General features: G+C 41.0%; 43 protein-coding genes and 6 pseudogenes (2 of these 49 cut by a window edge). 15 read left to right on the forward strand and 34 right to left on the reverse strand.

What is annotated here, in order from left to right; translation table 11 throughout:
• Nucleotides 1-424, reverse strand: partial view of an RNA polymerase sigma factor gene (locus tag N8A86_RS20425; RefSeq protein ID WP_273567057.1) — the 5' portion only. The gene continues 158 nt to the left of window position 1, outside the view; 424 of the gene's 582 nt are visible here — the first part of the coding sequence; its start codon is at nt 422-424; its stop codon lies off the left edge, out of view.
• A 244-nt stretch (nt 425-668) separates the two neighbouring features.
• Between N8A86_RS20425 and uvrA the strand changes: the two genes are divergently transcribed.
• Complete coding sequence (gene uvrA / locus N8A86_RS20430) at nt 669-3449, forward strand: excinuclease ABC subunit UvrA (protein ID WP_273567058.1); 2781 nt, start codon at nt 669-671, stop codon at nt 3447-3449.
• Between the two features lie 9 nt (nt 3450-3458).
• On the opposite strand, the gene N8A86_RS20435 is transcribed toward uvrA, so the two are convergent.
• Entirely contained in the window at nt 3459-3743 is a 285-nt protein-coding gene (locus N8A86_RS20435; RefSeq protein WP_273567059.1) for a hypothetical protein, read from the reverse strand.
• Between the two features lie 192 nt (nt 3744-3935).
• On the opposite strand from N8A86_RS20435, the gene N8A86_RS20440 reads away from it, so the two are divergent.
• Nucleotides 3936-5180: a hypothetical protein gene (locus N8A86_RS20440; RefSeq protein WP_273567060.1), complete on the forward strand. Its 1245-nt coding sequence runs from the start codon at nt 3936-3938 to the stop codon at nt 5178-5180.
• A gap of 196 nt (nt 5181-5376) precedes the next feature.
• On the opposite strand, the gene N8A86_RS21845 is transcribed toward N8A86_RS20440, so the two are convergent.
• The 6 genes and pseudogenes from N8A86_RS21845 to N8A86_RS20460 all read right to left on the reverse strand — a co-directional run bounded on the left by N8A86_RS21845 (nt 5377) and on the right by N8A86_RS20460 (nt 10904).
• Nucleotides 5377-5736 (reverse strand): hypothetical protein, encoded by a 360-nt coding sequence (locus N8A86_RS21845; RefSeq protein ID WP_488226197.1) that lies wholly within the window; start codon nt 5734-5736, stop codon nt 5377-5379.
• A complete protein-coding gene (locus N8A86_RS20445; RefSeq protein WP_337251684.1) occupies nt 5736-6833 on the reverse strand; it encodes a lipopolysaccharide biosynthesis protein in 1098 nt (365 codons plus the stop codon). The genes N8A86_RS21845 and N8A86_RS20445 overlap by 1 nt, the downstream gene beginning before the upstream one ends.
• A pseudogene (locus tag N8A86_RS20450) lies at nt 6833-8102 on the reverse strand (glycosyltransferase family 4 protein). The gene N8A86_RS20445 and the pseudogene N8A86_RS20450 overlap by 1 nt, the downstream one beginning before the upstream one ends.
• A 58-nt stretch (nt 8103-8160) precedes the next feature.
• Nucleotides 8161-9219 (reverse strand): YfhO family protein, encoded by a 1059-nt coding sequence (locus N8A86_RS21850; RefSeq protein ID WP_337251685.1) that lies wholly within the window; start codon nt 9217-9219, stop codon nt 8161-8163.
• Nucleotides 9220-9223: 4 nt separating this feature from the next.
• A complete protein-coding gene (locus tag N8A86_RS21855; protein WP_337251686.1) occupies nt 9224-10606 on the reverse strand; it encodes a glycosyltransferase family protein in 1383 nt (460 codons plus the stop codon).
• A 34-nt stretch (nt 10607-10640) separates the two neighbouring features.
• Complete coding sequence (locus N8A86_RS20460) at nt 10641-10904, reverse strand: DUF4834 family protein (protein WP_273567061.1); 264 nt, start codon at nt 10902-10904, stop codon at nt 10641-10643.
• A gap of 86 nt (nt 10905-10990) precedes the next feature.
• Between N8A86_RS20460 and N8A86_RS20465 the strand changes: the two genes are divergently transcribed.
• Both N8A86_RS20465 and N8A86_RS20470 read left to right on the forward strand, forming a co-directional pair.
• Nucleotides 10991-12097 (forward strand): transporter, encoded by a 1107-nt coding sequence (locus N8A86_RS20465; protein WP_273567062.1) that lies wholly within the window; start codon nt 10991-10993, stop codon nt 12095-12097.
• Nucleotides 12098-12170: 73 nt separating this feature from the next.
• Nucleotides 12171-13290: pseudogene (locus tag N8A86_RS20470) on the forward strand (GTP cyclohydrolase).
• A gap of 88 nt (nt 13291-13378) precedes the next feature.
• Here the strand turns inward: N8A86_RS20470 and capB are convergent.
• The 3 genes and pseudogenes from capB to N8A86_RS20485 all read right to left on the reverse strand — a co-directional run bounded on the left by capB (nt 13379) and on the right by N8A86_RS20485 (nt 17942).
• Entirely contained in the window at nt 13379-14638 is a 1260-nt protein-coding gene (gene capB / locus N8A86_RS20475; RefSeq protein ID WP_273567063.1) for a cysteate-C-fatty acyltransferase, read from the reverse strand.
• A gap of 128 nt (nt 14639-14766) precedes the next feature.
• Nucleotides 14767-15807, reverse strand: a complete 1041-nt coding sequence (capA, locus tag N8A86_RS20480) for a cysteate synthase (RefSeq protein WP_273567064.1) — start codon at nt 15805-15807, stop codon at nt 14767-14769.
• Nucleotides 15808-15885: 78 nt separating this feature from the next.
• A pseudogene (locus N8A86_RS20485) lies at nt 15886-17942 on the reverse strand (S9 family peptidase).
• Nucleotides 17943-18086: 144 nt separating this feature from the next.
• Here N8A86_RS20485 and N8A86_RS20490 point away from each other — a divergent pair.
• Nucleotides 18087-18413, forward strand: a complete 327-nt coding sequence (locus N8A86_RS20490) for a YbaB/EbfC family nucleoid-associated protein (protein WP_273567065.1) — start codon at nt 18087-18089, stop codon at nt 18411-18413.
• 51 nt (nt 18414-18464) lie between these two features.
• Entirely contained in the window at nt 18465-18788 is a 324-nt protein-coding gene (locus tag N8A86_RS20495) for a YegP family protein (protein ID WP_273567066.1), read from the forward strand.
• Here the strand turns inward: N8A86_RS20495 and N8A86_RS20500 are convergent.
• A pseudogene (locus N8A86_RS20500) lies at nt 18783-19802 on the reverse strand (threonine aldolase family protein). The gene N8A86_RS20495 and the pseudogene N8A86_RS20500 sit on opposite strands and share 6 nt — an antisense overlap.
• Nucleotides 19803-19909: 107 nt before the next feature.
• On the reverse strand, nt 19910-22312 hold the full coding sequence (locus tag N8A86_RS20505; protein ID WP_273567067.1) for a zinc-dependent metalloprotease: 2403 nt from the start codon (nt 22310-22312) through the stop codon (nt 19910-19912).
• Between the two features lie 86 nt (nt 22313-22398).
• Here N8A86_RS20505 and prfB point away from each other — a divergent pair.
• The 4 genes from prfB (at nt 22399) to N8A86_RS20525 (ending at nt 26948) form a co-directional block, all read left to right on the forward strand.
• A protein-coding gene (gene prfB, locus N8A86_RS20510; RefSeq protein ID WP_273567068.1) for a peptide chain release factor 2 occupies nt 22399-23500 on the forward strand; the annotation gives its coding sequence in 2 pieces (ribosomal slippage) (nt 22399-22464 and nt 22466-23500; 1101 coding nt in all).
• A gap of 125 nt (nt 23501-23625) precedes the next feature.
• Entirely contained in the window at nt 23626-23967 is a 342-nt protein-coding gene (gene arsC, locus N8A86_RS20515; protein ID WP_273567069.1) for an arsenate reductase (glutaredoxin), read from the forward strand.
• Nucleotides 23968-24059: 92 nt separating this feature from the next.
• Entirely contained in the window at nt 24060-24566 is a 507-nt protein-coding gene (locus N8A86_RS20520) for a hypothetical protein (protein ID WP_273567070.1), read from the forward strand.
• 9 nt (nt 24567-24575) lie between these two features.
• Nucleotides 24576-26948 carry a TonB-dependent receptor gene (locus N8A86_RS20525; RefSeq protein ID WP_337251687.1) on the forward strand — a complete coding sequence of 791 codons (2373 nt, stop codon included), beginning with the start codon at nt 24576-24578 and terminating at the stop codon, nt 26946-26948.
• 157 nt (nt 26949-27105) lie between these two features.
• Here the strand turns inward: N8A86_RS20525 and N8A86_RS20530 are convergent, their stop codons facing one another.
• A complete protein-coding gene (locus N8A86_RS20530) occupies nt 27106-27282 on the reverse strand; it encodes a hypothetical protein (protein WP_273567071.1) in 177 nt (58 codons plus the stop codon).
• Between the two features lie 175 nt (nt 27283-27457).
• Between N8A86_RS20530 and fumC the strand changes: the two are divergent.
• Nucleotides 27458-28854, forward strand: a pseudogene (fumC, locus tag N8A86_RS20535) (class II fumarate hydratase).
• Between the two features lie 197 nt (nt 28855-29051).
• Here fumC and N8A86_RS20540 read toward each other — a convergent pair.
• Nucleotides 29052-29939 (reverse strand): hypothetical protein, encoded by an 888-nt coding sequence (locus tag N8A86_RS20540; protein ID WP_273567072.1) that lies wholly within the window; start codon nt 29937-29939, stop codon nt 29052-29054.
• 178 nt (nt 29940-30117) lie between these two features.
• On the opposite strand from N8A86_RS20540, the gene N8A86_RS20545 reads away from it, so the two are divergent.
• Entirely contained in the window at nt 30118-30588 is a 471-nt protein-coding gene (locus N8A86_RS20545; RefSeq protein WP_273567073.1) for a GNAT family N-acetyltransferase, read from the forward strand.
• Nucleotides 30585-31379 (forward strand): MBL fold metallo-hydrolase, encoded by a 795-nt coding sequence (locus tag N8A86_RS20550; RefSeq protein ID WP_273567074.1) that lies wholly within the window; start codon nt 30585-30587, stop codon nt 31377-31379. Before N8A86_RS20545 ends, N8A86_RS20550 begins: the two co-directional genes overlap by 4 nt.
• A 47-nt stretch (nt 31380-31426) precedes the next feature.
• Here N8A86_RS20550 and ettA read toward each other — a convergent pair.
• The 3 genes and pseudogenes from ettA to N8A86_RS20565 all read right to left on the reverse strand — a co-directional run bounded on the left by ettA (nt 31427) and on the right by N8A86_RS20565 (nt 34461).
• A pseudogene (ettA, locus tag N8A86_RS20555) lies at nt 31427-33119 on the reverse strand (energy-dependent translational throttle protein EttA).
• 99 nt (nt 33120-33218) lie between these two features.
• A complete protein-coding gene (locus N8A86_RS20560) occupies nt 33219-33401 on the reverse strand; it encodes a CAL67264 family membrane protein (protein WP_273567075.1) in 183 nt (60 codons plus the stop codon).
• A 76-nt stretch (nt 33402-33477) separates the two neighbouring features.
• A complete protein-coding gene (locus N8A86_RS20565; protein ID WP_273567076.1) occupies nt 33478-34461 on the reverse strand; it encodes a Gfo/Idh/MocA family protein in 984 nt (327 codons plus the stop codon).
• Between the two features lie 74 nt (nt 34462-34535).
• Here N8A86_RS20565 and N8A86_RS20570 point away from each other — a divergent pair, with 74 nt between their 5' ends.
• A complete protein-coding gene (locus N8A86_RS20570; RefSeq protein WP_273567077.1) occupies nt 34536-36164 on the forward strand; it encodes an acyl-CoA carboxylase subunit beta in 1629 nt (542 codons plus the stop codon).
• 27 nt (nt 36165-36191) lie between these two features.
• Here N8A86_RS20570 and N8A86_RS20575 read toward each other — a convergent pair whose 3' ends face one another.
• From N8A86_RS20575 to N8A86_RS20615, 9 genes are all read right to left on the reverse strand, one after another.
• Nucleotides 36192-36536, reverse strand: coding sequence for a DUF2135 domain-containing protein (locus N8A86_RS20575; protein ID WP_273567078.1), 345 nt, complete (start codon nt 36534-36536; stop codon nt 36192-36194).
• Complete coding sequence (locus tag N8A86_RS20580) at nt 36491-37738, reverse strand: tetratricopeptide repeat protein (RefSeq protein WP_273567079.1); 1248 nt, start codon at nt 37736-37738, stop codon at nt 36491-36493. Before N8A86_RS20580 ends, N8A86_RS20575 begins: the two co-directional genes overlap by 46 nt.
• Before the next feature lie 104 nt (nt 37739-37842).
• On the reverse strand, nt 37843-38832 hold the full coding sequence (locus N8A86_RS20585; RefSeq protein ID WP_337251821.1) for a carboxypeptidase-like regulatory domain-containing protein: 990 nt from the start codon (nt 38830-38832) through the stop codon (nt 37843-37845).
• A gap of 71 nt (nt 38833-38903) precedes the next feature.
• Nucleotides 38904-40655: a DUF2135 domain-containing protein gene (locus tag N8A86_RS20590; protein WP_273567080.1), complete on the reverse strand. Its 1752-nt coding sequence runs from the start codon at nt 40653-40655 to the stop codon at nt 38904-38906.
• A 99-nt stretch (nt 40656-40754) separates the two neighbouring features.
• A complete protein-coding gene (locus tag N8A86_RS20595) occupies nt 40755-42497 on the reverse strand; it encodes a DUF2135 domain-containing protein (protein WP_273567081.1) in 1743 nt (580 codons plus the stop codon).
• 101 nt (nt 42498-42598) lie between these two features.
• Nucleotides 42599-44362: a DUF2135 domain-containing protein gene (locus N8A86_RS20600; RefSeq protein WP_273567082.1), complete on the reverse strand. Its 1764-nt coding sequence runs from the start codon at nt 44360-44362 to the stop codon at nt 42599-42601.
• Between the two features lie 83 nt (nt 44363-44445).
• Entirely contained in the window at nt 44446-45492 is a 1047-nt protein-coding gene (locus N8A86_RS20605) for a DUF2135 domain-containing protein (RefSeq protein ID WP_273567083.1), read from the reverse strand.
• Nucleotides 45493-45530: 38 nt separating this feature from the next.
• Complete coding sequence (locus tag N8A86_RS20610) at nt 45531-46673, reverse strand: vWA domain-containing protein (RefSeq protein ID WP_273567084.1); 1143 nt, start codon at nt 46671-46673, stop codon at nt 45531-45533.
• Nucleotides 46674-46684: 11 nt separating this feature from the next.
• A complete protein-coding gene (locus N8A86_RS20615; RefSeq protein ID WP_273567085.1) occupies nt 46685-48031 on the reverse strand; it encodes a M24 family metallopeptidase in 1347 nt (448 codons plus the stop codon).
• A gap of 173 nt (nt 48032-48204) precedes the next feature.
• Here N8A86_RS20615 and N8A86_RS20620 point away from each other — a divergent pair, with 173 nt between their 5' ends.
• Entirely contained in the window at nt 48205-48993 is a 789-nt protein-coding gene (locus tag N8A86_RS20620; protein WP_273567086.1) for an SGNH/GDSL hydrolase family protein, read from the forward strand.
• A gap of 23 nt (nt 48994-49016) precedes the next feature.
• Here the strand turns inward: N8A86_RS20620 and N8A86_RS20625 are convergent, their stop codons facing one another.
• From N8A86_RS20625 to menA, 7 genes are all read right to left on the reverse strand, one after another.
• Nucleotides 49017-50096, reverse strand: a complete 1080-nt coding sequence (locus tag N8A86_RS20625) for an AMP-binding protein (protein WP_273567087.1) — start codon at nt 50094-50096, stop codon at nt 49017-49019.
• Complete coding sequence (locus tag N8A86_RS20630; RefSeq protein WP_273567088.1) at nt 50086-51024, reverse strand: CPBP family intramembrane glutamic endopeptidase; 939 nt, start codon at nt 51022-51024, stop codon at nt 50086-50088. The genes N8A86_RS20625 and N8A86_RS20630 overlap by 11 nt, the downstream gene beginning before the upstream one ends.
• A complete protein-coding gene (locus N8A86_RS20635) occupies nt 51015-52067 on the reverse strand; it encodes an o-succinylbenzoate synthase (protein WP_273567089.1) in 1053 nt (350 codons plus the stop codon). Before N8A86_RS20635 ends, N8A86_RS20630 begins: the two co-directional genes overlap by 10 nt.
• 401 nt (nt 52068-52468) lie before the next feature.
• Entirely contained in the window at nt 52469-53149 is a 681-nt protein-coding gene (locus N8A86_RS20640) for a metal-dependent hydrolase (protein WP_273567090.1), read from the reverse strand.
• Between the two features lie 150 nt (nt 53150-53299).
• Nucleotides 53300-55201, reverse strand: a complete 1902-nt coding sequence (locus tag N8A86_RS20645; RefSeq protein WP_273567091.1) for a sensor histidine kinase — start codon at nt 55199-55201, stop codon at nt 53300-53302.
• An 833-nt stretch (nt 55202-56034) separates the two neighbouring features.
• Nucleotides 56035-56784, reverse strand: a complete 750-nt coding sequence (locus tag N8A86_RS20650; RefSeq protein ID WP_273567092.1) for a LytR/AlgR family response regulator transcription factor — start codon at nt 56782-56784, stop codon at nt 56035-56037.
• A 33-nt stretch (nt 56785-56817) separates the two neighbouring features.
• Nucleotides 56818-57671, reverse strand: partial view of a 1,4-dihydroxy-2-naphthoate octaprenyltransferase gene (gene menA / locus N8A86_RS20655; protein ID WP_273567093.1) — the 3' portion only. 55 nt of this gene lie beyond the right edge of the window; the window shows 854 of its 909 coding nt (coding positions 56-909); its start codon lies off the right edge, out of view; it ends in the stop codon at nt 56818-56820.

Consider the following 57671-nt stretch of genomic DNA (forward strand, 5'->3'; position numbering starts at 1 on the left):
TTTGATCGGCCGGCAATTCTTCAATGAGTAAAGTAAGGTCCATATCTATCTGGTCCTTGATAATCTGTTTTTCAATATTCAATTTATCATCGCCCATCACTGAAAAAATGTTGAAGCTATCGGCACCACCATACATTGGCATTCTACTATTCTTTCTAAAATGGTCGATGATCAAGTTGTGCGCTATTCGCATCACCCAAGGTAAAAATTTACCTTCCTCACTATAGCTGCCCTTTTTGAGGGTTCTGATGACCTTAATAAAGGTGTCTTGAAAAATATCTTCGGTAATATCGCGATTGTTCACTTTTGAATAAATGAAACTGCTGATTCGCTGGTTATGCCTATTGATAAGAATTTCTAAAGACTTTTCGTCTCCAGCAACATAATTTTTAATAAGCAAGGAATCGTCAAGCTGTGGGTCCATAACTATTACTTTTTTGGTTAAAACTAGGGGGCCTCTAGAAGAAGAGGTCTTGTTTACTGCTATCTAATTTTTAAAAAAGTAATGTTGTTGTATAGGCGCTTTGACGTTTAGGTGAGGTCAAATATAGAAAAAATTAAATAGCCAATGAAAAATTATGTTGTCATCCACACAATTTTCGATGCCAACTATACATTTCTGGGTAGTGAAACATGCTTAGTGTATCTTTGCATTCTTAAACGAAAAGATGTCCGTATTAGCAGATATAAACCCAAAAGAGAACATAATTATCAAGGGTGCGAAGTTGCACAACCTTAAGAATATAGACGTTGTTATACCACGTAATAAATTGGTCGTCATCACTGGACTTTCCGGTTCTGGAAAATCGAGTTTAGCCTTTGACACCCTGTATGCCGAAGGGCAACGGCGCTACGTGGAAAGTCTCTCTTCGTATGCCAGACAGTTCTTAGGGAAATTGGACAAACCAAAAGTGGACTATATAAAAGGAATCGCTCCGGCCATCGCAATTGAACAAAAGGTCAATTCGACCAATCCTAGGTCTACGGTGGGCACGACCACTGAAATCTATGATTATTTAAAACTTCTTTTTGCACGGATAGGAAAAACCATATCACCAATTTCGGGGCGGGAAGTCAAAAAGGATACGGTCACCGATGTTGTCAATCATGTAAAGCATTTCGAAACGGGAACGAAATTGCTGCTTTTGGCCCCAATATCAATACTTGAAGACCGTGATACCCTAAAATCATTGCAGCTCTTATCAAAACAGGGATACGCAAGAATAAAGTATGACGGATCCGTAATTCGCATTGACGCCGCTCCCAAAAATATTACCAAAAATTTCGAACTGGTCGTCGATCGGATTATCAAGGCCGACGATGAGGCTTTTTATAATCGTTTGGCTAATGCCATCGATAGTACTTTCTTCGAGGGAAAAGGGGAATGCATTATCGAAGATCTGGAAACCCACAAGCGAACAACTTTTAGCAATAAGTTCGAGCTCGACGGAATGTCTTTCATGGAGCCCAATGTGCACCTATTCAGTTTCAACAACCCATATGGGGCCTGCCCGAAATGCGAGGGTTATGGGGATGTCATCGGTATCGATGAAGATTTGGTGATATCGAATACTGCGCTTTCGGTCTATGAAAATGCAATCTTCCCATGGCGGGGAGAATCTATGAGCTATTATCGAAACGAACTTGTTAATTCGGCCTACAAATTCGATTTCCCCATTCATAAGCCATGGTTCGAGCTTTCTGGGGAACAAAAACAACTTGTTTGGGACGGCAATTCCCATTTCACGGGATTGCATCGCTTTTTTGCTATGTTAGAGGAGAAAAGTTATAAAATACAGAATCGGGTCATGTTGTCGCGATATCGGGGAAAAACCAAATGTAATGTCTGTAAGGGCAAACGACTGCGAAAAGAGACGAACTATGTAAAAGTTGACGGAAAGTCAATTTCAGATCTGGTAGAGCTTCCCATTAAAAAATTGATGACGTTCTTCAAAGGACTTTCGTTAAGCGAACACGATATACAGATTGCTTCCCGCCTATTAAAGGAAATTACCACAAGACTCGGTTTCTTGGATAAGGTGGGGCTGGGTTATCTGAACTTGAACCGAAAATCGAATACCCTTTCCGGCGGGGAAAGTCAACGTATCAATCTGGCTACATCCCTTGGCAGTAGCCTAGTAGGTTCTATGTACATTTTGGATGAACCCAGTATTGGGCTACACCCAAAGGACACCGAGAATCTCATCGAGGTTTTGAAATCTTTGCGTGATTTGGGCAACACAGTAATTGTCGTGGAACATGATGAAGATATTATGAAAGCGGCCGACGAAGTCATTGATATAGGCCCAGAAGCAGGTACCCATGGTGGCGAAGTCGTTGCTCACGGAACTTTAGAAGAAGTATTACGATCTACATCACTGACGGCAAGTTATTTGAACGGCTCTATGGAAATTGGAGTCCCCAAAGAGCGAAGGACTTCTAAAAATCATATTGCCATCAAAGGTGCCAGGGAAAATAATTTGAAGAATATAAATGTGACTTTCCCTTTGAATATGTTGACGATGGTGACCGGGGTTTCCGGAAGCGGCAAAAGCACCTTGGTCAAAAAGCTGTTATATCCCATTATTCTCAAAGAAGTTGGTGGTTACGGAGAGAAAGCCGGGCAATACACCTCCTTTGAAGGAAAATATCAACATCTGAAACATGTTGAATTCGTTGATCAAAACCCAATCGGGCGTTCTTCACGTTCCAATCCGGTAACCTACATCAAGGCGTATGATGATATTCGTAATCTGTTCGCTTCACAAAAATTGAGTAAAATCAGAGCGTATCAGGCCAAACACTTTTCGTTCAATGTCGATGGAGGTCGATGCGAAAAATGTAAAGGGGAAGGAGAAATTACTGTTGAAATGCAGTTCATGGCCGATGTTCATCTAGAATGCGATACCTGCGGCGGCAAACGATTTAAAAAGGAAGTACTTGAAGTTAAATTCGAAGATGCCTCCATTGATGATGTGCTTAATATGACCATTGATGATGCCATTGCCTTCTTCGAGAAACATAAACAAACCAAGATAACGACGAAGTTAAAACCTCTGCAAGATGTAGGGTTGGGCTATGTAACCCTTGGTCAATCTTCCTCTACCCTCTCGGGCGGTGAGGCGCAGCGCATTAAACTTGCTTCGTTCTTGGTAAAAGGAAATACCAAGGATAAAGCCCTATTCATTTTCGACGAACCCACAACCGGACTCCATTTTCATGATATCAAAAAATTATTGAAATCTTTTAATGCGCTTATCGCCCGAGGACACTCCATAGTGGTCATAGAACATAATATCGAACTCATTAAATGTGCCGACTATATCATCGACCTCGGGCCAGAGGGTGGTGAAAACGGCGGCAACTTGTTGGCTGAAGGCACTCCCGAAGAGATTATCCTGAGGCAAGAGTCATTCACCGCGAAATATTTGAGAGAGAAACTAGTATAAGGTTTTATTTTATTTAAAGAAAAAGAGATAGACAAGATAAACAAGAGAACCCAAACAGATAAAGGAAATCAAATAAAGCAAAATTTCATGGCTAGCGGCTTTCCTGGCCCTTTTTCGAATCTTGTTCTTAATAATAGCCAACTCCTCGGGACTTGCTTTTTTGAATTCCAATTCTGTTTTTCCAGATTGTTCATAAAATAGATCCTTCAATTCTTTAATATTTCGTCTTTTTAGTAGTGCCCGATTTTGTCTTAAACTAACGATTGCACTGGCCATACTTCCTTCGCCACCCATTATATCTTACATTTTAAACAATTAGTGTTTAAAATATAGATTTTGTTTCATAAGAAGAAATATTTTCTACTTAATAAATAATTAATCGATTGATTATCAACATTTTATGCTTGATATTGGTTTTTTGGCACGCTGTTTGGTATATACCTATCGAATGTAAATAGTTGCATTCAGGAATTAAAACCTTATATCATGAGAAATTTAGTACTCCTTTTTTCGGCCCTCATTTTAGGCACCTCAGGTGTCATGGCCACAAGTACAAACGAAGATAAGGTTGCAACACGCAATGCTTATAATTACAACAACTCTTTCATCTTTGTTGAAAATGGCATTACGTTTTCAGTATTTCCTGATGGCGAGTTTGATTTTTACGTTGAAAATTATGTGAACGGACGAAGAAACAAAATAACCTTTAATACAGGTTTTGATTACAGTCCGTATGCCCAATATGATGACTATGGTGCCGTTATTCAAGTAGAGAATACACCTATTTATTATGACTATTACGGTCGCGTGACCCAAATCGGTGATGTCGATGTTGCCTACCGAAATGGCAGGGTCTTTAGAATGGGTGGCATGAATGTCTATTATAATAATCGAGGTTTTTACGATTATCACACGGGTTACATTAACATCTACAATAGAAGTTATGTGTACCGACCTTTTCACCGATGGTTTGCAAGGCCCGCTTTAGGATTCTGCTTGGTATTCAACAGTCCTTATAGAAGGTATTACAGTCCATTCCGATATACGTATTACAATCCATATCGTAACAACCGTCGATGGGGTTATGCTAAAATTGGAAGAGAGCACAGATATAATAAAGTGCGACGAGAAAGAGCTACGGTATATAGAAACGACAAACGTGTTGCAGTACGTGAGAATAACAGGGTTCGTAGAGGTGATGCCGTCAGAAGCAATAGAACCGTGGATACCGGACGAAGGAATGCAACCCGTAAAAGTGAGATTGCACGGAACAATGGAGGTGTAAGCAGAACGGCTAATGTAAGGTCAAACCGTTCGAACGGTAAGGTCGCCGGCAGAACAGCCGTAGACCGCTCAAAAAGAGTAGAAAGTAGAAGTGTACGTAAAGTAGATGGACGCTCAAATACCGGACGTAAGGTTGCCCAAAGGTCAACGACAGTTCGTTCCCCAAAAGGGAATGCCGTTACCAAAAGAACTGTAACGCAAACGCCGAGAAGTCGTACGGTAGCTAGAAGTACGAAGACGTACAAAAGGCCACAGAGTAGCTCTACCAATAGTGCTGTGAGCAAGGCTCCTTCTAGAAGCAGAAATACGGTCGCCCGAAGCTCGGCCCCTAGTAAAAGTACGGTCTCAAGAAGTACCTCTTCGAGAAGTCGAGTGAGCAAAGCTCCTGCTAGAAGCAGCAGAAGTAATACAAAGTCGATTTCTACACGAAGTAGAGGAAGACAATAAAGATAGTTTTTAGGTTGGTTAGTTGTTTGGCCCCGTAGCGAATTCGTTCGCTGCGGGGCTTTTTTTAATCAAGTCTATTTTAAAATTCGAGATGTCACGCTAAGCTTGCCAAAGTGTTGCCGAAGAATCTATTGCAATGATTATTTGGTTATCATGGAATAACATTGAATATATAAGGAGGATACTCGAAATTTGACTATTTCTTTCCTAAAAATTTAGAAATCACCCCAAAGACATCCTCTGAAATCTTAAAGCGATATAGAACTCCAATATACATTGCGGTCATCAGAATACTTTTTAGCACAATATTTAAAATAGGATGAAAAGGAAACTGCAAGGGGTAGAATAATGCCGCAATCAACAAAAGTAAAGCCAACACTTTAAAAGTTTCTGAAGTAAACGGCCCTATATTGAACTTTAGCTTCACGTAAATCAATTTTACCGTGTTGTAAATAAAGAATGCGGAAAAACTGGCAATGGCCGCACCGTCAAGTCCATATTTAGGAATTAGCCATATGTTGAACACTATGGCCAATATGGCCAAAAGAATACCCATCAACAAAATAGCACGATAATAGTCGGAATTGTATAGAATAGAGTTGTTGTTTCCCAATAGGGCATCGTAGACTTTCGCCAGCCCGATCCAAAAACGATCATAAAGCCACCTCGATACTTATCAGGGAGCATATTGTACAAATCATCAAGGTTCAATAGGATAAGAAGAAAAAGTAGGCCAGCGACAATGAACAACGTAAGAGAACTTTTCTGATACAATTTTTTTAGGGAAACATTATCCTTTTTGTTCAAATGTTCTGCGGTCAACGGGTAGGTAATCTGATGCATCGATCGTGAAGGAACGGCAATGACCGTCGCGATAAATCCCGCAACGGCATAGTAGGCTACATTTTCAATCTCAATAAAATTGTTGATCATGACCTTATCTACTTCCAAAAGTATGATTGCGGTTGAGCCTCCAACGATGATCAAGGTGCTGTACTGAATGATACTTTTAGTGTTTTCCGGAAATTGAAATGAAAGTTTCGGCATTCTCAGACGATACGCATATAGTTTCATAATCAGCATTCGCAGGATATAAAATCCTACCAAGGCTTTGATAAAGAATTCAATCGAGATAACCTCAAAAATCAACAATATCAGCAAAAGTGTCTGCCCAACCCGACAAAATATTTCTTTCATAAAGTTCCCAAAGACGGATTTCATGCGAATGCGCGCCCAGGCATAAAAGACCTCAAAATAGGCCATGGTCAAGCCGATCAAGAAAATATACCAGACATAATCCTTAACGATTGAGTTTTTATTGGAAAGCAAATCACCAATGGTATCATACGCAAAATAACTGATCAAGGTGATGGGAACAATAAGCGCCAATGGCAATAGAAGCATCAAGGTTAAAAAACCATCTTGGGTTTTTTCGTCTTCAAATCCACTATAGAATTTTATCAAGGTATTCGGTACACCAAAAGCCAATATTGGCATCAACACCGCAGAAGCCGACCAAATGACCTGTATGAGACCATAGTATTGGTCTTCCATAAAATTCGTATATAAAAACAAGGTGTTCAACGCCCCGATACCAAACCCGACATAGGTTATCATGGTATTGTTCAACGATTGTTTTAAAACGATTCCCATTAAAGTTGTTTGACGAGTTGTTCGGTCAGGGCCTTGCGCCTATAATCTTCGACTCCTTTTGAATTGACATACAACGTGCCACTTTTAAACGCCTTGAAACATTCCAAAATTGTCTTTTTTAAATTTTCATGCGATGTATAGTCGAATACTACACCTGTATTGGTTTGCGCAATGATATGACCAGCATCCCATTTTTTTGGTCCCACTGCCAATATCGGCCTTCTTGCGGCCATATATTCGAATAACTTTCCGGGATGATACCCTGTGTTTCTTCCGAATCAATTTCGATCAACAGAAGCATTTGAGCCCGTTGTTGACGACGTACTGCTTCGGCATGCGAAACGTAACCTTTAATCTTTAAATATGGCCCCAGTTCATAGCGATACAGTGTATCAAGCACGTCTTGCCCTACAACGCCCAAAAACTCGATTTGGAGACTCGACCTGAACAGCTCGTTTTCCGTAGCCAATTCAGAAAGCACCTTCCACAGGTTTTTGGGGTTTCTTCCTGTAAGTAATGACCCTATATGCGCTAGAGTAAATCTATTATCGATATTAGCACCACCGGTGTAGTCTGAATCATAGCCATTGGTTATTACCGATATAGATTGGTCCGTACTTTTTTCAAACTCCTTTTTTGTGGTAGGGCTTGTTACGATGATTTCATCTGCATTTTGTAACACCGATCGCTCTAGGTCTTTATGCTTTTTTTGGGACGCTTTGGTCAATCGTAGTTTTTTATGATACCCTATAGACGTCCAAGGGTCTCTAAAATCGGCAATCCAGCGCACATTTCGATTTGATTTTAAGGTGTTACCGATAAGGTGGACGCTATGCGGAGGGCCTGTAGTAATTATAGTATTGATGCATTCTTTATCCAAAACATCTTTTAGAAATTCGACAGAAGGATTGATCCAATTTTTTCTGGCATCGGGTATAAAAAATTTCCGCGTACCCAGAGCATCAATTTTTCAAGCACGGATTGATTCTTTGTCTGGATGATACCCGAGCTGATACGTTTTGTTTTTTTAGGCATCAACAGTCCCGCCCAGCCGTAAGGTTCTTTAATCGGATGTTTATATATTTTAAGGTTTTTCGAGACCTCGTTAATCAACGAAGGGTCTTGTATTGGATAATGCGGATTTTCAGGGATGTACAAAACAGGCTCGATATCAAATTCAGGAAGGTACTTTACGAATTTCAACCATCGTTGTACACCGGGGCCGCCTGCGGGTGGCCAATAATACGTAATGATAAGTACCTTTTTCATTGGGTATGGTAGGTTAGATTACGGGATACTCCGTGTAGAGAGGCAAGGCATTGCCTCTCTACGACGGTTTTTGTTCTTCTTCCTTGCGTGACCGCCAAAAAGAAAATCCGATTCCGCCGATAATGATCAATCCGAGCAAAATTGAACTCGCCAACGTAATCGTACTCCCTTTTTCGATGACGGGAGGCTCAAATTTAAATTCAATGGTATGTTCGCCCGCTGGAACTTTTAGCGCTCGAAGCACATAATTTACCTTGAAATGATCGGTCAATTTTCCGTCGATATAGGTATTCCATCCCGGGGCATAATACATTTCCGAAAAAACGGCAACTCCCATTTTATCATTTTTGCTTTGATACGTAAGATGGTTGGGTTTATAATCGGTAAGTTCTATTGAGGCGGTGGAATCCACTTTAAAATTAAACTGATTGATGGTCGGAAATACCTCGGTATTCACCAGAGCTTCTTTCTTTTCGTCAAAATCTTTCAGCCCCAGCAGTTCGTCATTGGCGTTTTTAACTTCCTTCAGTCTTTCTATAAACCAAGCATTACCATTGGCATCAGGATTAAGTGCGGGATATTGATTTCCTTCCTCATCTTGCTGAACTACATATTTAACGTTCAACATGTTCAAAACCTTAATGTTGCCTTGTGCGATATGGAAATAGAAAAGATCCTCCATGCCTGCAGGTTTCGCGGCATGGTATCCTGAAATGGCCTGATGAAAGTACGATGTGCCGGCACCTTCGAAGCCCTCAACTTGATTGAAGACCCTAAAAACATCCTTATCCTTTAAAATCTCTTGATGAACCGGAGTTTCTTGAAAAGGCTGTGTCATTCTTCTTTTGGCTACAAAATCGTCATTGTTCACATATCGTTGGCTCACGCCGACCAAATCAAAAACAATAAGGATTCCTAAAACAATGATCACAAGGTTCTCCTTGATTTTTCCTTTCAAGAAAAACCATAGTGCCAAAGCAGCTAGAAAGACATATGCCAAAGAGCGAAAGAGGTCACTATTGTATTCCGCTTTGCGATCCAACTTAATCAGTTCGAGTACTTCATCTCCATAAAACTGTTTTACGGTCGGGTCGTGGTATCCCGAAAAGCTGAACATCCCTTTAACCAATAATAATAAGACCCCAATACCGAGAACGGTAAAAAACGAGATTTTTAGCGCTTTGATCTTTTTTATCTTTTGAGACATATTCATTGAACAGCACACTAAGGCCCAATATGGCCAAAATCGGCACACAGAGTTCCAAGATTACCTGTATAGAGGATACTGCACGAAATTTATCATACAGCGGAAAATAATCGATCATAAAATTGGTAAGCACGCTAAAGTTTTTGCCCCATGAAAGCACCAATGACATAATCGTGCCCCCTAAGAGCCACCATTTGGCACGACCTTTTACCAAAATCAAGGCCAAAATGAAAAGGAAAAAGATAATAGCCCCAATATAGGCTGGCCCTGAGGTACCCGGTTGCTCTCCCCAATACAGCTGCAGGTTTTTTGTAAAGTCCAACGATTGGCTTCTAGTGATGCCCTTGTCTATGAGAAAATCGTACACCTTTGAGTTTTCCCCTAAATCTTCTAGGCTTCCGCCGCCGAAAAGTCGTGGTACGAAAAGATTCATCGACTCCGCTATGCCATAACTCCACAAGGTGATGTATTCTTTGCTAAGTCCGTCTGTATTTTCTTTGGGAGACCCGTCATAGTTGATTGTGATTTCAGATTTACCTCGTGTACTCCAATCCGCATATTCCTTGGTTGCCATCAAACTTGTTGCATTGGCCGCAATACCGAGAAAAACAGCCGCTAAAAGTATGCCCACCGAAATAAAATAGTGTTTCAATTTTTTCTTCCGAATGGCATCGACCAAATAGGCTACTCCTAAAATCAATACCAACAACATAAAATAGTAGGTCATCTGGTAGTGGTTGGCCACAATTTCGAGGGCCATGGCCACGGCAGTCAGCACAAATCCCCATAGATACTTTTTCCGAAAGACAAGGACAATACCTCCTAAAACCATAGGCAAATACCCAATGGCATGAGCCTTTGCATTGTGCCCCGCCCCGAAGATTATTATCAGATAGGTCGAAAAGCCAAAGGCTAACGCCCCTACTATTGCAAGTCGATAATCAATCTTTAAACAACAAAGCAAAATATAAAACCCAATAAAATAGAGAAAGAGATAATCGGCAGGTCGGGGAAGAAAACGAATCAACCGATCCAATTTCTTCACATAATCATGGGGGTAATACGCACCCAACTGAAAAGTAGGCATTCCTCCATAAGCACTATTGGTCCAATACGGCTCTTCGCCCGAACGTTTTCTAAAATCGTTCTGCTCTTTGGCCATACCGGTATATTGGATAATATCCGACTGTTCAATGACTTTCCCCTGAAGTACGGGATTGAAGTAAGCCAATGCAGTAATAACAAAGAAAACAACTACGAAAAAATGGACAAAGAAAGCTTTTAAACCTGTTTGCATGAAATGGTTTAAGGGGTTGGTGGTGCTAAAATAATCAATCTACCTCCTCAAAATCAATATACTCCCCAACTTTTTCAGAAGATGAACCGTTCTTATTGGGTTTCTTATCGATAACAACATCCCCCACCCTTTCCTCGTCGGCACCTTGTTGGCTCATGAAGTCACCGAACTTTTCTTGAAAATGGGCTTCGGTCTTTTTGGCCGCATAGCTGAAAAGCTTGGGCGCCAATAAACGTATCACCATTTTGAGCAGGTAGTAGACCAGTAGTATTACTAATATCGTCTTTAAAAAAGCCATTTATTTTGATTTCAACATATCAAAAATACAATTCTCACGTTGTATTAAGAGGGCAAAAGTCTTAAAATATTAATAAATTCAGCTTTATGGGGCATCCGTTTGAAATGAATAGCATCAAGCAATTGCTACTGTTACACGTGTTCATCTTACCCATTTTTGGAATTTCGCAGTATACCGATGTTATCAATTCTAATCGACCTGGACTTTCCGTTAGTGCCTATGCCGTTGGTAAAAACGTAATTCAAGCCGAAGTTGGCGGATTCTACGAACAAAGCGACCACAGTCTTTTGAACACCCAATCGAATATCTGGGGTGGCGACCTTTCCTTACGCTACGGACTGCTGTTCGAACAATTGGAACTCAATTACGAAGGTACCTACCAGACACAAAATGTCGATTTTTCAAATACACTGACCAATGAACGGTTTACCGATTTTTCAAGGAATAGACTAGGTCTTAAATTTCTAATCTATGACCGTTATAAAAATCCAGAGCGGAACAAACCCAATTTATACAGTTGGCGAAAGAATTATGTTTTTCAGTTGAAAAATCTGATTCCCTCCGTGTCACTTTATGGTGGAGCTACTTTCAATCTGGGCGACAATCCGTTTTATGTGGGCGACCCAACAGTTTCCTATCGCGGAATGGTTGCCACCCAAAGTAGACTTACCCCAAGATTCGTTCTGATTACCAATATTGCTTATGACCGAATTTCAACAAATTTCCCTGAATTGAGTTATTTGGCTTCAATTTCATATGCCTTTCGAAACCCGAAATGGAGTGCCTTCGTTGAAAATCAAGGCATTAAAAGCGACCGTTATTCAGATGTACTTATACGAGGCGGTGTAGCACATTTATTGAACGAAGATTTACAGGTAGATATGAATATGGGCGCCAGCTTTAAAAATACACCTTCGAGAATCTTCGTTAGTATGGGCGCATCGTATCGTTTCGACCTTCACAGCGACCCGGCGCCTAAGGCCATAGATGAGCAGAATGCAGGAGAAAATGGCGGCCCCATCAAAAAGAACGCAATGAAGAAAAAAGAGCGGGAGGCCAAAAAGAAGAAAAAAGGCACCGGAGCAGAGGACATTGATTTAGGTCCTTCAAAAAAACAACTTCGAAAGCTTAAGAAGGCCGAAAAGAAAAAGAAGAAAAACAAAAAAGATGATAAAGACGAAATCGAGTTTTAGATAGGTTATCTATTTTTAATCTATTACTTCTTTGAATTTTATTCGCTAATATTGACCCTACAAAATGTACTGTATGGTCACGCTCAAAGAAGCATCTACCAAAAATGAGCTAAAGCAGTTCGTTAAATTTCCATTTTCGCTTTATAAAGACAATCCGTATTGGGTTCCGCCGATTATTGCCGATGAACTTGAGAGTTTTGATAAGGATAAAAATCCTGCCTTTAAAAATGCAGATGCTTGGTTCTTCTTAGCTTTCAAGAATAATGATTTGGTCGGGCGAGTTGTTGTAATCATTAACTGGCTTGAGGTCAATGAACAGAAAATCAAAAAGATACGCTTCGGCTGGTTCGATTTTGTTGACGATCCTGAGGTTTCTGAAACGCTGCTACAAAAGGTCGATGAAATAGGAAAAAAAATAATCTGGACTATATGGAAGGGCCTGTCGGATTTTCAAATCTAGACAAGGTCGGAGTGCTTATCGAGGGGTTCGAACATATTGGAAGTATGATTACCTGGTACAACCACCCGTATTACAAAGACCATTATGAACGGTTGGGCTTTGTTAAGGAAAAAGAATATATGGAAAACAAATTTCCAGCAGGTAACGCCGACCCCGCCCTTTTCACAAAACTCAATGACTTAATCAAACGTCGCTATGGACTCCGGGAAATAAATTTCACAAAAACAAAAGAGGTAATGCCCATGGCGGACCAAATGTTCGATCTGTTCAACGAAACCTATTCAAAGCTGTCTTCTTTCGTACCCATTACCGAAGTACAAAAAGCATATTTCAAGAAAAAGTACATTAGTTTTATCAATCCAGAATACATCAAGTTTATTGTGGATAAAGAGGATAAACTAATTGCCTTTTCCATTGTCATGCCATCGTTTTCGAGAGCACTTCAAAAAGCGAACGGAAAGCTTTTTCCTTTGGGATATTCCATTTGCTAAAAGCGAAAAAACAAAGTAAGGACGTTTATTTCTACCTGATCGGTATCCATCCCGAGTATCAAAATAAAGGAGTGACCGCAATTGTTTTTAACGAATACTACAAAACCTTTACGGCCAAAGGCATCGATATGTGCTATCGTACACCTGAATTAGAGGAAAATATTGCAATTAAGCAGATGTGGAAGCATTTTGACCCAGTCGTCTATAAAAGAAGAAGAACATACCGAAAAAACCTGCGGTAAGCAGCAAAAATCAAATTCCAAATTCCAAGCTTGAATTTCTTGGAATTTAGGATTTTTTTACTGGAATTTATAAAATCAAAGATTTTGTTTACTCTCCCATCGCAGCTGCCACAGCAGCGGAAAGTCTTTTATAAGTACCGTTTTGAAGCCGCTCTCGAATCGCTGAAAAGGCCACCAACGTTTCCTCGATATCCTGCATTGTGTGGGTAGCTGTCGGAATCATTCGCAATAAAATCAATCCTTTTGGAATTACTGGATATACTACAATAGAGCAGAAAATACCGTAATTTTCTCGAAGGTCTTTGACCAACGCCATCGCCTCGGGAATGCTTCCGTTAAGGTAAACGGGAGTTACGCAACTGGTCGTTGTACCAATATCGAACCCACGTTCTTTAAGTCCGTTTTGCAGTGCATCCACATTCTCCCATAGTTTTGCCTTCAATTCGGGCATAGTACGCAGCATATCAAGGCGTTTCAAAGCTCCTTTGACATAAATCATGGGAAGGGACTTTGCGAACATTTGTGAACGCAAATTATACTTTAAGTAATCTATAATTTCTTTATCGGCCGCTAAAAAAGCACCGATACTGGCCATTGATTTGGCAAAAGTGGCAAAATACACATCGATATCGTCTTGAATACCTTGTTCTTCTCCGGCTCCTGCACCTGTATTGCCTAGTGTACCGAAACCATGGGCATCGTCGACCATAAACCGGAAATTATATTTCTTTTTCAAGGCTACAATTTCCTTCAATCTACCCTGTTCGCCGCGCATACCGAAAACACCTTCTGAAATGACCAATATGCCACCTCCAGTCTGTTCCGCCATTTTGGTGGCACGTTCCAGATTCTTCTCTAAACTCTCAATATCATTATGCTTGAACGTAAAACGCTTGCCCATATGAAGTCGCACACCATCGATAATACACGCATGGGAATCTACATCGTAAACGATGATATCGTCTTTTGACACCAAAGCGTCAATAGCCGACATAATACCTTGATAACCGAAATTCAATAAATATGCAGATTCTTTGTTAACGAATTCAGCCAGTTCTTGTTCCAATTGTTCGTGAAAATCGGTATGGCCGCTCATCATCCTCGCTCCCATCGGATAGGCAGAACCATATTCAGCCGCAGTATCGCCGTCTATTTTCTTTATTTCAGGAAGATTGGCAAGTCCTAAATAATCATTGATACTCCACGTTATAACTTCCTTACCTTGAAATTTCATCCGGTTCGAAATAGGGCCTTCCAATTTTGGAAAAACGAAATAGCCTTCGGCTTGTGATGCCCATTTTCCTAGGGGTCCTTTGTTTTCAATGATACGCTCAAATAAGTCTCTCATGTAGCTTGGGTTGATTCTACCTGCAAAAATATAGATTTTTGACAAGCATTCATAATTAAATCAGGGACAAAGAAAAAGCGACACTTCAAAAAGTATCGCTTTTTTAATATCGAAAAATTAGTTTTATTCTACTTTACAAATTGTATTTGCTGTGTCTCTTCCACGGTTTCAGTGTCAAAGAATCCTTGGTCTTCCATCCATTTATCACTGTAAATCTTACTCATATAGCGTGATCCGTGATCGGGGAAAATAACGACTACTTTGCTGTTCTTATCAAAAACACCGTCCGCTGACAATTGTTTTACGGCCTGCATTACCGCTCCACTCGTATAACCGGCAAAAATGCCTTCGGTTTTGGCGATTTCGCGTGCCGTATGTGCACTTTTCTCATCGGAAACTTTTATAAATTCATCTATAATATCAAAATCCGTTGCACTCGGAATCAGGTTTTTTCCCAATCCTTCGATCCTATACGGATATATCTCCTTCTGATCGAACTCTTTGGTCTCATGGTACTTTTTCAATACTGAACCATAGGCATCCACACCGATTATTTTGATATTAGGATTCTGCTCTTTTAAATATCGTGCAGTACCCGATATCGTTCCGCCGGTACCACTACAGGCAACCAAATGGGTGATCTGACCCCCTGTTTGGCTCCATATCTCGGGCCCGGTGGTTCTATAATGGGCATCCATATTCAGCTCATTAAAATATTGGTTGATATAGATAGACCCTTTGGTTTCTTCATGAAGCCTTTTAGCAACTTGATAATATGATCTTGGATCATCTGCGCTCACATGGGCCGGACATACGTATACGGTCGCCCCCATAGAGCGCAACATATCGATTTTATCCTTAGATGATTTTGAGCTTACTGCCAAAATACAATCATACCCTTTGATTATACTGACCATGGCAATACTAAAACCAGTGTTGCCTGAGGTAGTTTCAATAATGGTGCTCCCTTTGGTCAAAATTCCTTTTCGCTCTGCTTCTTCAATAATATAGGCCGCGACCCTATCTTTTGAGGAGTGCCCTGGGTTGAACGATTCCAACTTGGCATAGAAATTTCCGGGAAACTTGGCGGTTATTCGATTAAGTTTAACGAGTGGGGTATCTCCTATAAGTTCTAGGATATTGTTGCAGGCTTTAATCTTATCTTCCATATAGGCTATATAAGTTTAAGAATATTGAAGAACGTTAGTTCCGCAATATTCTTGAACAAAATTACAATTTTTTTCGGATTACTTGATTTTGCCCTCTAAATCAAGTAGAAAAGCATATTCTTTGGCGACTTCTTTCAACGCTTCAAAACGCCCGGAAGCACCTCCGTGACCAGCATCCATATTGATATCAAAAAGCAACAGATTGTCATCGGTTTTCATTTCCTCAGCTTCGCCACCCATTTGGCCGGTTCGAAATATTGTACTTGAGAATCATGCAAACCTGTCGTTACCAGCATATTCGGATATTCCTTGGCCACTACTTGATCATATGGTGAATATGATTTCATGTAATCGTAATATTCTTTTTCATTGGGGTTGCCCCACTCATCATATTCCCCAGTAGTAAGCGGAATGGATTCATCCAACATCGTAGTGATCACATCAACAAACGGCACGGCGGCAATGACACCGTTGTAAAGCTCTGGCGACATATTGACCACCGCACCCATGAGCAGACCGCCCGCAGAACCGCCCATTGCATATAAATGGTCTGCACTGGTATAATTTTCCGAGATCAAGAATTTGGAACAATCCACAAAATCGGTAAACGTATTCTTCTTTTTCAATAATTTACCATCCTCGTACCACGGCCTGCCCAAATATTGTCCTCCGCGGATATGTGCAAGCGCATAAACAAAGCCCCGATCCAAGAGGCTGAGTCTAACCGTTGAGAAATACGGATCGATCGTCGCGCCATAAGAACCGTACGCATATTGCAAGATCGGAGTGCCAGCGCCCAGCTTAGTATCTTTGTGATGAATAATGGACATCGGTACTTTCACACCATCTCTTGCCGTCGCCCACACACGCTTTTCCACATAATTTTCTTTGGCGAATTTACCTCCCAATACTTCTTGCTCTTTTTTGACTTCCTTTTCTTTGGTACGCATGTTAAAATCGATGACCGATGCAGGGGTGCCCAATGAATTGTAGGAATAGCGCAGTATTTCGGTATCGAAATCGGGATTAGTGCTCACGTAAGCGGTGTACGTCTCAATTTCAAACGGCAGATAATAGCCTTCACCACCATTCCATTGGTTGATTTTTAGTTTGTTCAGTCCGTTTTGACGTTCTGAGAGTACATAGAACTCCTTGAACATCTCTACTCCTTCTAACAGCACATCATCACGATGAGGAATAAATTCTTGCCAATTTTCTGAGATTGTACCGTTCTCATTGACCCTCATCAGCTTGAAATTGGTCGCATTGTCTTTATTGGTCAAGACGTAAAAGGAATCATCATAATGGGAAATTGAATATTCCAATCCTCTTGTTCTTGGGGAAAATATTCTGAATTTTCCATTGGGATCGTTAGCTTCCAATATTTGATATTCCGAAGTCAATGTACTTACAGAACCAATGATGACATACTTGTCTGATTTTGATTTATAAACAAAGGCATTGAAGGTATCATCCGTTTCATCAAAAACAAGTTCATCGGTTGAAGCATCGGTACCCAACGTGTGTTTGTAGATTTTATCAGACCGCAGTGTAACTGGATCTTTTTTTGAATAGAACATCGTTTTGTTATCGTTCGCCCATACCGCTCCGCCCGTCGTGTTCTCAATTTTATCCGATAATATCTCACCCGTTTCCAAATTTTTGATCTGCAAGGTATATTGCCGCCTGGAAACCGTATCGACGCCAAAAGCGGCCAATTTGTTATCTAGACTCACCCCAATGCCTCCCAAATTGAAGAATTCATGGCCCTCGGCCATTTCATTACAGTTAAATACTATTTCTTCAGGGGCCTCCAACGTTTCTTTATGTCGACTGTAAATTGGGTATTCCTTGCCGGTTTCATATCGGGTTACGTACCAAAATCCGTTCTCCTTGTAAGGTACTGACGAATCATCCTCTTTGATTCTGCCCTTCATCTCCTCGAATAATACTTTTTGAAAATCTTTGGTATGGGCCGTCATAGCTTCATAGTAGGCATCCTCACTTTCTAAATGGGAAATAACTTCAGGATTTTCACGATCATTCAGCCAATAGTAATCATCGGTTCGAACATCATCGTGCATAACAAGTTCTTTGGACACTTTTTTGGCTACGGGGACTTCTATGACGGTCATATTCTTATTTTCATTTTTACAGGAGAGCGCAAAAGTAAGACTTAATGCGAAAATCAATTTGTTTTTTCCAAGGTGTATCATGTACGTTCATTTATCGGGACAATTTAGTAATTTTGAATACATAAACTTGAAAATAAAAAACCTATGTTCGGAGATATGATGGGAATGATGGGAAAGCTTAAAGAAACCCAACGAAAAGTAGAGGAAACCAAGAAAAGACTTGATACCGTAACCTTAAACGAGAAATCTTTGGATGGACTTTTGGAACTAACGATTTCGGCGAATAGGGTCATAAAGGAAATAAAAATAGACGATTCTCTGTTGGAAGATAAGGAGCAACTGGAAGATTATCTGGTTATGACCATCAATAAGGCCATTACAAAGGCTACTGAGGTCAATGAGACAGAATTGGCCGCCGTCGCCAAAGAAGGGATGCCCAATATTCCTGGAATGGACTCATTGTTTAAATAAGAAATTAAAGTCTATTCACCGATTTATCCTAACTTTAAAAAAAGCTTGAACATGATAGAGATAAAACAAATCAAGGATAATGGATTCGGGTTTAGTTTAAAAGCGGAAAACGGTGGAAACCTGTTGAACAGTGTGCCGTTCGCAAATAAGGATGAAATCAAAAGAACGGTCCGGCGCTTAACGAACATTGACGATACCCGAAATATCTTCGAAAGAAAGACGAATCACGAGGGCAAGTTTCTTTTTAATGTAAAGGATGAAAACGGGAAACTTATCGGTCATAGTGAATTGTATACTTCGGAAGCGGGCATGGAAAACGGCATTAAGAACGTAATCAACCGCATTTCTCATATATCGAATTCAGGTAACTTATAGATTTTTCAAGAGGGATAGGAAGTTTTCATGCATCGCATCGGTGTAGTCCAAATGCGTTACGATTCGTAATTTCCCCTGACCCATTCCGATAAGCTGGACTCCTTTTTCATTCAGCCCTTTCACAAAATCATCACTTGTCATTTTGCTTTCATCAATTTCAAAGATGATGATGTTGGTTTCTATTGGCTCTACTTTTTTGATGTAGGATAATCTTTGAAGCACTTCCCCGATTTCTTTTGCTTTTTTATGATCTTCGGCCAATCTTTCAATATGGTGTTCGAGCGCATAGGAGCCGGCCGCGGCCAAATAACCTGCTTGGCGCATTCCCCCCTAAAATTTTCCGGATACGGATCGCTTTATCGATCGTTTCTGAACTCGCAACCAAAACCGATCCGACGGGGCAGCCCAACCCTTTACTTAAACAGACGCTGATAGTGTCGAACAGTTCTCCGTACTGTTTGGCCGATTCTTTTTTACCACCAGTGCATTCCAGAGCCTTGCGCCGTCTAAATGGTATCCTAGATTGTGTTTTTCGCAGACCGCTTTTATTTTTTTGAGTTCCTCAAAATCCCAACAGGCACCACCACCTTTGTTGGTCGTATTCTCGATACAGACCAATGAAGTCAACGGACTATGGTAAAAATCCGGCGGATTGATGGCTGCTTCGACCTGTTCAGCGGTCATCATGCCGCGGTGTCCGTCTACCAATTTACAGGAAACCCCACTATTAAAACTCGCTCCACCCCCTTCATAATTATAGACATGGGCGTATTTATCACAAATCAATTGATCCCCAGGATTCGTATGAAGTTTGATTGCGGTTTGATTGGTCATACTTCCCGAAGGAAAATAGAGCGCTGCCTCTTTACCGAACATTTCGGCCACTTTTTTTTCCAAAGCGTTGACCGAAGGATCTGCCTTAAAAACATCGTCGCCCACCTCGGCCGTCATCATGGCTTTGAGCATTCCAGGAGTGGGTTTGGTTACCGTGTCGCTTATTAGGTTTATGTTCAATGGATGATTATTAAATTATCATTTTTGCTTCAAGTTTCTGTTGGCTGCCTTACTACGAGGCAGATCTCTGGTTTCAAGTTGCTCAACCTCAAACTAGTAACCTCTTTTTAGTGAAAACAATCCATGCCAATAGGCGAACCATCTGGAATTTTCGGTGAAGGCAGGACTTTAAAATTCTCCGGTTTCTCATAGAATTGGTCAATTCTTCGAACCATTTCAGCAGCTTCAGCCTTTTTACCGCTCGTTAAAATTGATGTTTTCAACTCTTTTAATTTTTGGTTCGCAATCGCATTGACCTGTGGATGAACATTATCATGTGCCGCCAAATTCATCATATGAAATAGGACTCTAAAGTTGATATTAGTCTGGACTTCGCCCAAATATGAATCCTTTTGCTGTTTTTTAATAGTGTTATCGACAACTTCATCCAAAACTTCCTCCAAACCTAAATTCTTCGGATCCAAAGCTTTTTGTTGAATCAAACGTGACGCCCGTTCAGGATGCAACAAAAAACCTAAAGTCATATCAGCTGCCGTTTCAGGAGCTGAAAGCGCATCGAACGAAACCCCAGTTTTACCTTTTATTGACTCTCGTGTTTTACTATACCCAAAAGCCCTAGGAGGAAACAAGGAAAGTTTTTCTTTGGGAATAGCAATCACGGAAGCATCCAGCGTTTTTAAAATGCTATGTAGCGCCTGCTGCTGTGCTTTTTTGTCAACGGTCTCTACTACGATTTGTCCATCTCCTTTTATAGCGTAATTGTATTCCAATCCTCCGATTACTTTGGCAACGCCCTCGGTCTGATAACGATGGAAAAAATATAGTGGTACAAAAACATCTTCCAATACCGTGTTCGGTTCTCCCCTTCTGATATTATCAATAGAAAAATTGGAGATGGCCGTCCCACGGACCTTAAGCATAGCATCGAGTTCTTCGCTGATATTTTCTCCGTTATCCCACAAATGGGCCAAGAAATGGGCACTTCCACCTGGGCGGGCATCTTGGTCTGTTATATATCGAAGTCCGTCTTCCTGGGCCTTCAATAAAATCTTGTCTAAACTTTCCTCTTCATTAGTTCCCTCTGGAAAATCGGTATAGGAATACGCAACGGTCACTTTGTCCCAATCCCCAATTCCCGTGTCATAGGCATTAGAAAAATCAATTTCGCCATTATTGACTGAAAATTGCGGATGCGGATAGTCCATGACCGAAGCCCTATCATTGGTGCTGGCCGCGTAATTATGGGCAAAACCGAGCGTATGCCCTATTTCATGGGCTGAAAGTTGGCGGATGCGTGCGATTGCTAGATCCAACATGGGTTGGTAATTATCATCGCGCTCGGCGAAAGGTTTGTTCATCAAGGCTTGCGCAATCATATAATCTTGACGAATACGAAGACTTCCCAAGCTTACATGACCTTTAATGATTTCTCCCGTTCTTGGATCCGTTATACTGCTACCATAACTCCAGCCCCTAGTGGAACGATGTACCCATTGTACAACATTATATCGTGCATCCAAGGGGTCGGCATCATCAGGTAGCATTTTAATCTTAAAAGCATCTTTATAACCTGCGGCCTCAAAAGCTTGGTTCCACCATTTTCCACCATCCAAAAGTGCGGAACGCACCGGTTCCGGAGTTCCATTGTCCAAATAATAAACGATCGGCTCCACGGCTTCGCTTACTTCGGCATTGGGGTCTTTCTTTTCCAAACGATGCCGGGTAATAAACCGTTTTAGAATAGGTTCTTGTACAGGTGTGGAATAATCGTAGTATGTAAACGGGTACGAGCCACTTCGCGGGTCGAACTCCCGTTTTTCATAACCATCATCTGGCAGTTCGATGAAGGAATGATGCTGTGCTACGGTTACCAATTCCGGGTCCGGGGACACCGAGCGGATCCAGGCACCTTTTGCATCTCCTTTAAAGGTAAGGGTCACATCGAACTCCGTATTCTTTGGAAAGGACTTTGTTCGGTCCAATGCCATGGCACTTTTATCCTTATCGATACTATAGGTGCCTTGTTCCGCTCTTTTCAAACGTTGGGATATGCCATGGGCATCACGCATTAAAAAATCGGTAATGTCAATGATATATTTTCCATCTTTTTCTTCCTCTATTTTAAATCCCCCGATAATGGATTTAGCAAAGGCCTGCTCTACCGATTTCTTCTCCAAAGCATTTTCGGTCAAAGCTCTAAATCTAAGGTTCGGCTGAACAAGTAAGAGCTTTCCTCCTGCTTTTTTAAAAAACACAACTTGCTCATTTCCAAGCTGCCCTCTATCTAAACCTATGTCGTTACTTCCGATACCACTACTCAGGGAATAGACATATAGAAATTCCTTATTTAAATCATTGACTTCCAAATAGACCTTGTCGTTTTTGTCATCGTATTGAAAATTGAAGAGTCCGTTGAATTTTTGAAAATCTTTGCTTTTTTCCGTGAATTGTGCCGACAAATTAGAAATAGCGAAAATGAGCGTAAGAATAAAGAGAGAATAGTGTTTCATGATTGGAATTTATTGAATTTCTAAATTTATGTAAAATTGATTGCACTACCATAGTTAAGTCTTATTTTTGACCAAAACTTGATCGAATGACAATTACCACGGACCACTACAAAGGTCTTATAGATCGCCTTGGTGCGTTAAGGAGGTATCTTTGACGTTGATGCGAAACTTATCGAGATAGAGAACGAGCAAGAAAAAACGCTTGCTCCCGATTTCTGGGACAATCCACAGGAAGCCCAGGCACAAATGAAATTCATCCAATCCAAAAAACAATGGGTGGATGATTTTAATGTTGCCAAAACTTTGGCCGCAGACCTTGAGGTTTTATTGGAATTCCTGCAAGAAGGCGAGGTCAAAGAAGAAGAAGTCGAGGCCCAGTACGAAAAAGCGATCGGTCAAATCGAAAAGCTCGAATTCAAGAACATGCTTTCCGAGGAGGGCGATGAACTCCCCGCTGTCTTACAGATTACGGCAGGTGCAGGCGGTACCGAGAGTTGTGATTGGGCGGAAATGCTCATGCGCATGTACATAATGTGGAGCGAGAAGAACGGTTACAAGGTCAAGGAACTCAACTATCAAGAAGGCGATGTTGCAGGAATCAAGACGGTAACGCTCGAAATCGATGGCGAATATGCCTTCGGCTGGCTAAAAAGCGAGAACGGGGTACATCGGTTGGTACGTATTTCTCCTTTTGACAGTAATGCCAAGCGACATACTTCATTTGCTTCGGTATATGTGTACCCGCTGGTCGATGATAGTATAGAGGTTGATGTGAATCCCACAGACATTACCATTACCACGGCACGTTCTAGCGGGGCGGGTGGACAGAACGTTAATAAAGTAGAGACCAAGGTCCAGTTGGTACACCACCCGACGGGAATACAGATCTCATGTTCCGATTCGCGAAGTCAACATGACAATAGGGCCACGGCCATGAAAATGCTAAAATCACAATTGTACGAAATCGAACTGCGCAAAAAGCTGGAGGCGCGGGAAGAAATTGAATCTTCGAAGAAAAAAATCGAATGGGGGTCGCAAATCCGTAACTATACCATGCAACCTTATAAACTCATAAAAGATGTCCGCACCGGGGAGGAAACCGGTAATGTCGATGCCGTTATGGACGGTGATATTGATGCATTTCTGAAAGCGTACCTTATGATGATGGGCCAAAAGGAGGAGGAGTGAGCAGTGTTCAGTAGAAAGTAGAAAGTTAGGATTTGCTGGGCGAAGGGCGATGCCGATTCATCAAAAAACGAGATTTGAGATATCGTGCTTCGTGCACCATGCATCAAGCGCAAAACAGTATTAAAATGATTAGAATTTACCACAATCCCAGATGTAGAAAATCCCGAGAAGGGTTGGCAATTCTTGAAAAATCGGGAAAAGAATTTAAAGTCGTTGAATATTTGAAAGATATTCCAACGAAAAATGAGCTAAAAGACATTTTGACAAAACTAGGGATTACCGCAGAACAGTTGCTACGTAAAAACGAGTCGGTTTGGAAGGAACGCTATAAAGGACAAAACCTCTCGGAAGACAAAATTATAGAGGCAATGATAGAAAATCCGAAGCTCATCGAGCGGCCTATTGTTATTAACGGAGATAAGGCCATGATCGGAAGACCTCCATCGGCTATCGGTGGCATTTTATAAAAGGCATATTTGTTGTATTATCAATTAACAAAGTTTTAACCAAAGCCGGTTAAACCATCATCTAATTTAGTAGTCTTTAAAAACGATATATTATGAAAACCAACCTAAAGCATTTCATCGCATTGTTCGCACTATTCTTAATAGGATCCGAATTACAGGCCCAATACGGTAGCCCGTATGGAGGTAGAGGTTACGGATATGGAAGCGGTTATGGTTATGGCTACGGTAGACAGAGAAGTGGTATCCCACAAATTCAAGATACTCCGAAAGAGGCCGAGCCTATGACCGCCGAGCAAATTGTCGATGCGGAGATGCCCAGATTTACCGAAGTTCTTGAACTGAACGAATTCGAGTCTGCGGTGCTTGGGAGTATCTTAAAAAAGTACGTGCAGAAACGGATCGAGATGCAAATTCTTCAACTTGAGAAAGAGCAAATGCTTGCCGGCATGGAACGTATTACGAAAGAGCAGGATGAAGAACTTAAAGCGGGCCTTCCTTTGGAAAAATATGAGGGTTTTGTAGAACTACAAAAAAACGGACTTCAAAAGGCCGAAAAAGAGAAGAAAAAAGAAAAAAGAAAAAGAAAAAGAAGAAAATAAAAGACTAATATGAAGAAACTACTCCCGATTGCCCTAATTCTATTTTCATTTTTAACAAATGCCCAACGACCTGAAGGAAATAGGCCAGATCTCATCAAAATTTCGGGAACAGTTTTAGACAACGAAACAAATCAACCTCTTGAATATGCGACTTTGGTACTGCAAAGCGTTCGAAATCCGGAGCGTGTAACTGGAGGAATTACGGATGCAAACGGTAAGTTTGAAGTGGAGACCGCACCCGGCCGATACAATGTCAGTATAGAATATATTTCTTTTCTACCGTTCAGCCTTGCAGAACAACAATACCTAACCTCTACCGACCTCGGAACTATCAAACTCAAGTTAGATGTCGAACAATTGGCAGAGGTAGAAGTCGTTGGCGAGAAAACCTCCGTAGAGGTACGGTTGGATAAAAAAATATACAATATCGGTAAAGACCTGACCAATAGCGGTGCCACAATAAGTGATGCCCTCGATAATATTCCATCGGTTACGGTAGATGTTGATGGTGCGATAGCACTTAGAGGCAATGGAAATGTTAGAATACTTATTAACGGTAGGCCTTCTGCCCTTGCAGGATTCGGTTCAACCGACGCCCTACGTCAATTGCCCGCCGACGCCATTGAAAAGGTAGAGGTGATTACAAGTCCTTCTGCACGTTATGATGCCGAAGGTACTGCCGGTATTTTGAATATTGTCTTGAAGAAAGAGAAAACCAGAGGATTCAATGGTACGATAAATACAACCGTCGGATACCCCGATGCACTCTCGATAACACCGAACCTGAACCTTCGCACTGATAAATTCAATGTTTTTACCACTATCGGCTATCGATACCGCAAGGGACCTGGAAATGCACTTTTCGATAACACATATTTTAATGGTGCCTTTGATAGAATTATAGAAGAGCGCGACATTGACAGAAGTAATAGTGGCTTCAATGCGAATTTGGGCATTGAATATTTCTTAACGGAAACTTCATCGTTAACGGCTAGTGCCTTTGGACGTTTGAACGACGGAGAGGATGTTACCGAAAACAATACGACCCGTTTCATAGCCGCAGATATCGATAGTAGAACCTTGCGGCGAGAAGTTGAAGTTGAAGATGAGCAGAGTTATCAGTTATCGTTAAACTATAATAATGATTTTAATACTGAAGGTCATAAGCTAACCGCAGATTTTCAATACTCCTATGACGAAGAAATAAAACCGACCACGATAATCGAGAACAACACGTTTCCGAACAACGAGGCTGTGGCCAGTGAGAATATCAATGAAATTGAAGAGCAGAACGAGGTACTATTCCAGGTCGATTATGTTTTGCCCATGGGTGAAGCACAATTTGAGGCCGGTTATCGTGGTAATTTTGAAGAAAGCGACACGGATTTCGCCTTAGAAGAACTTAATCTTGCAACGGACCAGTTCGAACCCAATTTAGGCCTGACCAATCGTTTTGTTTTTAACCAAAATGTAAATGCGCTTTATAGTCAATATGGAAACAAATTCGGAGACTTCTCTTTTCTTTTGGGTCTGAGATTAGAAAATACACAATTAAAGGGAAAAGTAACCGGTATTGACGTTGCATCGTTACAGGAGATTCTAGGCACGGAAATAGATCTTGATTTTGACAAAAATTATTTGGGTCTTTTCCCGACGATCAATGTTACTTACGAACTAGCTGAAAATGAGAACCTGACCTTAGGGTATAACAGGCGCATAAATCGACCTAGGGGATTTTTCATCAACCCCTTCCCCTCTCGATCTAGTAGAACGAATGTATTTCAGGGCAATCCTGATTTAGACCCGGCTTTTGCCAACGCGTATGACTTGGGCTATTTGAAAAGGTGGAAAAAGTTGACTTTGACCTCTTCGGTGTATTACCAAAAAGAAACCAATTCCTTTGAAAGAATTCAAGAAGAAACTGGCGAACTTACCTCAGATGGTATAGCCATCATACGTTCATTGCCTATAAATTTATCGACAAATGAACGTATCGGGGCCGAAATGGGAGTACTTTACAATCCTTTTAAGTGGTGGAGAATTAACGGTAGCTTCAACTTTTTTCAGTTCAATTCAGAGGGTTTGTTTAATGGTGTTGATTTTGGGGCCAAAAATACAAGTTGGTTTTCGCGCTTTAGTTCAAAAGTTACGCTTCCTGGCAAAATCGACTGGCAGACAAACGCTTTTTATCGTGGTCCGACGCAAAATGCCCAAACGAGAAACGAAGGTATTTTCTCCCTGAATCTGGCATTCAGCAAAGACATTTTGAAAGACAAAGGTACTATCGCCTTTAACGTTAGTGATTTGTTGAACTCAAGAAAGCGAATGTCGTATACCGAAACTCCCTTTTTACATCCGATAGCGAGTTTCAGTGGCGGGTAAGGCAATTCAATCTTTCTTTTGTATATCGAATCAATCAGAAAAAACAAAACAATCGAAATCGACAAAGACAAGATGATGGTGGCGGTGATGAAGAGTTTGGAAGTTGAGTATAGAAAATGATATAAAACTAAAAAGGAAGCCGATCGGCTTCCTTTTTTTATTGTTCTAAACGTTTGGCACGTTTGGCCTCTCGTTTCTCTTTCCAGATTTCCAATAAATTTCCACCTAACCAATACGGAACCACGAAAAGCAACAAGAATATCATCAGCCAAAAACCGATGGTCAAAATGGTCAAAAACGCTAAAAATCCTAAATATTGGTCGAATTCAAACATATCAGTGAAAATTTAATGGTACAAAGATACTTGGAAATGAACAAATAGTACAAATCAAAATCAAAAAAAATAGGATTTGATTATTTGCCGGATAAAACTACCCTAAATTACATTTTCGTTTCAAGGAAATATTTCAACAAACCGTTACCTTTGATAGACACAAAATTTTCTACCAATGAGTTATAGAATCGAAAAGGATACCATGGGCGAAGTTCAGGTGCCCAGCGATAAATACTGGGGTGCGCAAACTGAGCGTTCGCGAAATAATTTTAAAATAGGACCTTCGGCCTCAATGCCCCTGGACATTGTTTACGGCTTCGCCTATCTTAAAAAAGCCGTTGCCTACACCAATCATGAATTGGGTGTACTGGATAAACAAAAAAGGGATTTAATTGCCCAAGTCTGCGATGAAATTTTGGAAGGGAAACATGACAGTCAATTTCCTCTGGTCATTTGGCAGACCGGATCTGGTACCCAGAGCAACATGAATGTAAATGAAGTGATTGCCAATCGTGCCCACGAAATTGCTGGAAAAAAGATTGGCGAAGGCGAAAAAACGATTCGGCCGAACGATGATGTGAACAAATCACAGTCTTCGAACGATACCTTTCCAACGGGAATGCATATTGCGGCCTATAAAAAAATTGTAGAAACAACCATTCCGGGAGTAAAACAACTTAGGGACACCCTTCATAAAAAATCGAAAGAATTTTCAAGCGTCGTCAAAATCGGGCGTACCCATTTGATGGATGCCACCCCCTAACCTTGGGGCAAGAATTTTCAGGCTATGTATCGCAATTAGATCATGGGCTACGTGCCCTAGAGAACACGCTGGATCATATAAGCGAATTGGCACTTGGCGGTACCGCCGTTGGTACCGGCCTGAATACTCCAAAAGGGTATGATGTCTTGGTCGCCAAATACATTGCCAATTTCACCGGACTGCCCTTTAGGACTGCGGATAATAAATTTGAAGCCTTGGCGGCGCACGACGCCATCGTAGAAAGTCATGGTGCCTTGAAACAGTTGGCCGTTTCTTTGAATAAAATCGCAAACGATATTCGCATGATGGCCTCCGGACCCCGTTCAGGAATCGGTGAAATCATTATTCCAGCAAACGAACCCGGTAGCTCCATTATGCCGGGGAAGGTCAACCCAACGCAATGTGAAGCACTGACCATGGTATGCGCGCAAGTAATGGGCAACGATGTGGCGATTTCGGTGGGGGGCACACAAGGACATTACGAACTCAACGTCTTTAAACCAATGATGGCCGCCAACATATTGCAGTCGGCCCAGCTACTGGGGGATGCATGTGTTAGTTTTGACGTAAACTGTGCCGTGGGTATTGAACCGAATCATGAGATTATCAAAGAATTATTGAACAATTCATTGATGTTGGTTACCGCGCTGAATACGAAAATCGGGTACTATAAAGCCGCGGAAATTGCCAATACCGCCCATAAAAATGGTACGACCCTCAAAGAAGAAGCGGTCAGACTGGGCTATGTAAACGCAGAGGACTATGACAAATGGGTGCGCCCACAAGACATGGTGGGGGAATTAAAATAATTTTGAAGTCTTCTTCAATTAAAGTCAACTACCTTGGGGCAAGCTCGCGAGGCACCAAAATGAAATAAACTTCACCATTTCGAATCAAGCCCGCCTGAACGGCACGGGCAGGCTTCGGGGTATTAAACCCACTGGTGGGAATAAAAAAGGGCCGCTTCTTTCGAGACGGCCCTTTTTATGCTAATGGATAGTGTCTCTTACTTTAATGTGAACTTAGACGTTCCTAATAACTTTAGTTTGTCATCATAAACGTTAACCATGTAGTTTCCTTTCTGGAAGTCACCGGCAGGCTTGTTGATGTAATCACATACATCCAACGACTTGTTCTCATAGTAGAAGTTTGTTCCTTTACTGTAGGTAACAGAAGACCCTTCTTCGCTGGTTTTAGAATAACTCTCTCCCATAACATTACCTTGGGGATCAAGAACTTCGACGTAGAACTCACGGTCACCGGCTTGGGCAATTACGTTGTCGGCAACTGTAAAGCAAACTTTGAATTTGTCCGTTCTACCGGCTCTAGAGGTAGAGACCAATTTACCGCTACTTCTTTCCTTTACCGCATCAACAGTGAATTTAGAAAGGTTCAAAGCCGAACCTTTTTCAACCACATCGGCCAATTGTGTATTCTGTACGACCAAAGAATCGTTGAAAACAGTTTGTTTTTCCAACTCAACGTAGGTGCTGTCACGCTGCATGGCGATCATCGTGTTCGAACGGGTCAGCGAATCAACTTGCTTCAATAATTGCTCTCTTTCGGCCTTAAGCACACCTACTTGTCTTCTATATCTCGACAATGATGCGATATCACCTTTCATATTCTTAACGGAATCGATATATTTTGCAATATTATCACGTGCGGATACCAATTCTTCGTTTGTAGCGTTGCTTTCCAAAATAGCTTTGTCGTATTCAGACTTAAGGCTATTAAGATCTTCAACGACCAACTGCTTCTCTTGGGTAAGCACTTTTTCGTTCTTCTGTTTTTCTTGGTAAAGACTAACAGTGTAGATGATCGTAGCGATAAGAACTACACCAAGTAGACCTGCCAATACTTTTAATCCATTGTTATTTTTTGTTTCAGTCATAATGTAAAAAATTTAGTAACTTTTTAGTTGTTCTGTTTAAGTAACAGAGTTTGTTTGTATCGTTCTATATACGGTTCAATATTCAAATTGGATTTTTTGGATGAAAAAAAATATAAATCCTAATACTTTCTTTTTACGATGCGTTAACTTCGTATAACCTGAAACCCATTTTAGATTAATGTCATTAAGAGTAATTCCGTTTGCGCCTGAGTATGCCGATAGGTTCAGGGATTTAAACAAAGTTTGGCTCGAAGAATATTTTTATGTCGAACCCAAGGATATCGTTCTGTTGGAAGATTGCGAGAATACAATAATCAATAAAGGAGGATATATCTTTTTTGCCGAATATGAAGGAAGCATTGTAGGTTGCTTTTCTCTCATAAAACTGAAAGAAAGCATTTTTGAATTGGGAAAAATGGCCGTGGACAAAAAATATCAGGGACTAAAAATCGGACAGCAGCTTTTATCGTTCGCTATAGATTGGGCGAAAAAGAATAATTGGAATAAAATTATTCTTTATTCTAACACCAAGCTTGATAAAGCCCTTTACGTCTACAGAAAATATGGTTTCAAGGAAGTGGAGTTGGAAAAAAATCTTCCATACGCTCGAAGTGATATTAAGATGGAATTAGAAATAAATAAATTATGAAAAGAATATTTGTTTCAGTCCTTATGGTAAGCTTGGCTGCGGTTAGTTGTAAGGAAAACAATAAAAAAGAAAAAGAAACAGTGGTGACCGAAGTGGTTACCGAGGATAATACAACAATTTCAGAACTAAAACTCATCCCCGTTGAACATGCCACAGCTGTTTTGGAGTGGAACGGCGTAACTATTTACGTAGACCCGGTCGGCGGAGCTGAGGCGTTTGACGGCAAAAACTCGCCAGACCTGATTCTAATAACAGATATACATGGCGACCATTTTAACCTAGAAACTTTGGAGGCCTTAGATACCGAAAAAGCGAAAATCATGATGCCCCAAGCGGTTGCCGATAAAATGCCAGAAGCTTTTACCCCACAAATCGATGTGCTGAACAATGGCGACTCAAAAGAACGCTACGGAATTACGGTCGAGGCCATTCCGATGTACAATTTGCGTGAAGAAGCCCTGAAATTCCATGAAAAAGGGCGTGGAAATGGATACGTCTTAAACATGGGCAGCGAACGTATTTATTTTTCAGGGGATACTGAAGATATACCTGAGATGCGGGCTTTGCAAAATATAGACAAAGCTTTTATCTGTATGAACCTTCCCTATACGATGACGCCAGAAAGTGCCGCCGATGCTGTATTGGAATTTAAACCAAAAAAAGTATATCCGTATCACTATCGTGGAAATCCTGACGTGAGCGATGTCGAAAAGTTTAAAAAAATCGTGAATGCCGGGGATTCCAATATCGAAGTAATTCAATTGGATTGGTATCCGAAGGATGAATTTTGATTAATCGAAGACATCTAAAGCCCACTCGGCTAAGTTATTGTTGATTTTTAACGAATCAACTTTTTATACTTAATTCGCTTTGGCATGATATCGGCTCCCAATCGTTTCTTTCTATTCTCTTCATAATCGGAAAAAGAACCTTCAAAGAAATACACCTCTGAATTACCTTCAAAAGCTAAAATGTGGGTACAGATTCGATCTAAGAACCAACGGTCGTGCGAGATGACGACGGCACATCCTGCAAAATTTTCTAGCCCCTCTTCGAGGGCACGTAAAGTGTTGACATCCAAATCGTTGGTAGGCTCATCTAAAAGCAATATGTTGCCTTCTTCTTTTAAGGTCATGGCCAAATGCAGCCGGTTTCTTTCTCCTCCTGAAAGCATGTTGACCTTTTTATTTTGTTCGCTCCCAGAAAAATTAAAACGGCTCAGATAGGCACGGGAGTTCACTTGCCGGCCACCCATCATGATGAGTTCTTGTTCGCCACTGAAATTCTGCCAAATCGTTTTTTCAGGGTCTATATTGGAGTGGCTTTGATCTACGTATGCTATTTTAGCCGAGTCACCTACAATAAATTCTCCCAAATCAGGAGTCTCATCGCCCATAATCATTCGGAATATGGTCGTTTTACCAGCGCCATTCGGACCAATGATACCGACAATACCGGCCTGTGGTAATTTGAAATTTAAATCTTCATAGAGCAATTTATCCCCAAAAGCCTTACTGACCCCTTTGGCCTCGATGACATTGGTACCCAATCGGGGACCATTGGGAATATATATTTCCAGTTTTTCGTCCAATTGCTTTTGGTCTTGGCTCATCAACTTATCATAGTTGTTTAAACGCGCCTTTTGTTTGGTCTGGCGTCCTTTGGCTCCTTGGCGGACCCATTCCAACTCTCGCTCCAAGGTTTTTTGACGTTTTGAAGCTGTTTTGCTCTCTTGTGCCAACCGTTTTGATTTCTGATCTAGCCAACTTGAGTAGTTGCCTTTCCATGGTATGCCCTCGCCCCTATCCAGTTCCAAAATCCATCCGGCGACGTTATCCAAAAAATAGCGGTCGTGGGTCACGGCGATGACAGTGCCTTTGTAGCTTGCCAAATGATGCTCGAGCCAATGTACCGATTCGGCGTCCAAATGGTTGGTCGGTTCGTCAAGCAATAAAATTTCAGGTTCTTGTAATAATAATCTACACAGTGCCACTCGCCTTCTTTCACCACCTGAAAGTACGCTTATCTTTTTTATCACCTTCAGGAGTTCGTAGTGCATCCATGGCGATTTCAAGCTTAGTGTCAAGTTCCCAAGCATTCGAGGCATCGATTTTATCCTGAAGTTCCGCCTGCTTGTCCATCAGTTTTTGCATCTTGTCAGCGTCCTCATAGACTTCGGGCAAACCGAACATGTCATTGATCTTGTTGTATTCATCAAGAATGGCCACCGTTTCTGAAACACCCTCGCGCACTACGTCCAGAACCGTCTTCGATCCGTCCAATTGCGGTTCTTGTTCCAAGTATCCTACTTTATATCCAGGAGAAAACACCACATCGCCCTGATAATTTTTATCAACTCCTGCAATTATTTTAAGTAACGTGGATTTACCTGATCCGTTGAGACCAAGAATCCCGATTTTTGCCCCGTAGAAGAAGCTCAGGTAAATATTCTTAAGTACCGGAGTATTCGCGTTTTTATAGGTTTTCGTGACCCCGGACATGGAGAAGATCACTTTCTTATCGTCACTCATTTTTTTAGAGGTTTGTTAGAAAAAGTAAGGTTTATTATTTTTGGTTCAATCTCATCCCTTTTGAATTGACCCTTGAACTTGCGCTTGAACTTGAACTTTCTAAACCCTTCCCTTAAGGGCATTGAAAACCCAAGCAATGGCAAAAAAACCGATTCCGACGGAAGCGAATCCCCATCCAGCAACATCGTCATAGCGAAAAGCACCCAATGCTATAAGCCCGACACCCACGGCGATCATAATAAAAGTAGCCCAAGCGAGTACCGTATTTTTGTTCATTCCCATAGTATGTATGTTTGGTTTTTTGGTAACTCCAAATATCGTAAATTTTGGGGGAACCATTATCTTAAAAAATCAAAGTTTAAGATTCAAAAGGGAAAGAAATTCCTGTTTTGGCGCGCACAGCATCCATAATTGCAATCAGGTCAAGACTGTTCTGATGACTCCACAATGTACTTTGGATTTTCCCGTTTTTGAGACACTGGTGTACTTCCGCAATTTCATGGGAGTAGCCTTTACCGATCTTGGGCACCTCAAAATATTCCGTTTCTCCATCTTTTTCGACTGAATACTTTTGGGATTCATGCCATCTCGGATGTATTAAGATAGCACCCTCGTCTCCAGAAATTTTAGCCACCATCTCAGAATATGCATTCAGTCCACTATAGAGTAAAGCTTGGGCATTAGGATAATCAAACAGCATGGAAGTCTGAATCTCCGCCCCAGTTGTATGGAACTTTGAACTGGCTTGGATTCTTTGTGGTTTTCCGAGCATGAGGTACGATAGAAAAATGGGATAAATACCAATATCCAAAAGGGATCCTCCCGCCAAATCAGGATTCAACAAGCGGCCTTTTTCATCCCTATCCATGGCATAAAAGGCAAAATCGGCGTGTAGGTACTTAAGGTTTCCTATTTGTCCTTCATCCACTAGCCTTTTAACCTTTCGAATCGTAGGGTTGAACCGGCTCCACATGGCCTCCATAAGAAATACGTTATTTTCCTTGGCTGCCGACACCATACGTTTGACCTCATTCGAATTGATTCCCAAGGGTTTTTCACAAAGCACATTTTTTCCCTTTTTCATTGCTTTTATGGCCCATTCCGCGTGTCCCGTATGAGGTGTGGCAATATAAATGACATCCACTTTGTCCGATTCGAACAATTCTTCATAACTCCCAAAAATTTCGTCAGTCCCATACTCTTTGGCAAAGGCCTCTGCCCTGGGCTTATTTCTAGAGGCTACGGCAACCAAAACGCCATTATCCACTAATTTTAAATCTTTTGCAAAACTATGTGCTATTTTTCCCGGACCTAAGATGCCCCATCGAATTTTGTCGGCCATACAGCGTTTGAATTTTCCCAAATGTAATCAATTTTACTCCTTATCTTTATCGCAATAACGAAACCGGAGCCTCGATGGACATCAAATTTAATAAGAACGAAGACCACAACAAATTACTAGTATCCGAATTGAGAAAACGTCTAGCTCAAGTGAAATTGGGTGGCGGAAAATCCCGAATCGAAAAACAACATGCACAAGGCAAATTGACCGCTCGGGAACGTATCGCTTATCTCTTGGACGCCAAAAAAGACAGTATTGAAATCGGTGCCCTAGTCGGTGAGGGAATGTACGAAGAACACGGTGGATGCCCTTCGGGCGGTGTCGTTGTCAAAATGGGTTACGTTTCTGGAAAGCAGTGTATCGTAGTGGCCAATGATGCTACGGTCAAGGCCGGAGCTTGGTTTCCGATTACCGCAAAGAAAAATCTACGGGCACAGGAAATTTCAATAGAAAACCGGTTGCCCATTATTTATTTAGTCGATTCGGCAGGGGTGTATCTGCCCATGCAAGATGAAATATTTCCTGACAAAGAACATTTCGGGCGTATTTTTAGAAACAATGCGATCATGAGCGGTATGGGAATTACCCAGATTGCAGCCGTTATGGGAAGTTGTGTTGCCGGAGGGGCCTATTTGCCGATCATGAGCGACGAGGCATTGATTGTCGATAAAACGGGAAGTATTTTTCTGGCGGGAAGCTATCTTGTTAAAGCGGCTATTGGCGAAAACATAGACAATGAAACTTTGGGAGGAGCGACTACCCACTGCGAAATCAGCGGTGTAACCGACTATAAGGCAAAAGACGATAAAGATGCGCTGGACACTATAAAGAATATTGTTGGAAAAATCGGGGATTTTGAAAAAGCTGGCTATAATCGAACGAAGGCCGTCAAGCCAAAAGAAAATCCTGAGGATATTTTTGGCATTGTTCCCGCATCAAGAACCGATCAGTACGATATGTTGGAAATCATCAATCGGCTAGTCGACGAATCCGATTTCGAGGAATACAAAAAAGGCTACGGAAAGACCATTCTCACCGGGTACGCACGTATCGATGGTTGGGCCGTGGGTATTGTTGCGAACCAAAGAAAAGTGGTAAAAACGACCAAAGGCGAAATGCAGTTCGGCGGTGTGATCTATTCGGACTCTGCGGATAAGGCCACCCGTTTTATTGCGAATTGCAACCAAAAGAAGATTCCCCTTGTTTTTCTTCAGGACGTCACCGGTTTTATGGTTGGAAGCAAAAGTGAACACGGCGGCATCATTAAAGATGGTGCAAAAATGGTCAACGCCGTAAGTAATTCAATAGTGCCGAAATTCACCGTTGTCATCGGAAATAGTTATGGTGCGGGTAATTATGCCATGTGTGGCAAGGCCTACGACCCAAGACTGATCGTTGCATGGCCGAGTGCCGAACTTGCCGTAATGAGTGGAAATTCAGCCGCGAAAGTATTATTGCAGATTGAAAAGTCTTCCCTAAAAAAGAAAGGGGAAACGATTACCGAGAAAAAAGAGGCCGAGCTTTTTGACAAGATCAAGGCACGGTACGATAATCAAATATCACCGTATTACGCTGCCTCAAGACTTTGGACGGATGCCGTAATAGACCCTATAGATACGCGTAAATGGATTTCAATGGGTATAGAGGCCGCGAATCATGCACCGATTGAAAAACCTTTTAATATGGGGGTTTTGCAGGTTTAAGTTTAGAAATTCGAAATCTCCGAAGAGCTATTTTGAAGCGGTCATGGGGTTTCCCGATAACTTGAACAACTGCTGGTTTACATTTTTAAGATGAAGCTTGAACAGTTTGACCACACTACGTTGGGAAGGCATCCCGTAGTCGAAAAAGATAGTCGCTTTCATATAGAATGGATTCAAGGTCTTTGAGCCTTTGTAGTTCACATTGATCAACCAATCCCCTTTCATATAATCGTCGATAAAATATTCCTTGCTATAAACCAGTTGGGCTTTGTCATTTTCTTCTTTGCCCTCAAAACTGTTCCACTTGAAAAAGCGGTTTCGAGGGTTCACGAACTGTACGTCAAAATTGGCATCGGGGTCGTTCCAGTCCAATACGATACGTGTTCCTTGGTTTGTCCCTGTCTCGATTTCAATGATATCTTCCGATTCAGGAAGGATTTCCTTCCCCTTCTTTGCACTAAATTGGTGAATTCGGTGACTATGATCGAATGGGGGCCTTCGGAACTTGCTTTCAAATAGTCTTGGTTCAACAGGTAGTTGTATCTGGAATAAAGTCCGGCCGCCTTTTGATATTCCGCCGAAGCCATATAATTTCTTGCCAGATCCAAATACGATTGTGCATGGTTCGGGCGTAGCTTAAAAATTTTCTTGTAAACGACTTCCGCCCGTTTCAGTTCCCCTGATTTTTCATAGGCATAGGCCAGAGCCGTCAAATTAGTCACATCATTCTCAAAAACTTTGGTATTATCAGCGACAATCTCGTCACTGTAATCCTCATTTTTCCAATTTTCCTTGAAATAAAGATATGCGTCGACGAAAAAATGGGGAGAACCTGAGAACTTGGTGGCATACGATTCAAAAGTCCGCTTGGCATCCTCAAATGATTTACTATTATAAAGATCCTTTAAATAAGTAGGCCAATTGCGTTCAGCTTGTTCTTGGCTGATGGCATTATTTTTATAGACATTGTCCCTGACTTGCAGGTTATCCACTGGCTCCTTTCCATTTTTGGGTGAATAATTACCTACAATGGTATTGATAACAATAACTCCGCCAGCTGCAATAGCCCCATACTTGGCAGTTGCCGCCAATCCCGGAAGTACAGCTATTCTGCGTATGTTGCTTACGGCAATGTGACGGGGGACTTCGATATCCAATATTCCATCGACCTCATAGATAGCCTCTCTTGGATTAAGTAAAGAACCCCCACCCCTTATATAAATCACAGCATTTTGGTCAAGTGGCGATACTATCTTTCTTGGATCGCCCCTTGGACTGATTTTAACCCCCGGAGCCCTTCCGTTTATGGCCTGTAAAATGTTCACAGCGTATTCGCTAAAATCTCCTTCATCCAAAACATGCATGGAATAACCTGCGGTTGCCTTATCCAAGATACCGAAACCTGTTTTGATAAGGTTTGGGTTGGTATTGTAGTCAATAAAAAGTTCTTCTTGGGTTTTTCTGAGTTTTTTACTTTCAGTTACCGTGACATTATCGAGAGCGGTAACCTTCGTCTCCATCGATACGTTGATTCCAAAGGTAGTCTCCAATACTTTTCGGGTAACCGTCTCCATCTCCAAAAAATTGAAAACCACGACATCCCCTAATTCGGCTTGAATCTGATAACGGCCTTTTTCATCCGTTTTTGTCGCTATATCCTTTCCTTCTACCTTGACATCTACATTCTCCAGGGAGTTCCATTGTTGAATACAAAACCTGAGATGTTACTCGCATTTATACTTCTAAAATCTTGATTTTGAGTTATTCGCACATCATCTTCGGTACCCGCAATGGCATCATCTTTTTCGTAGATGGTCGTGTTGAGCTCAAAAGTCATTGCATCGTTTCTGAAACGCTTCCATTCGTCTTGGCTGGCATACCTGCGGTACGAAGTTCCAGGATCGTCGGAGGCCGATAATGTAAGTCCGATGCTTTTGCCATATACTTCCAATAGTTCCAACCCTATGGTAAAATCGTCGTCGACATAAATCTCATAGGGGGTCAAGTCAAACGTTACCTTCCCCTGCTTCTTTTTCAAGGTGAAGATTATATTCCTTTTCGATAACTTGACTTCGGGATACGGTGTGTCACCCCGGTACACGTTGACCCGGAGCAATAAACTGTCGGAAACATTTTTCAATACATGAAAATAAAACTCGTTCAGTTGCCTAGGCCTTCGATTGACCCTTATTTTGGTCGCCATCTCGGCCCCAAGGGAAGTTATGCCCCGCCAATATCCTATTTTTTTGCTGCGTTCATAGTAGTAGCCCACCTTCTTTTGACGTATGCTTTCGGAACCCTGTGAGAGGACTATCTCGTTCAATTGGTACACCTCGGGCCGCATTAATATCACGTCTCCATCGGTGAAAGAAAAATTCAGGTCCCCGATGGCTTTCTTAATGGTCTGGTAACCTACCGAGGATATCTGAAGCGTATCGGTCAACGAAATTCTGTTGCGGTTTATGGGTAGGGCAAATCTGCCGTCCTCATCCGTGACCGTGCCCACACCTTTGTTAAGCACCCCGATGTTCACATAGGGAAGTGGATTGTTCGTCTCGATATCCTTTACCGTGCCATTATATTGTAGTTGCGCTGATACATAACCAGAACAAAAAAAGGAAAAAAAAAAAGGAAGGTTCGCAGCACTTTCATATAGGATGAAAAATATCGTAACACTTTATTTGAAGATACATAATTTTCACAAATACCACATTCTTAAGACAATGAGAAGCGAAATCATTATTTTCCACCTACGGACATTATAGTAACCAAAGTCAACAGTTCACGATTTATGTTCTTCTCGGTCAGCGGCATTACAATCATTGTCTTACTTTGAGTTGGAAGCCCATAATCGTAGTAAACCGTTGCCTTGATATAGGTAGGGTTATACCCCTTGTTGCCAAAATATTTGATGTTTATTTTCCAAACACCGGGAAGGCTCCTGTCTATTAAGAATTGTTCACAGGTGTATCCTTTTACCTTTTCGTCTTTGAGCTGTTGCGGTTCGTTTTCGAGGGTATGGCTCCATACAAAATACTGGTTCTCAGGATTTACAAATTGCAAATCGAACTCCGCCTCGCTATTGTTCCATTCGAAAAGTACACGGGTACCGCCCACATCGGCATCGGAGATATCACTGTTCGAAATCGCAAGCTCCTTTCCTTTTCTGGCAAGTAGGTTCGTTGATTCGGTTTCCAAAATGCCATCGATACCATCCAACACTATGGAAATCGTGTCCATCTTGCGTAATTGCTGATATCGGGCGTGTATGCCCAATGCCTTTTTGTACTCGCCATTTTCCGCATACATATTTGCAAGATCTCGATAAGATTGTGCATAACGGGAGCGTTTTTTGAATATTTCCATATAAACGTCCAATGCTTCCCTTAATTTTCTACGTTCTTCAAGGGTATATGCCAAAGCCTTTAAAGCATTGGGGTCATTTGAAAAAACGTTTTTCATTTCATTCAGTATCTCCGTTGATTTTGTCTCGTTTTTCCATTTCTCCAAAAAAACATTGGACGCCTCAATAAAAAAATAAGCGGAACTACCATATACTTTTTTCTGCTCTTGATAGGCGGTTTGGGCAGCTCCATAATCAGCGACATCTGAAATGGCAAGGATATATTTTGGTGGCTTTCTTTTAAGTTTACTGGCACCGACACGCTCGTTGTAAATGTTATTTCGAAGTTTGGCCTGGTCATACGGTTTATTGGTACCTTCTTCACGTACGACATTGGATCCTTTAGTGTTGATAACCACAACACCCCCCGCCGCAATCTGACCATATCTAGTTACACCTGCCAACCCAGGAATGGTGGCCACACGATCAACGGTCTGAATATCCAAAAAATCGGGAACGGACTCGAAAATCACGCCATCGACTTCAAAAATTACAGGTCTAGGATTGTTTGCCGAACCCCTGCCACGCATATATAACGCCCTTGAAGAACCTCCATTTGGCCCATCAGAAGTTCCAATAGTTAGTCCTGGAAGTTTACCTTGTAAGGCGGCAATGATATCAATGGCACTCGGATTTAATTCTGTCCCATCCACAAAATTCATGGAATAGCCCGCATTTTCTGCATCGACAAAGCCATAGGCCGTTCTGATTATGGTCTTCTTGGTCGCATAATTCATAGCCATTCCCTGCTGACCTTTAGGTCCTTCTTGCTGCACAATAATCTCATCAAGTTCTTCGACACGAGGTTTCATATTGATGTTCAAAATACGGGTAACATCCTCAACAATAACTTCTTGGGTATGCATACCAACATAACTGAAAACGAGCACATCACGTGGACGTGCCTCGATTTCATATTTTCCATTGGCATCGGTTTGTATTCCTTCCGAACTTCCTTTGATGGCAATATTGACATTGGCCAGAGGATAGCCCATATCGGAGACGACACCCCTAATTTTATTCACGTTGTCTTGGGAAACTGCAAAAAGAGTACTGAATAGCAAGAAAAAAGTGATGAATACCTTCATGAAAACAATTTGGGCTAAATTATTACAAATAAAGGGTTTGTTACCATAATTGGCCCAATCTTAACCTGAAAAACCGTTTTGAACTCTTCAAATCAATTTTTAGTTCGAAATGACGCTCGTAGAATTCTTAATCTTAAAAAGTTCTTGGTTCACATTTCTCAACCCTAGTTTAAAGATTTTGGTTTCCTTGCGCTGGGAGGCACCACCATAGTTATAATACATTGTGGCCTTTAGGTATGTCGGGGTCAACTTTTTATTGCCCAAATACTTTGCGTTCACTTGCCATGTGCCAGGTAATGATTCATCTATCAGAAATTCTTCACAAGAATATCCAAGAAGTTTTTCATCGCTAATACGATCCGCATCGACAATCAATGCATGTTTTATGGTATAATATCGGTTTTCAGGGTTTACGAACTGTAATTCGAACTCCGCCTCACTATCGTTCCATTCAAAGACCAAACGGGTACCATTGAAGTCTTCTTTCAGAACGGACTTTTTGACTTCATTCTTGGAAAGTATGTCCCTTCCGTGCAAAGCGATAAGGTTATTGAACTCACGATCTATGATTTTACCAAATGCCATGGTATCTTTCTTCAAGAAATCATGGGTTACCAAGTAATCATATCGCGCGTACAAGGAAGCTGCCCGTTTGGTATCCCCAAGTTCCCGATAACTGTTGGCAAGATCCATATAAGATTGTGCGTAGTTAGGCCGCTGTATGAAGATTTCCTTATAAAGTTCATTGGCTTTTTCAAAATCCCTATAGCCCTGGTGCACATAGGCAAGTGATTTAAGTGCGACGGGGTTTTCGTTAAAGTTCAAGAGCGCATCCTGCACTATTTTATTCTCCAAGGCCTCATCGCTCCAATTTTCCTTAAAATAGGTCAACGCATCAACATAATAGCCATAACTGGCCCCATACCTTGGTGCGTAGAAGTCATATACCTTTTTTGCCTCTTCTAATGACGTACTCCCGTTTAATTCTTCAAGATAGACGGGGTTACTGCTTGTACGTTCATTTGCGCTCAAAGCATCTCCCATGTACTTGTTGTTTCGGAGCCTTGCTTTGTCCGCTATTTCTTTAGATTTTGGATAAGAACTACCCACATTCGTGTTTATAATTACAACACCGCCAGAAGCAATTGCCCCATACTTGGTCGTTGCGGCGAAGCTTGATAATACAGCAACCCTTTTCATGTTACCTGGTATTATCCATATCGGCGCATCAGTAAGTATTTGACCATCTATATCGTAAATAGCGGATTGATCATTGAAGAGCGAACTTGCGCCCCGCACAGTTATGACCCCGCCATTAATGCAATCTCCGTTGACGCCAACCCCGGGAAATTCATTTCGAATTACATCCAGAATACAAAGGTTAACACTGCTTATATATTCTTCGGATAAAATGCGAATCTGGTACGCGGCGGTTTCCGGGTCGATGATTCCATAAGCCGTTTTGATTAGGTTCGGGTTCGAATTGTATTCCAGTTCCAATTCTTGCTGCGATTTTCGCTTACTTTTTGTAACGACCACTTCATCCAACTCCTCAATATCCGGGTACATTTCAATATTCAAAATACGGGTGACATCTTCGACCAAAATGTCAATGGACTCCATACCATTGTACGAATAATTAATGATTTTTCCCTTTTCGGCGCGTATGCGATATCGGCCTTGATCATCGGAAAATACTTGGGTGTTACTTCCTTCTACCGATATTTTTACATTTTCCATAGCGGTACGACCATCGGTGACCATACCAGAGACAATCTTTGATTTCTCTTGTGATACAACAAGATTCAGGGTCAGGAACAAAACAAAAACAATTTTTTTCATCTGTATATTTTTAATTGTTATTAATAGGTCAGATGTAATTCGCCATTAAACATCTCAGTTGGTAATAAGAATTTAAGATGGCTCATTTCATAGCTATTTTTTTAATTCGACGTAATTGAAGCGGTATTCTGTATTTTAAATAGTTCTTGGTTCACATTTTTGAGCCCTAGTTTAAAGACATTGGTCTCCTTTCTTTGGGCCGCACTGCCATAGTCATAATAAATCGTAGCCTTCAGGTAGCTCGGGGTCAATCTTTTATTGCCTAGATACTTGGCATTTACCTGCCACGTACCCTGAAGGGATTCGTCTATCAAAAATTCCTCACAGGAATACCCCGCCAGCTTTTCTTCCCGAATACGCTCAGGATCGGCGAATAAAGAATGTTCGGTCGCATAATAATGTCCTTCTGGGTTCACGAACTGTAATTCAAATTCGGCCTCGCCATCGTTCCATTCGAAGACCAAACGCGTGCCATCGAAATCATTTTCCACCTTAAAATCATGGAGGTCATTTTGTGGGAAAATATTCTTTCCCTTCAACGTGATAAGGTTGTTGAATTCACGATCCATCATTTTGGTCACGGTTAAGGTATCATTGGCAAGAAGACCTTTTTCAACCAAATGATCATAGCGCGAATACAAAGAAGCAGCTTTCTTGTACTCTCCGATATCTCTGTAGCTGTTGGCCAGATCCATGTAACTCTGTACATAATTTGGCCGCAACAAGAACAATTCACGATACACCTGATTTGCTTGTTCAAAATCCCCGTTGTCCTGATGGACATAGGCCAGTGCCTTTAACGCAACGGGGTTCTCTTTAAAAGATTCGGCATGATTATCAATTACTCTATTGGCCAAGGTGTTATCATCAAATCGTTCTTTTAAAAAACGGTAGGTGTCTATCGCAAAGGAATAAGAATCGCCATAGGTTGTCTTATGGTTTTCATATACTTCCAAAGCTTCCTTCACATTGCGACTGGCATGGAGATTCTTTATATAACGAGTTTCATTTTTAAGTATGTTATCATTATCCAGGGCATCATAGGTGTACTTGTTCCCACGCAGTCGGGCTAGATCGAAAGGGCGGTTGCCATCTTCGTCAGATCCATGATTTACATCACTCGTATTGATAACAACCATACCTCCGCTTGCAACTGGGCCATATCGACGAATCGCCTTACCAGCGGGAATGACCCCTATTCTGATTACCTTTCTAATATCCAATTCCACAGGGGCTTCTTTCCAGACATGTCCATCTAGCTCATAGGCTACCGGAAGCGCATCCCTTAAGGATCCAAAACTTGACGTAAAAAGAAAACGCTCTCCCCACTTTGTACGAACAATCATACCAGGCAATTGTTCGGCAATGGCATCCAATATATCGCGGGCCTTACTGTTCAAATTTTTACCGTCCACCACGCGAAGTTCGTAACCGACCAATTCAGGACTGAGATACCCAAAGTCGGTATTGATGATAGAAGTATCATTATAATAATTTCGCGCAAAATCTTTCTGGGTCTTCCTTTTTCGTTTTGTAACGACTACTTCATCAAGCTGTTCAAAATCAGGCCGTAACTCAACGTTAAGCTGCCTTGTAATATCTTCAATTACTATTTCTAGGGATTCTTTGCCAACATGACTGAAAATCAATGTGGTTTTTGGTAAGACCTTAATACTGTATTTTCCTTCTTCATCGGTCGTGGTTCCATGAACTGTTCCTTTAATAAAGACACTAACATCTGATAATGGAGTTTGACCATCGGTAACTGTTCCGAAAACCGTTTTAGCCTTTTCTTGGGATTTTAAAGAAGATGTGCATACTAAAAAGAGAAGAAGAAAATAAGTTGTTGCAAAAGATATTTTCATAGCATTATTTCTTTTTAGCACATAGTCCTAAAGCTACAAAAATTATACCAAGTTTACCTAATACAAGGCATTGCGCGAGGAAATTAATTGACCGTCAGTGTCTTAATATTTTTCTTTTCATTGTTTTTTGTGAAATGGACCACTACGTCCTCACTACGTTGTGAGGGGTATCCAAAATCTTGATAAATAGTACATTTAATTACCAGGGGAATACCGCTTTCTTTTGGAAAATCTTGTAATGCCTTCGCATTGATAATCCATTTTCCCGCGACCTCGTTGCCATTGAACTCGAATTCTTCGACCCGATAATTTTTTTTGATTTCATCTTCAAGACGTTCCCTATTTTCGGTATTGGTATGCTTCCAGTTGAAAAATCGTTTTTGTGGATTCACAAACTGTAACTCAAATTCGGCCCCGGGATGGTTCCATTCAAAGACTAATCGCACTTTGAATTTAATGTTGTTCAGGTACTTAGCGTCCAAAGTCGTTGTATTCAATTGACTCCTATCCATAAAAACCAAATTTCTTATTTCCCGGTTTAGGGTCTTGGAAATACTGGATGCATCCATAGAGAAATAGGTGTCGCCCTTCGTCATGGCTAAAAACTCATTCAACGCCTTTTGCGACTGTCCCAGTTCTTTTAGTGCCAAGGCACGATTCAAATGTGCATTAACATCGGCGGGTGTTCGTTCGATGATTTCTTCATTGGCTTTGAACACGTAATCTGCAATACCTAAACTCAAAAATGCCGTAGCGACCAACCTTAGTACTTGACCACTATTTTGATTTTCCTCCCAAAGATTAGAAATAATCCGGGCTGCCGTCTTTTTATTTTTTTTCTTAAAATAGGAAAACGCATCAAGATAGAAGTTGATGTCTTTTTTATTCATCTCCCGCAACGTCAAATAGGTTTCATAAGCCTCTTCGGTATTTGCGGAAGACTCCATGGCTTCAAGGAAAGGTGATTTACCGGTAGAAACCTCAGATTCCTTTCCTTCATATACATTATTCTTTAATCGGGCCCTGTCCACTTTTTTCTTATTGGGGCCAATACCCGCTCCACCTGTTTTCGTAGTAATCAAAATAACCCCGTTGGCACCAGCGGCACCCCATTGATTGGTGGCGGCCAAACCTTTGAGTACGGTAACTTTTTCAATGTTTGCAGGGTCTATAAAACTGTGGTTGGCAACGGTCTGATCAAAAGTACCCTCTTGTGCATTAATTTCACGGCTACTTCTTTTTTTGGGATACCATCGATGACAAGAAGCGCGTTCGAATCCATATACAGGGAGTGTCGTCCTCTAATCTCAGTTTGCGCCAAACCACCTTCTACCCCAATGGAGTTTTTGGTAGACACATCTACGCCGGCCACTTTATTTCTGATGGCATCGCCCGCGGTGACCTCAATGCTCGATATTTCATCCTCAGAAATTGTAGCTACTTCATAGCCCAAACGGTCTTTGCTATACAGGGCATAGCCCGTATTTATCAATTCTTGTTGTTGTCGTTCTTCGACGACAACAACCTCATCTAAAGAAACAATATCGGCCTCAAGAAAAATTTTGGTATGTACCATCATCTCGACAGGCACTATTTTCAACGTTTTGCTCTCCCTACTGGTTACCAATAGGGTGTCCCCGACTTCAGCAGGTATCGAAAAACTACCACTTTCATCTGTTAAAAAGCTGTCAGAGATACCTTTTAAAGCGACCTTGGCATTTGAGACCGGTCTGTTGTCAATGTAGACTGTACCCTGTAATAATCCCCGATTTTCGATTTCTTTCTCAATCGGTTTTTCATTTACCATTTCTTCAGAAGTTTTTGAAAAGTCGATGAGGCGCCCCCTATTGATCAAGGCGGTTCTCTCTAAAAATGCCTTGTTTTTATTGGAGCTACTGTTAACTATAAAGCTCTTTTCGGGAATAGGAAGTACATCCTTGCTCAACAATCGATTTCCATCGGTAAAAACAAAAACTTTAGGGTGGCGTATTTTATCCTTGAGATTCAAAAAAATGCTAGCCCCATCATATACCACATTTTGAAGTTCCTCGCGGAGTTCGTTCCAATCGCCATTGATAACAGTACAGTTTTTTTCGGTAACTTCGATATTAAAATAGAGCAATTGCACCTCGACATTTTCTGTCTTTTTGAAATAGCTGTCCAATACCGAAAAGTCTTTTTCAAGATCTCGCCCGCTCATCGATAAAGAATTGTCCCAACAAATGGTAACATTGGTATTTTTATTTTCTTGGGCAAGAATATCCCCAAAAATTAAAAAATAACTTGCCAGTAGTAAGAGCATTGATTTCATGTCATCTCATTTTAATTGCCTTGATGTTTCTTTAGTCTTGGAATCAACAAAAGCTCTGTTTGTCTTCCGTTGACATATCGAAAACCGTCTTCGCCAAAAAAACCTGCCTCCTCGAACATGATCCGAATATCACGTTTCCATTCAGGAATAGTTACCGTGGTGTTCAATTCAATGGCATATACCGTATTAGGATTCAATGGATAATTTTCACCATCATCTTTCATCACTCCGCCTTGGGAATCCCACATGCCGATAGTCGTGCCCGCGGAATGACCATATAAACCTAAGGGATGTGTATAGATTGATGGGCGTAATCCGACCGCTTTGGCTTCATCCAAGGCCTTCGCCAAAATTTCATTTCCGGTACGGCCCGCAATCATATTTTTGGTCAAAAAGTCTTGAACTCGGTTACCGTCCTTAAAGGCATCCCGCAAAAATTCGGGAGCTTCCCTTTCGTTTGGTTTCAAAACATACGCTAGTTCTTGACAATCGGTATTCAAACGCAAATAAGTTATTCCAAAGTCACAATGAACAAGATCGCCCGGTAAAATTACCGTGTCTTCAGGCCTGCCCGAAAATGAATACAGATGACCGACCAATTCTTCACTGGTGCGCTGCACATCAATGGTAGGATGAAACCAAGTCTCTAGACCCAAATCGGTCACTTTTTGACGCATCCACCACTCTACTTCCGCTGTTGTCGTGATACCAGGCGTAATTACTCTTTCTGAAAATGCCTCATCGATAATATCGTGGGTAATATCAACTAGTTGATTGTAAATGACCATTTCACGGGGTGTTCGGGTCTCTATCCATCGTACGGCAAGCTGTTCGGCAGAACCTACGCGGGAGTGGTATTTCTTTGGAAGGTTTTGCATAAACTCGTCATAATCGGTCTTGTCCAAACCATCGGCGATATTATGATCCTTGGAATAATTCAGTCCGATTTTCTTCGGATTCCGCTCTTCGATCAACTGGATCAATCGTTTCCATTGGTCAGGCTCTTGCTCCTTATCCCAAGCGGATACAATATTATCCCCTACGTTATATCGAGCCACCGCCAGTTTCTCAATGGTATTTTTTGTTTTGTTTCTATAAAAAAGCAAGATAGTCCTTCTTCTGGCATTCAACCAAGTCGCGGGAAGCATGGTACGCAATACCGGATCTTCATTGTACTCACGTGAAATCAGGATCCACATATCGATATCCGCCTTGTCCATAAGCCCTGGAAGCAGGTTGTTGAATTTATCGTTTAAGATTTCATCTACGACCCTTGCTCTTTCGTTTTCGGGGAGTATGCGTTGGGCTGAAACTAAAATTGTAGTGCTAAGTAATAAAAAGGTAATTGTTTTTTTCATAATGAGTTTTTACACCTATGAAAATACGGATTTTGGACAACTCGACAAGTTTAGCCTAAAAATATAGTATGCCAAACGGATTCTTGTATCCCTTTGTACGGAAAAATGCTATTGGCAACCATAATCCCTACAAAGGCCGACAATCTTTACATAATAAGTGCTATTTTTAAAATATGGTCGAAGACTTCAAACATAACGGCTTCCCTTGGTTACGGTTTATGAATTTCTTTTTTGTAGGTGCCATACGATTTTCTGTACTGGTTTTATTTCTGGTTTCCGGTTGCTCAAAAAGTGAGAAATCGGATACTGCCCAAGAGGTTGAAAATTCGAAGTCGGTAAGTGATATTGAAGTTCTTTTTATAGGTAATAGCCATACCTATTACAATTCAGGAGTTCCATTTCACATGGGGCGTTTTAGGGAGCAAGAAAATTTGCCTTACTCACCTTTTATTGCTGAATCTTCATTCGGAGGCTTTAGCTTGACCGATCATCTAAGCAATGCTGCGACCCTTGAAAAAATAAATGAACGTGAGTGGGAATATATCGTACTTCAAGAGAATACTTTTGTCGCCGCCAACGATGGGCAATCGACCTTGATAGCTTTGAAGTCTTTTAAGGAGCTTTTAAGTCAAAAAAGTACAAAAATCTATCTTTTCATGACTTGGGAATATCAAGGCGAACCACAGATGTACGAACAAATAAAAAAAACTTATGAGGACGGTGCTATAGAAGCTAGTGCCGAAATTGTGCGTGTCGGTAAAGTGTGGAGGGAGATTATGCAAGATAGCCTACCCAATATAGATCTTTACAATGGAGATGGGTATCACCCTGGTCCTCAAGGAACATTTTTGGCCGCTGCTATGTTCTACTCGAAGATATACAAGAAGAACCCATCTGACAATCCATACAAAGCAGGATTGGAAACCGAGGTCGCCGATTATTTAAAATTGCAGGCCAACTAGCTCAAAACCTTTTTGGCATCGTTTCAATTGGATAGACTTTTCAAAGTCTCAAGTCTATTGATCTTGCCTGAGGTTGTCTCCACAAACTCAGGAACGTTTAAGATGTCCTTTGGGATTTCAAATTTTTGAAGCATCCTGGTATCCTTTATGCTATCGAACAATGTTGCCTTATCCACCTTGCCCTCTATCAAAAGAATCAGCTTTTGCCCTAGAATCTTATCGGGCGCACCAGAAACAAAAAACCGGTTTTCAATGATTGGGGCTAGCTTGGCCTCAATCGATTCAGGTATTAATTTAACACCTCCCGAATTGATGATGTTGTCAAAACGGCCTAACCACTCGAATTCGGTTTCAGACTTTAGATGTACAATATCATTGGTAATTATTTGAGCATCCAAAATATTAGGTGCATCAACGATCAAACAATCTCTATCGTCTGTTTTGAAAACAACATCCGGTAACGCTCGAAAATGCATCTCGGCTTCACTCGAATTGATGACATTTGAGTTTATTTTTTTGACCGCCACATGGGTAATCGTTTCTGTCATGCCGTAGGTCTCGTAAATATCCGTCGAGATATTTTGAAGTTTTTCTATTTGTTGCTTTGAGATGGGCGCACCACCTACAATCAACGTTTTGATACTATCCAATTTTGCTAATGAATTTTGAAGCTGCAAAGGCACCATGGCGCAGAAATCGTAGGTCTTAGACACAAAATCCATAGGACTTGAAGAAGGTTCCACATAATCAAGTTGCAGACCAAGGACCATTGCACGAACCAACATCATTTTTCCGGCAATAAAGTATGCAGGGATGCAAAGTAGCGCCGAATCGCCCGCCTTCAATTTAAAATATTCACCCGTGGCCCATGCCGAATTGGCCATATGCTTTTTTTTAAGCCCTACAAGCTTAGGTTTTCCTGTAGATCCCGATGTCTGTACTTCAATATTTTGCCCGACATTGCACCAATCCAAAAGAAAATCACCAATGGCTTTCTCATTTGGGTCTCCTTCCTTAACCAAACTATAGCCAACTTCCTTTAATTCTTCCTTATCGAAAGAAATTCCATTGAGCTTAAATTTTGAATGGATTTCAATTGCCATCTACACCTTCGGTATTAGCTGCTAAGAATACTTCTTTTGGTTCCACTTTGCCGGTCAGTCTGTCCTTCCAATCCGTCCAACCATATATTCGGGCAAAAATGAAAAGTAGAATAGGAAATATGACAAACACAGGGATGAACGCATCGAATCCCAAAGTGGGTTCCGCGATATTTTTATAGATCGCATCTACTTGAAATGCAGTACTATCGGCAGTAATCAATAATGCGGATACCAAATTGTTCGCGGCATGAAAACCAAGGGCAAGTTCTAGCCCCTTGTCCATTAAGGTTATGATTCCCAAGAAAAAACCTGTACCAATGTAATACACCATAATGCTGGGCCCCATCTCTTCGACTTCAGGATTACCTAAGTGCATCAATCCGAAAAGTACGGAAGTAATTACTAGGGGCACCCATCTGTTTTTCGCCATTATTCCAATACCCTGCATCATATAGCCCCTGAACAAATACTCTTCGAAACTCGTTTGTATCGGGATCAGAAGTAGCGCTATCACTAAAAGATATAAAAATGGCTCTAGGCGAAAATTGAATACATAATCCTCAGGTGAAAAATACATATCGGCGCCCGTCAAAACGATGGTTACAGTCGCCCACAATCCGAAGGAAAAGAAAACCCGTTTCCAATCGATTTTTCTTCGGGAAGTGGTCAGCGAAACGATGGATTGTTTGTGAATATATTTTACCCAAAGAAAAAGAAGGCCAATGCCAACTGCGAAAGGAACCAACATTTCTACCAAAAAACGATTTGCGCCTTTTTTGGCAATCTCGGCAGCCATAAAAGCTTCGACATCGATATTCAAGAGTTTTATGGCGATAAAGTTCAATACCATGAGACCTATAAAACCCAATGGTATCAAAAAGTATTTCCATATGCCCAATTCACCTTTATAGCCTTGCTCTATGTACATAATTCTTTGATTAAGTTAGTTGACCAATCTTTGTTTTTTCGATAATACAAGCTTCCATTTTCTACCTCAAGCGGGCTTTCAAAATTATTGGTGTATAGACTTCCCGTGCCTAAACCTTGAGGCATTTTATTTTTCAGGGTTGCCGTCCATTGTGCAATTGCGCTTAGACCGATATTGCTTTCAAGAGCACTTGTGACCCACCAACCGATTCTATATTTCTCGGCCAAGGCAATCCATTCTTCACTTCCTTCATAACCGCCTATCAAGCTGGGTTTTAAAATGATATACTGCGGTCGAATGGTTTGTAGCAGTTTTTCTTTATTCGTTACACCAAAAATCCCTATCAATTCTTCATCCAATGCGATGGGTAGTGGCGTTGAAGCACATAGCATTTTCAACGCTTCCCAATTTCCCTGTTTTATGGGCTGCTCTATGGAGTGTAAATCAAAGGTAGCGAGCCGTCTTATTTTTTCAACAGCTTTCTCTGGCATAAAAGCGCCATTGGCATCGACCCGCAATTCGATTTCTTCTTTGGAATATTTATTTCGTATGGATTCCAATATCTGTAATTCGGACTCAAAATCAATGGCGCCGATCTTCATTTTTATACAGCGAAAACCTTGAACAATCTTTTGGTCTATCTGGCTGTGCATGAAAACTTCATCTCCCATCCAAATAAGTCCGTTAATGGGTATGGGAATTCCACTGCGAACAAAACCTGTGTCAAATAATTCAAAGGAATTCTTCGATGCTAGTGACAGAAAAGCCTGTTCCAGTCCAAACTGAATGCTCGGGAAACGTTCCAAGGAATTTAAAAGCGTATCTCGTCCTTTCTCGATATTCTCACAAGTCCATTTCAATTTTTCTTCGTAACCCATAACATCGTCAATGCTCAAGCCCTGTAACAATCCACATTCCCCTATTCCGTAGTTTCCATTTTCTTCGAGGATTATGAACCAAGTTTCCTTTTGTGTTAAAACACCTCGCGATGTACCACTGGGGCGTTTAAAATCAAGAATATATTTTTTATAGGAAGCCTTCATCGGATGCAGACAAATTTAACCATATTTTAAGTCCAAGAGACTGTTTTGAAATATGTCGATTACTTTTTTATGCCCCTTTTTGCGCCGTTCGTCGTTAAAATTTTATTCCGTAGCTAAGGCTATGCAAGAAAATTTTGCCTAGAACGGCATCAAAAATGACCTATAAAAATTCTAATCACATATTTCAAAACAGTCTCTAAAATAACCGATGTGGCAGGTATGCGGCCAAACGGTTTGGGTTAGCGGAGCGTCATCAGGAGTTGGAGAGGTCTTGGCCTATGTGTTGGGCACTGAAAAATACGAGGCAAACAACCGCCGCATGGAAGCCATAGTATTTACCTATTCCGATTTTTTCCAATGCTCATGCACCGTGCCGAACTTAAAAATTCGTTCAAATAGCCCTATACCGTAAGTGATTTTCCCAAATCTAATAAAGTAAGTCGCTTACCGGCTTTTTTGAATTTATCCTTGGCCTCATCGTGATCGATTTCTATATATCCAAAGGTATCGTAGTGGTATCCTAAAATAGAATCGCATTTTATAAATTCTGCGGCTATGACCGCATCATCGATCCCCATGGTGAAATTATCGCCTATCGGCAGCACGGCCAAATCAAGATCAAAGCTCATGGGAATTAATTTCATATCCATAGTAAGGGCGGTATCCCCTGCAATATAGATGTGTTTGCCCGCTGAGGAAAGTATAAAGCCTCCGGGTTGACCCCCATAGGAACCATCGGGAAAAGAAGAAGTGTGAACGGCGTTCACGTATTTCAGCGTTCCAAAATCAAATTTCCATTGGCCACCGTGGTTCATGGGATGTGTTGCAAAACCCATATTGCCGTAATACGTTGCAATCTCGTAATTACTGACAATTGTGGCCCCTGATCTTTTTGCGATAGATTCTACATCCAAAATATGATCTTGGTGGGCGTGGGTAACCAATATGTAATCAGGATTCAAGGTCGAAATATCGACAACCTCAGAGGCCTTTTCATTTCCAGAAATAAAAGGATCTACCAGTAGGGTTTTGTTCTCTAGACGAATCAACAATGCGGCGTGGCCTAAAAAAGTAATTTGCATAAATGAAGTTTTACTCGATAATCGAGATTTAAATGCTCCGAGGCTCGCCCGCCTTCACGTAGCCATTTTGGCGGACGAAGTCCTCGGAATTTAATTTTTTCCTTTCGAATTCCTCGTGGGCTTGCCCCGAGGTAGTTGACTACCCCAAATTTATACAAAGTTGAACCAAAACCGAACACCTTCTGTGCTGTTGTCCACATTTAGTTTGGTTTGCAACTGATTGGCCAAGCGGTTCATTAGGCGGATTCCCATAGAGGAATTCGCTCTTTCATCGGTATCATCAGGTAACCCTACACCATTATCTGTGTATTCAAAGAAACCTTCTTTGTCTCCAATTTTTCTGAGATGAATGTAAATCTTACCATTATCATCGTCAACAGGAAATGCGTATTTGAAAGAATTAGAAACCAGCTCGTTCAAAATTAGTCCGAAAGGAATGGCCCGATCAATATCGAGTTCCACGCCCTCGGCATCAATCGTAATATTGATATTGTGTCCACCTTTTTTGTAAACGGATTGCACGCTATTGATAAGGCTTTCGATATAACCCTGCATTTCAATGACCGAAAGATCATCGTTCTGATATAGTTTCTGGTGAATAAGTGCCATGGCCTTTACCCTGCTCTTACCTTCTTCCAAAGCTTCAATAGCCGCTTTACTACGCGTGTTCTTGGTCTGTAGGCTCAATAAACTCGATACCATTTGAAGGTTGTTCTTTACCCTATGATGAATCTCTTTTAGCAAAGAATCTTTTTCGACCAAGGCATTCTCAATGATATGTTTTTGCTCTGCGATAAGTCTTTGATTTTTAATACTTCGCAAATAGGCATAAACAAGTCCTGAAAAAAGTAAAAGTGTAAACACCAAAGATATAAGTACCATATTGGTACGTTCATCTTGGGCTATCATTTCACTTTTTTGGCGTTCGAGGTTTTCTTTTTGTGCAGCCATAATGAGTTTGGTATTCTCCTTTTCTTTACCCATCACCGTAGCCAATTGTTGTTTTCTTAGTTCGGATTCGTTTTCGTTTATGGAGTCGTTGATACGTATATTATACCGTAAATAAGCAGATTCGTTTGCATAGTCGCCCGTCTTATTATAATAAACCGACATTAACCTGTTTTTCTTAATCAGGTTTTCGAGCTTTTTGGTCGCCAAATTATCGCTCAGATAATCGGTCGCTTTTTCAAGGTCGTTCAATTCAAGATAGCATTCTGCAATGGCTAAGCTATTCTCGACAATATCCGCAGAGTAACCTCCCTTATTATATTCCTTAAAAAGTTCAAGGCTTTGCTCAAGGTACGATATGGCTTCTTCATGTTGGCCAAGACCTACTAGGCTTTTTCCAATATTCCCCAGTATAGTGGCATGTAAAAGATTGGCTTCGACGAGCTCCTGTTCCGATTTGACCTTCATCACATCGATTAGGTTCAGGTCACTGTAGCTTTTCGCTTTTTTGAAATGACTGAGGGCCGTAGGTGTCGACTTGTCAAGTCTCAAATACGTGCCGACATTATTGTTGTATTCTGCCTGGGCAAAATAATCTTTCTCTCCTACTGTCTTTTGTGCTTGCGCAATATAATCTTCCATGGCCTTGCGATGCAATCCCAATTTGGAATAGATGTCATAGAAGAACACATCCTCGGTGAGGCCTAATTCTTTCTTTTCCTTTCGTATTTCAATTTGTTCGGTGTAAAGCCCCAATTCTCCAAAATTGGCATCCATTAAGTCAAGCAAAACGGACTTTTCCTTTAGTTCAAAATCTTCTTTTCCATTGTAAATCTCTTTCGCTATTGCCAAACTCTTATCATACTCCCCCAGGTCATTGTAAATCTGGGCCTGCATCAATTTGTAGTAGGTTATCGCGAGGGTATCTTGCTTTTTTTCGGCCGTATTTAAATATTTATTTACGGAATCCAGCCAATCATAGGCCGAATTTTCATTGTAGCGATTTGAGGTGTCGAAAAAGAAATTGAAACGTGCAGAAGGAGTTTCCGTTTTTTGAAAAACCCTAAAAGAGCTTTCGGGAGTAGCAGCTGTCTCTTGAGCCATTATTGACCCCGTTACTAAGGCCATTAGGACAAATAGAATTAGAATTTTCCTGAATAATTTTTTCATACTAAAAAGCTGCAAGACCAAACTTAAAAAATTGCCTTGGTTTCGCTAAATTTTTGTTGTAGCTGAAATGCTTTGTTAAGAACAACAATTACTATTTTCTTAGCCGACCAAACTACAACCAAAAGAATATCTATTTATATTTTTTGACAAACCTTACTTACTTGTGATGCCTTCACTTGAGAAATACCCTTGACTATCATATTAAACATTAAAAAAAGCTGCATAGCACGTACACAGCTTTTTAGCGTATTATTTTAGACAGGATAAGGTTTGGGGCACCTCTTTCAATAATTTCAAAATTATGATTTTGATTCCCCACTTTCAGAATAATGTTGTGTAACCGTCGATTTTTGTTGTGAAAATAATCAGCGAGTCTTGCTAGTGCATTTCATCGGATTTTTATGTATTTCATGGATGTGGTTTCCATCTACGGAAAACCGCTGTAGGAATTTTTGTAATCCGACTAGATTTCGAAATCCATTTGATGATTTCTCTGAGTACATTACCAAGTTTCAGAATCAAAAAAGAGCCCGATCAATTAAGACCGAACCCTTTTACGAGAACACTATATGAAAATGAAAAAAATTATTCGTGGCTTGATGTATATCCGTTTGGAGTATCGTTACACGAATATAGTTCCAAGTGTCTGGTCAATAAATTAATTGTTGTAAACTCAGGAAAAATTGTGGTGAAGAAAGCCAATTCTGATTTATGGCAAAAAATAAAGGCGCCAAAAGCGCCTCGATTTTATAGCCGACGAATTTCTACTATGAATTCATGGCTGAAATTATAAACTCCTTAAACTCTTTAGATATTGGAATCAAGTTATTATTTATCATAATATCCTTTGAATTGATGGCATCGATATGATCGACATTTACGATGTATGACTTATGCGCCCGGTAGAACTTATGCTTTGGTAGTTTTTCAAGATAATCCTTCAATGGGGAACGCACCAAAAACTTCTTATCAACGGTATTCACTTCAAGGTAAACATTATCAGCTTTGATGAACTGTATTTCCTCAAACTGAATACGATAATAGAGATGCTGTTTCTTAACAAAAATGGAATCCTTCAGCACACTGTTGGACATCGGTACATCTGAACTGCCATCGTTCGAACTTGGTTTTCCGTCCGAATAAATGAAATTTGACAGGGCAATTTCAATGGAGGTGTACAAGTCTTGTTGCTCGAAAGGTTTTACCAAATAACCATTCGGTTTTACGGTCTTGGCATTCTCTACGGTGGCCCTATCCGAGTTGGAAGTCACAAAAATAAACGGAATGTCATAGTTTTCACGAATATGTTTACCTAGGTCGATACCCGTTTTATCAGATGCCAAGATAATATCTATTAAAACAAGGTCTACTTCTTTGGTTTTTAAGACTTCTTCTGCTTGTTCATATACAATGACATTGTCGACAATTTCGTAACCGATCTCTTCGAGCATCGATTGCATATCGTCGGCGATAATGACATTGTCCTCTACGATAAGAATTCTGATAGGTTGTTCCAAATTAGTTGGGGTTTAGATGGTTAGTATTCAAAATTACAAAAAATTATTAAATACGATGTAAAAGAAGACCGACATGAGGAATGTGCTCAGGGCCAGCTTTTTTAGTTCAGGGTCCAATTTTTCGGGTGCCTTGGTATGATTTACTTTCATCATATGAATGGCTATCGGTACGAACGCCAATAAAGGTAAAAACTGGGCAACAACGGAATGATTGACAACAACAAATACTAACATGCAAATGAAAGCTGTTAGTATCAGACCAAAATGATAAAACTTTCCGTAATTGAATCCCATTTTAACCACTAACGTATTTTTACCCGATTTCTTATCATTCTCGAAATCGCGTAGATTGTTAAGGTTCAAAACGCCCGTACTTAAAAGTCCTATGGTACATGCGGGCAAAAGTGCCGGCCACGAAAATTGCTTGGTATATAAAAATAGGGTGCCAACTACGGCAAGTAGCCCGAAGAAAAGGAAAACAAAAATATCTCCTAAACCCTTATAGCCATAGGCCGAATTCCCTACGGTATATCGTATTGCGGCCCAAATGCTGGCCAAGCCCAGCACAACGAACAAGGCGAAGTAGGCCAAGTTCTGAGTACCAAAGGCAAAATAAAGCACTCCAAGAATCAATAGAAGGTTAATCCCAATAGAAACCATGATTCCGGTTTTCAGTTCTTTTCGTGTCAACAATCCACTTTGTAATACCCGTTGTGGGCCCAGACGAAAATCATTGTCAGTTCCCTTAACACCATCACCATAGTCATTGGCGAAGTTCGAAGTTACCTGAAAGCCTATTGTTGTCATTAGCGCTAGAACAAATATGATGTTATCAGATTGACCATAGAAATTGGCGAGGGCTGTACCCACTACTACTCCGGAGATGG

It is taken from the genome of Maribacter halichondriae, assembly GCF_027474825.1.
In the GTDB taxonomy this organism is placed as follows: Bacteria; Bacteroidota; Bacteroidia; order Flavobacteriales; family Flavobacteriaceae; genus Meishania; species Meishania halichondriae.

What these genes read in the sequence shown, in the direction of transcription:
- uvrA (WP_273567058.1), top strand. Translation starts at nt 669, where the DNA reads ATGTCCGTATTAGCAGATATAAACCCAAAAGAGAACATAATTATCAAG.
- N8A86_RS20435 (WP_273567059.1), bottom strand. Translation starts at nt 3,743, where the DNA reads ATGGGTGGCGAAGGAAGTATGGCCAGTGCAATCGTTAGTTTAAGACAA.
- N8A86_RS20440 (WP_273567060.1), top strand. Translation starts at nt 3,936, where the DNA reads ATGAGAAATTTAGTACTCCTTTTTTCGGCCCTCATTTTAGGCACCTCA.
- N8A86_RS21845 (WP_488226197.1), bottom strand. Translation starts at nt 5,736, where the DNA reads ATGGGTATTCTTTTGGCCATATTGGCCATAGTGTTCAACATATGGCTA.
- N8A86_RS20445 (WP_337251684.1), bottom strand. Translation starts at nt 6,833, where the DNA reads ATGGGAATCGTTTTAAAACAATCGTTGAACAATACCATGATAACCTAT.
- N8A86_RS21850 (WP_337251685.1), bottom strand. Translation starts at nt 9,219, where the DNA reads ATGTTCAGCTTTTCGGGATACCACGACCCGACCGTAAAACAGTTTTAT.
- N8A86_RS21855 (WP_337251686.1), bottom strand. Translation starts at nt 10,606, where the DNA reads ATGCAAACAGGTTTAAAAGCTTTCTTTGTCCATTTTTTCGTAGTTGTT.
- N8A86_RS20460 (WP_273567061.1), bottom strand. Translation starts at nt 10,904, where the DNA reads ATGGCTTTTTTAAAGACGATATTAGTAATACTACTGGTCTACTACCTG.
- N8A86_RS20465 (WP_273567062.1), top strand. Translation starts at nt 10,991, where the DNA reads ATGGGGCATCCGTTTGAAATGAATAGCATCAAGCAATTGCTACTGTTA.
- capB (WP_273567063.1), bottom strand. Translation starts at nt 14,638, where the DNA reads ATGAGAGACTTATTTGAGCGTATCATTGAAAACAAAGGACCCCTAGGA.
- capA (WP_273567064.1), bottom strand. Translation starts at nt 15,807, where the DNA reads ATGGAAGATAAGATTAAAGCCTGCAACAATATCCTAGAACTTATAGGA.
- N8A86_RS20490 (WP_273567065.1), top strand. Translation starts at nt 18,087, where the DNA reads ATGTTCGGAGATATGATGGGAATGATGGGAAAGCTTAAAGAAACCCAA.
- N8A86_RS20495 (WP_273567066.1), top strand. Translation starts at nt 18,465, where the DNA reads ATGATAGAGATAAAACAAATCAAGGATAATGGATTCGGGTTTAGTTTA.
- N8A86_RS20505 (WP_273567067.1), bottom strand. Translation starts at nt 22,312, where the DNA reads ATGAAACACTATTCTCTCTTTATTCTTACGCTCATTTTCGCTATTTCT.
- arsC (WP_273567069.1), top strand. Translation starts at nt 23,626, where the DNA reads ATGATTAGAATTTACCACAATCCCAGATGTAGAAAATCCCGAGAAGGG.
- N8A86_RS20520 (WP_273567070.1), top strand. Translation starts at nt 24,060, where the DNA reads ATGAAAACCAACCTAAAGCATTTCATCGCATTGTTCGCACTATTCTTA.
- N8A86_RS20525 (WP_337251687.1), top strand. Translation starts at nt 24,576, where the DNA reads ATGAAGAAACTACTCCCGATTGCCCTAATTCTATTTTCATTTTTAACA.
- N8A86_RS20530 (WP_273567071.1), bottom strand. Translation starts at nt 27,282, where the DNA reads ATGTTTGAATTCGACCAATATTTAGGATTTTTAGCGTTTTTGACCATT.
- N8A86_RS20540 (WP_273567072.1), bottom strand. Translation starts at nt 29,939, where the DNA reads ATGACTGAAACAAAAAATAACAATGGATTAAAAGTATTGGCAGGTCTA.
- N8A86_RS20545 (WP_273567073.1), top strand. Translation starts at nt 30,118, where the DNA reads ATGTCATTAAGAGTAATTCCGTTTGCGCCTGAGTATGCCGATAGGTTC.
- N8A86_RS20550 (WP_273567074.1), top strand. Translation starts at nt 30,585, where the DNA reads ATGAAAAGAATATTTGTTTCAGTCCTTATGGTAAGCTTGGCTGCGGTT.
- N8A86_RS20560 (WP_273567075.1), bottom strand. Translation starts at nt 33,401, where the DNA reads ATGGGAATGAACAAAAATACGGTACTCGCTTGGGCTACTTTTATTATG.
- N8A86_RS20565 (WP_273567076.1), bottom strand. Translation starts at nt 34,461, where the DNA reads ATGGCCGACAAAATTCGATGGGGCATCTTAGGTCCGGGAAAAATAGCA.
- N8A86_RS20570 (WP_273567077.1), top strand. Translation starts at nt 34,536, where the DNA reads ATGGACATCAAATTTAATAAGAACGAAGACCACAACAAATTACTAGTA.
- N8A86_RS20580 (WP_273567079.1), bottom strand. Translation starts at nt 37,738, where the DNA reads ATGGAGACGGTTACCCGAAAAGTATTGGAGACTACCTTTGGAATCAAC.
- N8A86_RS20590 (WP_273567080.1), bottom strand. Translation starts at nt 40,655, where the DNA reads ATGAAGGTATTCATCACTTTTTTCTTGCTATTCAGTACTCTTTTTGCA.
- N8A86_RS20595 (WP_273567081.1), bottom strand. Translation starts at nt 42,497, where the DNA reads ATGAAAAAAATTGTTTTTGTTTTGTTCCTGACCCTGAATCTTGTTGTA.
- N8A86_RS20600 (WP_273567082.1), bottom strand. Translation starts at nt 44,362, where the DNA reads ATGAAAATATCTTTTGCAACAACTTATTTTCTTCTTCTCTTTTTAGTA.
- N8A86_RS20610 (WP_273567084.1), bottom strand. Translation starts at nt 46,673, where the DNA reads ATGAAATCAATGCTCTTACTACTGGCAAGTTATTTTTTAATTTTTGGG.
- N8A86_RS20615 (WP_273567085.1), bottom strand. Translation starts at nt 48,031, where the DNA reads ATGAAAAAAACAATTACCTTTTTATTACTTAGCACTACAATTTTAGTT.
- N8A86_RS20620 (WP_273567086.1), top strand. Translation starts at nt 48,205, where the DNA reads ATGGTCGAAGACTTCAAACATAACGGCTTCCCTTGGTTACGGTTTATG.
- N8A86_RS20625 (WP_273567087.1), bottom strand. Translation starts at nt 50,096, where the DNA reads ATGGCAATTGAAATCCATTCAAAATTTAAGCTCAATGGAATTTCTTTC.
- N8A86_RS20630 (WP_273567088.1), bottom strand. Translation starts at nt 51,024, where the DNA reads ATGTACATAGAGCAAGGCTATAAAGGTGAATTGGGCATATGGAAATAC.
- N8A86_RS20635 (WP_273567089.1), bottom strand. Translation starts at nt 52,067, where the DNA reads ATGAAGGCTTCCTATAAAAAATATATTCTTGATTTTAAACGCCCCAGT.
- N8A86_RS20640 (WP_273567090.1), bottom strand. Translation starts at nt 53,149, where the DNA reads ATGCAAATTACTTTTTTAGGCCACGCCGCATTGTTGATTCGTCTAGAG.
- N8A86_RS20645 (WP_273567091.1), bottom strand. Translation starts at nt 55,201, where the DNA reads ATGGCTCAAGAGACAGCTGCTACTCCCGAAAGCTCTTTTAGGGTTTTT.